Below are 54,692 nucleotides of genomic sequence, written 5' to 3'. Positions count from 1 at the left end.
GCGCCGGCCCGATGGGCGGTGCGGGGTTGGCGGCGCCGGCCTTGATCTGCAGCTTGATCAGACCAGTTACCTTCTTCTTCGGTGCCATTGTTCTTCCTTCTTTATGATGACGAGCAGCCGCGAGGGCCGCTCTCCCGGTGGCCCGGACGGGCCCCGGTGAACTGGAAACTTTTTAGAGCTTGGTGACCTGGTCGAAGCTGAGCTCGACCGGGGTCTCGCGCTCGAACAGGGACACCAGCACGATGAGCTTGCCGCTCTCCGCCTTGATCTCACTGATTGATCCGGGCAGGCCCGCGAAGGAGCCTTCCTTGATCGTGATGGTCTCGCCGATCTCATAGTCGATCTCGGCAGGGAGGGCGCGGGTCGGAACCTTGCCACCGTGGCCGCCGCCGGACTTCGCTGTGGGGACTTCCTGAATCTCGACGAGGCTCTTCAGCATGCCGAAAGCCTCTTCGAAGCGGAGCGGGGTCGGGTTGTGGGCGTTGCCGACGAAGCCGGTGACGCCGGGGGTGTGCCGAACCACGGACCAGCTGTCTTCGTTGAGGTCCATCCGCACCAGCACGTAGCCGGGGATGCGCACGCGAGTGACCATCTTGCGTTGGCCGTTCTTGATCTCGACGACGTCTTCCATCGGAACCTCGACCTGGTAGATGAAATCTTCCATGGCCATCGACTGCTTGCGGTTCTCGATGTTCGACTTCACGCGGCGTTCGAAGCCGGCGTAGGAGTGGATGACGAACCACTTGCCCGGCTGGAAGCGCAGTTCCTTGCGGAACTCCGCGTACGGGTCCTCGTCGACGGCTTCCTCGGCCTCGGCGGCCTCGGTTGCCTCTTCGTCCTGCACGGCCTCGGCGGACGCATCCGCTTCGTCGTCGGAGTCGATGTCGAGGGCGTCGTCGACGAGTGCGTCGGCCTCGGGGTCGACCGATTCGGCGAGCGCGTCGAGCGCGGCGTCGAGGTTGTCTTCGACGCCGACGTTCGGGTCGAACACGTGCACGGCTGCCTGCTCGGCGGCCTCGACGGAGTCTTCTTCGGCGGCGAGGGTGTTGCCCTCCTGCGCCTCGTCTTCGTCTGAGGACTGTTCGGCGGCGGTGGCCCAGTCGACATCGTCGTGATTCGTCTCAGTCACTAAATCTCAATCCTTATCTATTGCCTGGGCACGAAAGCGTGACCCGTTCAGCGTTGCCATGAATCCTTGCGGGAGCCGCCTGGGCGGCATCCGTTCAGCCGCTTGGCGTTCCGAACACATATGTCACGACGAGCGCGAACACCCAGTCGAGTGCGGAAACCAGGGCCATCATGATCACCACGAAGACCAGCACGACACCCGTGTAGCTCAGGAGTTCCTTGCGGGTCGGCGTGACGACCTTGCGGAGCTCAGCCATGACCTGCTTGATGAACAGGGTCATCCGAGCGAACGGGCTGCGCTTGGAATCGCGCGCCATTCTCGCGCTTGCGACGATTTCCTCACTGGGTTCGTCGACAACTTTTCGGGCCACCTGTTCACACCTTTCATGGGCCGACGGAATGCCACCGACTTGCAGGGCGGACAGGACTCGAACCTGCAACCTGCGGTTTTGGAGACCGCTGCTCTACCAATTGAGCCACCACCCTATGGAGAGAATCCTGAGCGCCAGTTCCTGTCACGGCTTTTGGACGAGTCCGAACGGACACATCGAAAAGGGCGCAAAAAAGGATGGCAGAATTCAACTACCTCGATCAAGTCTAGGTCACTCCGGGACGAGAGTAAAGCCGGGGCCCCCGGGGTGCCGGCCGGTGGCGAGAATCACGCCCCCGCACCTTCGCCGGGGTGGCCTGCCCCCGTATGCTCGAAGCGTGGCTCACGAACTCAAGCGAATCTCTACCCGAATCGGCTCCATCGCGGAGTCGGCGACCCTCAAGGTGGACGGCAAGGCCAAGGCGCTGCAGGCGGCCGGCCGGCCGGTGATCAGTTTCGCCGCGGGCGAGCCTGACTTCCCCACGCCTCCGCACATCGTCGAGGCGGCGCTCCTCGCGGTGCGGGACCCGAAGAACCACCGATACACCCCCGCGGCCGGGCTGCCTGACCTGCGCGAGGCCATCGCAGCCAAGACCCTCCGAGACAGCGGCCTGGCAATCTCGCCCAGTCAGGTGGTCGTCACCAACGGCGGCAAGCAGGCGGTCTACCAGGCCTTCGCCACGCTGCTCGACCCGGGCGACGAGGTCATCGTTCCCACGCCCTACTGGACCACCTACCCCGAGGCGATCCGCCTGGCCGGCGGCGTACAGGTCGACGTCTTCGCCGGCGCCGACCAGGACTATCTCGTCACGGTCGAGCAGCTTGAGGCCGCGCGCACCCCGCGCACCAAGGTGCTGCTCTTCGTGTCGCCGTCCAACCCCACCGGCGCGGTCTACTCCCCTGAGCAGACGAAGGCCATCGGCGAGTGGGCCGAGGAACACGGCCTGTGGATCATCAGTGATGAGATCTACCAGAACCTCACCTACCCCGCGACGGGCTCAGGACAAGCGACGGCCCAGCGGGCCGTGTCGATCGTGGAGGCCGTGCCTGCACTGGCAGACCGCACCATCCTGGTCAACGGCGTCGCCAAGACCTACGCGATGACCGGCTGGAGGCTCGGCTGGATGGTGGGCCCGCAGGATGCCATGACAGCCGCCGCCAACCTGCAGTCGCACCTCTCCTCGAACGTGTCGAACATCTCCCAGCGCGCCGGCATCGCCGCCCTCACCGGTCCGCAGGATGCCGCACTCGCCATGCGGGATGCCTTCGACCGTCGCCGCAAGGTCATCGTCGCCGAACTGAACAAAATCCCCGGCATGGTGACCCCAACGCCGCAGGGCGCGTTCTACGTCTACCCTGACGTCACCGGCCTGCTCGGCCGCACCTGGCGCGGCGTCACACCGACGACGTCGCTCGAGCTCGCCGACCTCATCCTCGACCAGGTCGAGGTGGCCGCGGTTCCCGGCGAGGCATTCGGCCCGAGCGGCTACCTACGTTTCTCGTGCGCGCTCGGTGACGCCCAACTCCTCGAGGGCGTCCAGCGCCTCCAGCACCTCTTCTCCTAGCCCCCGCTCCCCTCCCGCCACCCTCGGCTCCCGCCACCTCCCCCCACCGCCGCCTCCCCCCACCGCGCTCGCCTCAAGTCGCCCCGGCGAGGGGCGAGAGTGCACTTTTCGCCCCCTCCGGACCGTGAGGGGGCGAAAAGTGCACTCTCGCGGCTGAGGGGCGCGGGGCATCCGTCGACCGGTGGATGCGCGGTTGGGCAGGCGGTGCTTTCGCGGGCCGGTCAGGAGTGGGACCCTACTGGTATGGAATCCTCATCCCCGGTCGTGCGTGTGCGCGACCTGCACAAGTCCTACGGAAGTTTTGAGGCCCTCGGCGGCATCAGCTTCGACATCAGTGCCGGCGAGACATTCGCGCTGCTCGGCCCAAACGGGGCCGGCAAGAGCACCGCGATCGAGATCCTCGAGGGCTACCGCGACCGCAGTTCCGGCGAGGTGAGCGTGCTCGGCGTCGACCCCCAACGGGCCGGCCGGGCCTGGAAGGCCCGCCTCGGGATCGTGCTCCAGTCCACCGGCGAGAGCGGCAACGTCACCGTGACCGAGCAGCTCAACCACTTCGCGGGGCTCTACCCGAACCCGCGCCGGGTCTCCGAGGTGATCGACGCGGTCGGCCTCGCGTCGAAGGCGAAGACCCGCATCAGCAGGCTGTCCGGCGGGCAGCGACGCCGCGTGGATGTTGCCCTCGGCATCATCGGCCGGCCGGAGCTTCTATTCCTGGACGAACCGACCACGGGCTTCGACCCCGAGGCACGGCACCAGTTCTGGGACCTGGTGCGCCGGCTCAAGGCGGAGGGCACGACCATCCTGCTCACCACCCACTACCTCGACGAGGCGGCCCAACTGGGCGACCGCGCCGGGGTGATCAACGACGGCCGGCTCATCGACATCGGCACCATCGCCGAGATCGGCGGAGCGGAGGCCCGGGTGCCGCTGGTGCGCTGGCGGGATGCCGGCGGGGCACTGCACGAGGTGCGCACAGAGGAGCCGGCCCGCATCGTGGCCGGGCTGGCCGCAGCCGGCGGGGAACCGGCCGACCTCGAAGTGATCCGGCCGAGCCTGGAAGCCGTCTACCTGGGCCTCGTCCGCGACCACCGCACGAACGGAAACGCAGACAACAACGAAAACGGGAACAGCACCACCGCCGGCCCTGTGGGCGCCACCAGCGATGAGGAGGTGCTCGCATGAGCGCCGGTAGCGCCACCGCCGGCGACCGCACCACCACCACCGGCGACCAGTCTCTCGGCGGGCTGGGCGGCATCCTGCGACTCGGCGCGTCCCGGGTGATCTACGAGACCCGGGTCTACTTCCGCAGCCCCGACAGCGTCTTCTTCACCTTCCTGTTCCCGTTCATCATGCTCGGCATCTTCACTGCGGCGTTCGGCGCGGCAGGGAACATCGGCACGAACCCCGACGGCACCGGCGGCATCACCGTCGGCGCGTACTACCTGCCGGGGATGCTGGCCGCGGGAATGCTGCTGTCGGGAGTGCAGAACCTCGCCGTCGACATCGCCGGGGAGAAGAGCGACGGCACCCTGAAACGGCTCGGCGGAACCCCCCTCTCGCCGCTGAGCTACTTCATGGGCAAGATCGGCGAGGTGCTGGTGACCGCGACGATCCAGGCGGCGCTGCTGATCCTGGTTGCCCGGTTCGCGCTCGGCATCGACCTGCCGACCGAACCGGGCAAGTGGCTGACCTTCGCCTGGGTCTTCCTGTTCGGCGTGATCACCTGCGCCTTCCTCGGCATTGCGCTCTCGGCCCTTCCCCGCTCCGGCAAGAGCGCCACCGCCGTGGTGATCCCGATCGTGCTGATCCTCCAGTTCATCTCAGGCGTCTACCTGCAGTTCTACGTGTTGCCGGAGTGGATGCAGAACGTGGCCGGCCTGTTCCCGCTCAAGTGGATGGCACAGGGCATGCGCGGGGTGTTCCTGCCCGAGAGCTTCGCCGCACTGGAGCAGTCCGGCACGTGGGACTTCCCGTTGGTAGCGCTCAACCTGGGCATCTGGCTCGCGGTCGGGCTTGTGCTCAGCCGGGTGACGTTCCGGTGGATCCGGAAGGACACCTGAGCGCTCCGGACCGTACTGAGGGGCAGCCGCCCGACAGAGCAAAGTGACTCGCGGCGCACCTTCGGGAACCCGGCGCGGGGTAGAACGTGCGCCCGCTTCCCCACCCTGCGCCGCGAGCAGGATTTGGCGCGACGACGATCCGGGGGCTACAGAGCGGGCGGGCTAGAGGCTCAGGCCGACGAGCATCGGCTCCGGCTGCAGGATCACGCCGAATTCCGACTGCACCCGGCCCTGCACGAAGCGGGCGAGCTGGCCGATCTCGTCCGCGGTCGCCCCGCCGGTGTTGGTGAGCGCGAGGGTGTGCTTGCTGGAGATCGCCGCACGCGACCCCGGCAGTCGGAAGCCGCGCGAGATCCCGGAGTTCTCGATCAGCCAGGCGGCGCTGAGCTTGACGAGCCGCACAGGCGTGGCATCCTCGATCGGACCGACCCCGTAGTACTCGTCGAGAGGGATGACCCTGTCGGGCAGCTCTGGGTCGGAGAGCGGCCAGCGAGGCGCCGCATCCGGCATCGTGCGTGAGAAGGCCAGCGAGACGATCGGGTTGGTGAAAAACGACCCGGCACTGTTCGTGTCGGGGTCGCCGGCGTCGAGCACCATCCCCTTGGCGCCGCGCAGGGCAAGCACGGATGCCCGCAGCACGCCCAGCGGAACCCGGTCGCCGACCTGCACTCCCAGCGCCCCCGCCAGCTGCGGGTAGGCGACCGGCTGGCTGAGTGCACTGCCGAGCACGGATGCCTCGGCCTGCGTGTCGTGCAGCTCCAGTTCGACCACGAGAACGAGGCCGCGCCGCCCCTGCTTGAGCGCGGAGGTTCGGTAGCCGAGCTCGAGCTCGGCCGCCTCTATCCGGTGGCGAATGCCGGTCTCGTAGTCGAGGAAGTCGATCGCGACCAGGCTGTCGGAGAGCTCCTGGCCGTAGGCGCCGATGTTCTGCACCGGGGCGGCCCCCGTCGAACCGGGGATGCCGGAGAGCGCCTCAAGGCCCGACCAGCCGCGCGCGACCGTGTGGGCGACGAGGTCGTCCCACGACTCGCCGGCCTGAACGCGCAGCCGCACCCGGTCCGCCGCCACGGCGTTGCCCACGCCGGGCTCCAGCACCGTCACGCCACGGGTGAGCACCCGGATCACGGTGCCGTCGAAACCGTCGTCGGAGACGACCGTGTTCGAGCCGCCGCCGAGCAGCATCCACTCGTCCCCGGAGCCCCACGTTGTGAGGGCGGCATCGACGAGCTCCTGCTCGGTGGCCGGGGAGAGCAGTCGCGCCGGCAACCCCCCCACGCGCATGGTCGTCAGGTCGGCGAACCGCGGAAGCGGCCCGGCGAGACCTCCGGAATCAGGCACGGAATCAGGCACGGAATCAGGCCTCGCTGAGCGGCGCGGCGGCCAGGCGGACGCGCGCCTGCGCCTTGCCGAGCACGGTTGTCTCGTTGAACGTCGCGGTGAGATCGATGCGCACGATGCCGGCATCCGCGTCGATCGCGCCGACCTTGGCGACAAGCGTCACGACTGCGCCGTCGGCCGGGTCAATGAGCACCGGACGGGTGAAGCGCACCTGGTAGTCGACGATGCGGCCGGGGTCGCCCGCCCAATCAACGACCGGCTGCACGGCGAAGCCCATCGTGAGCATGCCGTGCGCGAGCACGCCGGGCAGCCCGACGGAGACGGCCGCATCGTCGCGGTAGTGGATGGGGTTGAAGTCCCCGGATGCCCCGGCGTAGCGCACGAGGGAATCGCGCGTCAGCGGGAAGCTCGCTTCGGCGACGACGGCGCCGACGACCAGGTCTTCGAGGCAGGGCGTGGCACTGATGATGCTCATTCGTCTCCCCTGACGACAAGGGTGGAGGTCGCGGTCACGACGTGGGCGCCGGTCGCGTCGACGACGCGGGACTCGGCCGTCACCATCGAGTGGCCGCCGAGGCTTTTCACGCTCGCCACGGTCAACGTGGCCGTGAGCTCGTCGCCGGCGACGATCGGGCGGCTGAAGCTGAACCGCTGGTCGCCGTGGACAACCCGGCTGAAGTCGATGCCGGCATCCGGTTCTGCCAGCAGTTGGGCCAGGGTTGCCTCCTGCACGACCACCGCGAACGTGGGCGGGGCGACGACGTCCGCGTAGCCGGCTGCGCGCGCGGCCTCCGGGTCGTGGTTGATCGGGTTGGTCGCGAAGACGGCGCGCGCGAACTCGCGCACCTTCTCCCGGCCGACGAGATAGGGGGCGACCGGCGGGAAGACCCGGCCCTGCAGTTCGGGGTTGACAGACACAGGAGGAGTTTACCGGTCGCGGGGGGAAGCGGTCCGATCGGGCAGACTGGGGGATGTGAAACTCGCACGCGTACGCCTGGCCGACCCCGAGGTCGCCCCTCTCCTCGCCGATCTCAGCCGCGAGTACGAGGAACGCTATGGTGACGGCGACTCGGTGCACGACGTGGAGGCTGACGCCTTCGATCCGCCGGACGGCGGGTTCATTGTGCTGCTCGACGGCGCGAACACCGTGGCCGGCGGCGGCATCCGTCGCCTCGGCGAGGCTACCTGTGAGGTCAAACGAATGTGGACCAATCCCGGCTACCGGCGGGCCGGCCACGCGTCCACGGTGCTCGCGGCCCTCGAGGAGCTGGCCCGCGAACTCGGCTACCGGCACGTGCGGCTGGAGACCGGCTACGCCCAGCCGGAGGCGCTCGCGCTCTACCGCCGCCTCGGCTACCGGGAGATCGGCAACTACGGCATCTACGACCGGGCAACCGGGTTCGAACGGTCCTTTCCGAGCGGAGACGCGGCCCCCTGAGCCGCAACCGCCCCAGCCCCCTGAACCCGGCATTGGCCTGCACCCCGCGCGCTTGGTAGTTTTGGCAGTGCCATGCATAACAAATTAGATCCCCACCCCGACCTTCCCATCGACCTGCCGACGGCGGAGCGTATCCACGCGGCCGTCGAGCACTATGGCGAACAAACGGTGATCGACAACTCCATCGCACTGCTCCGCGCCAAGAACGCGGGCAAGGACTACCTGCTCTACGCCGGCGGACGCCACGCCCTGGGCATCCTCGAGGGCGCCCCCGCCCTGTACTGGCCGGAGTTGTGGGGCGCCCGCGCCCTGCTCTACGTCTGGAGCGAGGCCGCCGCGCCCTATGTCGTGGTCGGCCTGAACAACCAGGCCTGGCGGGTGCGCGAGATGTGCGCGCGGGTGATCCTGCTGCGCGACCTCCAGGTTGCCCCCAAGCTCGTGCGCCTCACCACCGACGAGGTGCCGCGCGTGCGCGCCGCCGCCCTGCACGCTCTCGCCGCGCAGGGCACCGCCGACCACCTCGCCACGATCGTGCAGCGCCTGCGCGACCCTGACAAAGAGGTTCGTCGCGCCGCCCAGCAGGCCAGGGACGTGCTCTCCGGTCGCTGGAACCTACCGAAGGACCAGAGCCAGGGCGTCGAACAGACCCACGGCACCCGGCACACGCATGACGACGGCGAGTAGCATCGCCCCTGCCCGGATGCCGCATCCGGGCAGGGGCGGGCTGCCGGGCTTTCGTGGGCTGCCGGGCTTTCGTGGGCTGCCGGGCTTTCGTGGGCTGCCGGGCTTTCGTGGGCTGCCGGGCTTTCGTGGGGTGAGGGGATCCTAATGTTCCAGCGTTACGTCGCGATCGGCGACAGTTTCACCGAGGGTGTCGGCGACGAGTTGCAGGGCGGCCAGCTTCGCGGCTGGGCCGACCTGGTCGCGCTCGGCCTCGCCGCGGCATCCGATGCCCCGGTCTCCTACGCGAACCTCGCCGTGCGCGGGCGTCTGCTCGGCCCGATCGTGGCCGAGCAGCTGGAACCGGCCCTGGCCCAGACCCCCGACCTGCTGTCCCTCTGCGGCGGCGGCAACGATCTGATGCGGCCGCGGGTCGAGATTTCGTACGTCATCGACCTGATGGGCCAGGTCGTCGAGCGCGCCCTCGACAGCGGCGCGCATGTGCTCGTGCTCAGCGGCGGGAACCCGTCACGGCACCTGCCGATGGGAGCGGTCATGCAGCGGCGCGGCGACCGGCTTGCCGAGGCCGCCCACGACGCGTTCGTGCGCCCGGGGGTCACCCTGGTCGACAATTGGGCAGACGCGCTACTCGCCGAAGGTCGTTTCTGGTCGGTCGACAAGCTGCACCTGAATGCCCTCGGGCACACGCGGGTCGCCTCCAACGTGCTGGACGCGCTCGGCGTGCCTGTGCCCGCCAAATGGGACGAGGTCGAGGCCGCCGCCGCCGAGCGGGTGCAGAGCACCGCCGCGTACTACCGCGAATACGTGCTGCCGTGGATCGGGCGCCGCCTCACCGGACGCTCGTCCGGCGACGGACGGCCGCCGAAGCGACCCACTCTCGAGCTCGTCGACGCCTGAGTTGCCTGCGCGGCCCACGCACCTCCCTGAGGTTCGCACCCGGACCGCTCGTCGGCGGACCCGCTCGATGCGCTCCCTCCGGCCACGGTGACACCGCTCCCGACCCCGACGGCGCCTCCCGCTGAACGCGCCAAGCGGACACGCCGATCAGAACAGACCCCCGACGACGTCGTCCCCACCACCGAGACCAGGACCGAAGCCAGGTGTGACACCCTGACGGCCGCCGTGGAAGAGGACGCGGGGTGCCCGGGACGGGCCGGGCCGCGCGGGGTCCCCACCCCGACGACCGGCCTGCAGGTTCCCGCGTCGACCACGGAGCTGGAACGGCGCGGGCATGTGCAGGCGGTCGGTCAGCACTGGCCTGTGTCCCGGAAGATCTCCATCGGCAACAGCAACGTCCGGGTCCGAAAGGCCCTGGCGACGGCGATGGGTCCCGCGGTGTTCGCCCGTCACGGCGGCACCGGGGGCCTCGGCTGGGACAACACCGACACCCGCGGCACCCTGTGTTGGCACACCGAGACCGACCCCCCAAAACCAGTGCCGGCACCCCACCGCGCCACCTACGACACCCGCTCCGCCAAAGCAGTCTCGGCACTGGTCGACACCGGCACCAACGAGCACTCTGGACTCACTCAAGCCGCGCGCCGGATTCGCCCGGTGCCGCGACCGGAACGAACACCGCAAACCCCACACCGGACCGGCACCGATCAAAGAAAGGCGCAATCAGGCAGCGGTCGAATCCTCCGGCCCGCGCAGGAGCAGCCATGTGATTTCTGAGATGTCGAGACTGCAAGCTGCACTGGACTTCGTCGACGACTTCGAGGGTGACGATCTCGACCGTTCCCGATGGCTTCCGACGTACCTTCCCCAGTGGAGTAGCCGCGCGCCTTCCGCGGCGTGCTCCGAGCAACGGAATGGCAGGTTCCGATTGCTGATCGAGTCGGACCAGCCTCCATGGTCAACGGAACACAATGGCGGCCTGCGGGTGTCCAATCTCCGGACTGGGGTGTTCTCCGGACCCGTCGGCAGCGACATCGGCCAACATCATTTCGCGTCAGGGTTGCGGGTCAGCGAGGCCCAACATGAGCAGCGTCTCTACACGCCGCTGTCCGGCATCATCGAAGCGCGGTTCGCCGCGAACGCTGATCCGAATTGCTTGGTCGCGTTGTGGATGATCGGCTTCGAAGACCAGCCCGACCGATCGGCGGAGATCTGCGTCTTCGAGATCTTTGGGCGCGAGGTCGCCGCTGACACTGCCATCGTCGGAATGGGGCTGCATCCGTTCGGTGGCGAGCGCATCCGTGACGATTTTGCGAAGATCCCCTCCATGGATGCCACTGAGCTCCACGGCTCGAGGGCGAGGAGTAATCAGCCTCTACCGCACCGCATGCGCGTGCACGGAGAAGCCGCCCCGCAACCCGCCCTACTGGGTATGATGCCAGCAACCCGATCGCACCAACGCACCAAGGCAAACCCGCCGAACCGCCGAAATTATAGGGGCACTATGACTGAGACGCGCACGATCCCCGAGCTCGTCACCACGATCAACGAAGCCGTCGCCATCCTCGGCCCGGCACTCACGACCCTCGCCTCACGGTTAGGTGTCGAGCCCCCGACCGCGAGCGAGCGCCTCGCCGCAGCCAATGAACGATGGCGCGCAGAAGTCCAGGTCGAGAGCTTCCGCAGGTGGCTCGCCGACCAGACAGCACGGACCGAGGCCGCCGCGTCCGACGAGGCCCCCTTCGAAAGTGACACGCCACTCGCTGCCACCGAGCGCCAAGAACGCGACGCCCGGGGGCTTGCAGCAGCCAAACCTGGTCCGACTGGCAGCGTCTTGGTGTCCCCGTTCTCAGACGTCGTCCACGATAGTCTCATCGAGGCCGCGCAGGCCGTGCGGGCCGCCCAGCAGGCCGCGACCGAAGCCCTCCGCGCCCGGACTCCTGCCGCGAGCGAACCTGACGTCCTCACATTCCGGTCCACGCTCAGAGTGGCCTCCGGGGCACTTAATACGGCCGATATCTCTGGGGAGATAGGGGCAGCCGCCGTCAAAGCGCTGACCAGCATCCCCCGCGCCAACCTGACCACCCTGAACATCACCCTCGTCCCCATCAATACCGTCAACGGAGACAGCTTCGAGGTCGTCGCCACGATCAGCCCCACGCCCATATTCCCCATTGAAATCATCAACGGGGACTGAACAACACCAGACACAAGCGCCCCCTGACACCCCAACCGTCTGCGTGCCCGAGCAACTTCGTTTCCGGGCGCCGGAAAGGGGATCCCTCAGCGTGCGAAGTCCGGGTTGATGGGCTCGGGACCAATTGGCGCTCTCGTCGAACTACGTCGAACACCTCCCCACTGGCGAAGGCCGCGTCCTGTGGCGCCGTCTTCACCAGAGCTGCTGGGCACTCATCACGAATGCCCCCATCCCCTAATGGTGTGGCTCCCAGGCGAAGGTGCAGACACGGCGGATCAGAACACAGAGCCGCAGATCCGGAAACGTCAAACCGTCGGCTGCGAACGGATCTACCGCGACCCAGGAAACAGCGGGACCAAGATCAGTCGTCCCGAACTAGACAAAATGCTCGACCGCCTCAGCCGAGGCGACCAGGTCGCGGTGGGGAAACTGGACAGGTTGGGACGCAACACCCGTCACCTGCTGGCACTGCTGAACGGCTTCACAGACCGTGGCATCAAGTTCCGCTCCCTGCGCGACGGCATTGCCACCGACCCGGACAGCGAACTGGGCGGCGCCATGGCCCGGGCCATGGTCACCATCATGTCCGCGTTCGCCCAGCTCGAACGTGACCAACTCTCCGAACGAACTCGCGCCGGCATGGCCGTGGCGGCCTCCCACGGGCCCAAAGCAGGACGGCGCGAAATCACCATGGCAGCGTCAAACGCGCCCATGATCTGAAAGCCCAGTGCCGCGACGGAATGTAGCGGCGATGAGACGTCTTGCTTCCCTAGGGTCTCGCGACGAGAGCATCGGCCAGCTCGGGGTTCGCAGCGTCGTGTGTGGGCACAATGATGTGACAGATCTCGGCGTCCATGCAATGCGCGGGATCGAGCTGCTGACCACGGCTGATGAGGCCCTCCAGTTCTCTTTCCAGGGCGGCGAGCTCCTCTTGACGTGTCCGAACCTCGATGAGCTTGGTTGAAAGCAGCTCACGGACGTGGGTGCAGGGCTTGACACCTTCACTGCGTAGTTCGAGTATGGCGGCGATTTCTAGCAGGGTGAGCCCCGCACCTTGTCCGCTGCGGATGAACTGGAGTCGGCTGAGGATCGCGGCGTCATAGGTACGGTAGTCGTTCGGGTCCCGCCGAGGTCGAGGAAGCAGACCACTGCGCTCGTAGAAGCGAATGGTCTGGGTGGACAGACCCACCGCTGAAGCCACTTCTCCGATACGCATGCCCTCATGTTACGCGCTTGACCTTATAGCTCAGATCAAGGTTTACAGTGACTTCTATGGATGTAACACTTCTCTACTTCACTGCGTGCCCGAACTGGAAGGTCGCGGACGAGCGATTGAACCTGCTTACGAGCGAACGTCCTGAAATCAAGGTGAGGCACGAGTTGGTCGAAACACCCGAGCAGGCAGACCGCGTCGGCTTTCTCGGCTCCCCGAGCATCCACGTAGACGGCGTCGATGTGTTCGCCGAGCCCGGTTCGCAGGCGGGGTTGACCTGCCGTCGGTACCCGACACCGAACGGGTACGAGGGTGCACCGACGCTTGAGCAACTACGCACGGTCCTCGCCGGTGTATAACCGGGTCACCAGCGGTGCGCCGATTTCTTCCGCAGAACCGCTCGTGGGCGGGACTTACGATCTGATCGTCATCGGCGCTGGCATGGCTGGCAACGCCGCCGCAAACAAGTGTGCCGCCAATGGCTGGCGAGTCGCCATCGTGGACTCCCTTCCCTACGGCGGGACGTGCGCGTTGCGGGGCTGTGACCCCAAGAAGATTCTGCGTCGTGGCGCTGAGATCATCGACAGCGCCCGCCTCATGAGAGGCAAGGGCATCGATGATGCAGGGCTGGCGATGAACTGGTCGGACATCATGACGCACAAGCACGGCTTCACCGACCTCGTCCCCGAGCGCATGGAAGCTGGCCTCGACCGCGCCGGCATCGATACGCTCCACGGGCACGCACGATTCGTCGGAACACACCAGATCGATATCGACGGCACCCGGCATCAGGCCGAACGCTTCCTGATCGCGACCGGAGCGAGACCACGACCACTGGACTTCCCCGGTTGCGAGCACCTCATCGATAGCACCGAGTTCCTTCAACTTGATGTCCTGCCCGCGCGGATCCTGTTCGTTGGGGGCGGCTTTATCTCCTTCGAGTTCGCACACCTCGTCGCCCGCGCGGGAAGCACCGCGGTGATCATCGACCGCGGGGCACGCCCACTGAAGTGCTTCGACCCGGATCTCGTCGAACTACTGCTCGACCGCGGTCGTGAGGTCGGTATTGACCTGCGCCGCCGCACCCATATCGCGGCTGTCGAGCGGACCAACGAGACTTTCCAAGTCACCCTTGAACACGCCGGCGTCAACGAAATAGTAGAAGTCGACCTCGTGGTCCACGGCGCGGGACGGGTCTCCGACCTTGCCGCACTTGGCCTAGAAGCAGCCGGTGTGGAATGGAGCGATCGGGGGGTGCGTGTGAGAGGACACCTTCAGAGCACGTCGAACCCGGCAGTGTGGGCGGCCGGCGACTCCGCAGACACCGCCGGCATGCCTCTGACGCCAATCGCGGTCGCCGAAGCTACGGTTGCCGCGTCCAATATGATCAAGGGCACCACCATCACGCCTGACTACACCGGTATTCCAACCGCTGTCTTTACCATCCCCGAGCTCGTCCGCGTGGGCATGCTCGAATCCGAGGCCACCGAGCAGGGCATCGACCTAGAAATCCGCTACTCCGACACCAGCAGTTGGTACTCCAACTACCGGATCGGCGAGAGCACGGCCGCCGCCAAAATCCTCATCGACAGATCGAATGACCGCATCGTCGGGGCGCATCTGCTCGGGCCTGAATACGGCGAACTGGTCAACACCTTCGGCCTGGCCATCAAGCTCGGACTCACCACTCGCCAACTCAAGTCCGCCACAGCTGCATACCCGACCGTCGGATCTGACCTCAGCTCCATGCTCTAGAGCCTTTCACCAAGCTCATCAATTCTCTCGCGCACCGGCGACCATGCCTCTCTACAGCCCAACGATCTCGCCAAGAGACGATTCGAGGAGCAATTGCGTCTGAGCAAGGCCGTGAGTCCTGGGGCCATGGCGTCGAGCTGACGATCGAGATCCCGCTTGGCCCTCGAGATGGACACGTATCCGATGCCCGTGCCGCGACCGTACCGGAAATCGCATCCCTACCCGGCCTTCGAAAATTCCTCGTGAACCGAACCTGTGGAATACAAAAAGCGTCCGTTCAGAATTGTTGAGCCCGCTCCGGGGCGTTCCACTATGAAGAAAATGGAACCGCTTCGATCCGAGAACCAAATGTTCGGACCTACTCGGCTGGCCAGCCACGCCACCGGCTCCGGCTCCGGCTCCAGCTCCAGCTCCGGAAATCCGGCACTCCAGACGAGCGACCCGGCGTCAGACGACCGGCGGCACCCGCAGCAGGGCACCCTCCTCGCGGCAGGTGGCGGCCGCGATGCGCATGGCGTCGGCCAGCAGGCGCCGCCAGCCCGCGGCATCCGTGGGCACGCCCCTGGTCAGGAACGACTGAACGCTGGAGGCCAGGGTCGCGTCACCCGCGCCCATCGTGTCGACCACGGCACCGGGCAACGCTCTGATCGGTTCGTTCACGAGCAGGCCGTCATCGGTTTCTATCGTCGCCCCGTCGCGGCCGGCGGTCGCCAGCACGTGGTGGGTTCCGGCGGCTACGAGCCGTGCCCGCAGCTCGGCCAGGGTGCTGCCGTAGAGCAGCTCGGCGTCTTCGTCGCCGACCTTGGTCAGCAGGCTGCGGGCGGCGGCGCGCTCGAAGTTGCGCACGAACGCATCGCGGTCGGCGAGCATGCCGGCTCGCGGGTTCGGGTCGATCACCAGGCGCCCCTCCGGGCCCGTGACCGCGGCGAGGAGGGCATCCGTCTGGGCCGTGTCGTCGAACGGGAAGCAGCTGACGACAACCAGCCGTGCGGCGTCGAGGGCGGCGCGTTCCGCGGCGCCGAACTCGATCCGGCGCTTCCTCGCGGCCTCGTTGAACGCATACCGCGGCTCGCCGTCCGTGCGGTCCGAGGTGGCGCGGGAACTACCGTGCGGGCCAGGGGTGGCGACCAGGGTGACGTCGTGCGCGGCGAGGAAGTCACGGAGCACCGCACCGTCGGAGTCGTCGCCGACCATGGCGATCAGGGTCGTCGGAACGCCGAGCACGGCGAGGCCGACCGCCACGTTCAGGGCCGCGCCGCCGGGGAATTCGAGCAGGGAGTCTGCGTCGCGAAGTTCGTCGATGAGTGCGTCGCCGACGACGACAACACGGGTGGTTTCAGCCATTCGGTCTTATCTCCCCTGATCCGCGAGCAATCAGCTCGGTTGGCTCAGTGTAGGTTTCCCCGATGGTGCGTTCACAATCATCCCGTGCGAATCAGGTTGCCGGTCGGACCTGCCGGTTAGCGCTCCGCACAGCGACAGGGCCACCCGCGGCCGGGCGGACCTCTCGCGGGTGCGGACCTCGTTGGTGCCGACCCGGGGTCGTCGTCAGGTGCGGCGGCCCGAAATCGACCGGACCAGGAACATGATCACGGCGATGACGAGAAGCACGACGCCGACCCAGAGCAGGAATTGAAGGGATTGCACGAAACCGCCGGTGAGGAGAAGCACGACGGCCACGATTGCGACGATGACCAGTAACAGGTTCATGATTGCGACCTCACTTTGCATTACTGCCGAGGAACCTCCTCGGACACCGGCAGCTTAATCCCATCCGGGCAGTCCGGGCAGTGGCCGGCTCAGAAATCTCCGTGGCGCAACACGGCCATATCATCGATGGCGTCCGCGCCGGCGAGCATCCCGGCGACCAGCGAGGCGACCTTCAGGCCGGCGTTCGCGCCCTTGTCCGTGGGGACGCTCAACCATTTGTCAGCCAGCCGTTAGATCCCAATCCCGATCGGTGGATTCAGGATAAGGCAGTCCGGGCAGGCAGCGCACGTCGGGACGGCCGCTGACGTGCGCGATGCCCAGCTGATCGTCTGCGCGACGACCGCGCGCACTCCGCTCTTCGACGGCGCCCTGGTGCCGGTCGACTCCTGCACGCTCGCCGTCGGATCGCACGAACCCGACGCCCGAGAGCTGCCCTCGGTCCTCCTCGCCCGCGCGCAGATAGTCGTCGAGGACCCGTCGGTCGCCCTCAGGGAACGAGGAGACGTGCTCATCCCGATCGTGGAGGGTGTCATCGACGCAGGCTCGCTCGTGCCGCTCCGCTCCATCGTGACCGGGGAGACGGCGGTCGACCTGGGCCGGCCGCGCGCGTTCACGAGCTCCGGCATGTCCTGGGAGGACCTGGTCGTCGCCACGGCGGTGTTCCGCGCCCGCCCGTAGGTCGCCGACGAGCAGTGGCCGGAAACCCTATCCGGCATTCCCGCAGGGGAAAGGCTTCCGCAGCCCCGGCACGCTCGCATCCGCCTCCCATCCTGAGCGGGCATGCTGGTGTTCGGTCTCGTGCCTCCCGGCCGGGTACGCACGGCGACGGATGGGTGGACCGCGGGCACGCGGATCACGATGGACGACACGAGAGTTGACACGGTGGACGGCGCACGGGGAATCACTGTTCCGAAACTGACGCTGGCCGCGGAGCGGAGCCGCCCGGCTCCCCCGCGGCCCCTCCTGCAACGCGGCTGGCGCTTCGCCGAGCTCGTGCGAATCGCCCGGAAGAACGGGCTGCTGCCGATCCGCAGGCTCGATTTCTCGACGAACCCGAGTGGGGCATCCGTTCGCGCGGTGCAGGCCGAGGGTCTGCGGCGGGCGTTGGAGGAAGCCGGCGGAGCCTTCGTCAAGATGGGACAGCTGCTCTCAACCCGGTCGGACTTCCTCCCCGCCGAATTCGTCACAGCCCTGTCCCGGCTGCAGCACAGCGTGAAACCGGCCCCGTGGGACGCCGTCGAGAGGATGCTCGAGGTCGAGTTCGGCGGACCCCTCGCCGGCATCTTCTCCGCCTTCGACCCCGAGCCGATCGCCGCGGCATCCATCGGCCAGGTGCACCGGGCGACCCTGACGAACGGCACCGTCGTGGCTGTCAAGGTGCAGCGCCCCGGCATCGTCCCTGAGTTGCGGCGCGACGTCGCCATCGCCCTGCGGGTGACGAACGTGCTCAGCCTCACGTCCCCGCAGGCGCGGGTCCTCGGCGTCAGGGCCGTTGCCGAGGACTACGCGGCCGACCTCGTGCGTCAGCTCGATTTCCGGCTGGAGGCGCGTAACCTCCAGGCCATGCGCGCGCTGCAGTCCAGGGGGCCGCGTCCCGGCGAACTGCGCTTTCCCGCACTGTTCGAGGCCCTGTCCACTGACCGGGTGCTGGTCATGGGGTATCTCGAAGGCGAGACGTTCAGTGCGCTGAACACCATGCCGGGTGCGCCCCGGGTCGATCTCGGCGAGGCCATGCGCATCGTGCTGAGCGCCTTCGTGCGCCAGATCGTATTCGACGGCGTCTTCCACGCGGACCTGCACCCGGGCAATATCATGCTGCTGGCGGACGGTACCCCCGCCCTGGTCGATTTCGGTTCGGTGGGCCGGCTCGACCTGCAGCTGCGGGAGACGATCCAGGAACTGCTGATCGCCTACCTCCAGTCGGACACGCAGCTCATCGCCGATGGTCTGCTGGCCCTGGCGCCCCTGCGTGAGGGGGTGGACGAGAAGGCCTTCCGCCGGGAGCTGAGCGCGTTCATGACCTTCGAGCTGGGGCCGGGCGCGCGCGTCAGCGTGCTCACCGTGGATGTCCTGGTCGCCATCCTCACGCGCTACGGGGTGGGGATCCCCGCCGAGTTCGTGGCGGCGGCGCGGGCGTTCGCCGTGCTCGAGGGCACCCTGCGGAGCACGATGCCCGAGTTCGACCTGCTCGAGGAATCCCGGAAGCTGGCCGGCGCGCAGATCCGGGACCAGATGGCACCCGCCAACGTGCGCGAACTCCTGACCACCGAGCTGTTGGCCCTGCTCCCGAGCGTGCGGCGCCTTCCCCGGCGAGTCGACCAGATCGGGCTCGCTCTTGAGACCGGCAAGTTGAACGTCAACGTACGGCTGCTTGCGGACACGTCCGACCGGCGCCTTCTCACGGGCCTGGTCAGGCAGAGCCTCCTCGCAGTGGTCGGCGCCACGGCCGGGGTGATGTCGCTCGTCTACCTGACCACGCCGGCGCCGGCGGATCCGGGGGTCATCAGCACGGTGACGGCCGGGTTCAGCCTGGGCACCGGATCCGTTGTTCTGCTGGTCTCGGCGTTAGTCGACTCGATCGTGACCCGCAGTCGCAACTGACAACGAGAAAGGCCCGGCATCCTCTGGATGCCGGGCCTTCGTCGTACGTTCTGGTAGCGGGAGCGGGATTGGCGACAATCCGGAGCAGCTGACCGCTGAAACCCGATTCCCAGGGGGTGCTCATGGGGCAATTCCCAGGCCAGATTCATTCATGTCGGGCAACCGAAATGCCTCTGCGAGCTCGCAGACGACTCCGCTGGGTTTGCGCGGTTCCCGGAGCCTACGCTGCGGCGCCTCCTCCAGGGGGTCAACGCCTTCTGCCTGGACGAGCCGACGGTTGCGATGATGAATATGCCCCCGTTGGTACCAAGACAACTGATAATGTGCCCTGAACGAGCGCGGTAACGAGGAGGTCGAATGTCGGCATACGTCAGCGTCGCAGTCATCCTCGGCATGGCGCTGGCCGGAATCGGCCTGCTCTACCTCGTCGCGCGGGCAACGTCGGTGTCCCCGGAGCCGCTTACGACCACACCCTATCTGTCCGGGTGGATGCCGCAGGAGCACGCGCTCTCCCGGTTCCACGCCCGCTGGTATCCGCTCACCATCATCTTCCTCGCCTTCGACGTCGAGATGTTGTTCATGTACCCCTGGGCGGTCGTCGTGGCGAGCGAGGGTCCCAACGCGATCGTCGAGATGTTCGTCTTCCTCGGGCTGCTCATGGTGGGCGTCGTCTGGGCCTGGCGAGAAGGATCGCTGAGATGGGTGTGACCTCAATGCTCGCCCGGTGGGCCTCCAAGAGCGTGCATGTTCTCATCGTGGGAGTGCCGGGCTGGGACGAATCGCGGATGCTGCTCGAGGCCGAGCTGGACCGGCGTGGCTGGAGAGTCGCGCTCTCGCCGGCCGACGCCGACCTGCTCGCCGTGTGCGGGTTGCCGGGCGAAGTACTCGGAGCGGCATCCGATCTCCTGTGGAATCAGCTGCCCGGACCACGAACCCGTGTGAGCGTGACCACCCCGGTCGCGCTGTCGGCACTGCTCGATGCCGCTGTGGCGCATCTCGTCGATGATTCCTGGCAGCGCGAGGACGCACGGGCGAGGTCTCGGCCCGTTGCTGCCGAGGATCCGAGACCTAACACCGGCGAGCACGAAAGCATGTCGCACGAGGACATGGACCACGGGGACATGGACCACGGCGGCATGGACATGCCGACTCCCGGCGGCATCCCACTCGCCGGCGGAGGCGACGACCGCGACGGACTCGAGATGGACGTTCTGAACGTTTCGCTCGGCCCGGTCCTGCCCCACTGGCCGGCCGGCCTCGTGGTGGATTGCGTGCTGCAGGGCGACGTGATCGTGAGCGCTGGGGCCCGATTGCTCGAGGCGGCGTCGGCACCGAAGGAGGTGTCGGAGAAAGCGGTGACGGATGTCACGCGTGGACGTAGGCGCATCATCCGACTCTGCGATGACGCCTCGAACCTGCTCGCGCTCGCCGGATGGCAGACCGCCGCGCAGAACGCACGCCGGTTGCGCGATGACGCACGTCGGGGAGCGGACAGCACCGATCACGCCGCGGCACTCGATCGGCTGCGCCGACGCGCCGAGCGCTCCGTGCTGCTGCGGTGGTCGCTCAAGGGGATCTCGCTCGGAGAGATCGGCCTGGGCGCAGGCACGAACACGGGTACCGCGACTCCGGATGACCAAGCGGCCGTCGACATCCGTCATCGCCTGATCGGCTGGCTGCGGGAGGCTGCGGTCCTGGCCGGAACGTCCTCTGGGAGGCAATCGCCCGCAGCGGGCGACTCCGACCCGGTACGGGAGGCGCAGGACGCGCTCGAAGCCCTGCCGGAACTGCTCCGTGGAACGGATCTCGGAACGGCTCGCCTGCTCATTGCCGGCCTCGGTCTCGACACCGCCGCACTCGCCCAAACGCACGAACGCACTCATGACTGAGCCCATCGTGCAGGTCAGCCCGGCATGGGCAGTTCTGGCGCCGCTGGCCCTCCTGCTGTTCGCGCTCGCGGGCGCCGGGCTGAACGGGGCTCTCGTGGCCCGCTCGGTCGGGCGCCCGTTCCGCTCCGGAGCGAGTGCCCCGCTCGCCCAGGTGGCCCGGCTGCTGAGACAGCGACGACAGGTCACCGTCGCGGCCGATGTGCTGCTGTGGCGGATCGGTGCCGGCGGCCTCGTGGTCGTCGCTATTCTGAAGATCCTGGTCATTCCGCTCGGGCCGTGGACCCTCGCCGACCTCGACGTGGGCGTCGTCTGGTTCAACACGATGGACGTCATGATCTGGGCGCTGTTCTGGCTCATCGGCTGGGGGGCGAACAGCGCGCACGCGCTCGTGGGGGGCTACCGTTTCCTCTCGCTCGCCGTCTCGTATGAACTGCCGCTGATGTTCGCGCTGATCACGCCGGCGGTCGCCGCGCGTAGCCTCCGGGTCGGAGACGTGGTCGCGGCCCAGCAGAACCTGTGGTTCGTGATCTGGATGCCGGTCGCCTTCGTCATCTTCTGCGGCAGCGTCATCGCCTTCTCGAGTTGGGGACCATACGCCACCGCGGTCGGGCGGGACATTGCCGGCGGTTTCCTCACCGATGTCTCGGGCGTCGACCGACTGCTCATCCTCACCGGCCGCTACGCGGTGCTCACCGCGGGTGCCGCGTTCGCCGTGCCGCTCTTCCTCGGCGGCGGAGGCGGTCCGCTGCTGCCCGACTGGCTCTGGACGCTCGGCAAGACTGCGCTCGTGCTGGCTACGTTCGTCGCGATCCGTCACCGGGTGCCGACGATCCGCCCAGACCGGTTCGCCGAGGTGGCCTGGATCATCGTGTTGCCTGCGGCGCTCCTGCAGGTACTCGTCGTTGCGATCATCGTCGTGGGGAGCTGAGGATGCTGATCGACATCCTGTTCTGGGCGCTCGCGGTCGTGGCCGTTGCATCCGGTGCCACCGTCTTCGCGGTCGACTCCATGGCACGGGCAACCTACGCGCTCGCGATCTCGTTCATCGCCGTCGGAATCATGCTCGTGATAGTCGGCCTCGAGTACATCGGCATCATCACGATTCTCATGATGGTCATGGAGATGGCGATCATGGTCGTATACATGGTGATGTATATGGGAATGAATCCGGCCCTCATGCCGATGGACATGACCCACAACAAACGCGGGTCGGCGGTTCTGGCGGTGGGAACCTTCGTGCTGCTGGCCGCGGGAGCGCTGCTCATCCCGTGGCCCGCCCGCGTCGGTGCACCCGCGGCTGACCTCACCGCCTCGCTCGGGCACGCGATCATGGGGCCCAAGATGCTCGCGATGCTCACCATCAGCCCCGTGCTGTTCGCCACGATCATTGCCGGGCTTGTGATCGCCAACCCGCGCGGGCGTTATGACCGCTGGGGCGACGACCTGAAACGCCGACCGCCGACCGATCCGATGCGGGGAGGGCTCGGCCGATGACACTCCAAGCCGTTCTTCTGGTCGCGGCCGCACTCTTCAGCGTGGGCCTGTACGGCGCCCTCTCTCAACAGGTCATCGTGATGGTCATGATGGGGCTGGAACTCATGCTGAACGGGGTCATCCTCGCCGTCGGCGCCTTCTGGTGGTTCCTCGCGCCCGCCCCGGACGGCCAGGTGCTGCTGCTCATCGTCATTGCCGCGATGACGGTGGAGATGGCGATGGGCTTCGCCGTCGCCACCCTTCTGCACCGTTCCCGCGGATCAGACATGACCGACTCGGCGACGGACCTCTCCGGATGAGCGGGCTCTACCTCGCTCTCCTGGTGCTGCTGCCCGCGGCATCCGGAATCTCGCTCTGCCTCGTCGGGCCACGTGCACGCGCAGCCGCGATCCCGGTCTCGCTCACGGCCGCGACGGTCACAGCCGCGCTCGCCGTGGTCGTCACCGTCACCCGCCCCGTACTGGAGATGCCCTTCATCGCCGGCGCGCCGATTGGGCTGGCTGTCGACGGGCTCTCCGCCTTGGTGCTTCCCGCCGTCGCGATCGTGACCCTACTCGTGCTGGGCTTTGCGGCCACTGAGGAAACGGAGTCACCGGAACGCTTTCACGGCCTCATGCTGGTCTTCGCCGCCGCCGTCGCGGTGACCGTGACCGCGACGACGCTCCCGACACTGTTGTTCGCTTGGGAGATCATGGGGGCCATGTCCTGGGCGCTGATCGGCTTCCAATGGCGGGATGACCGGCGGGTGCAGGCGGGACTCGTCGCCTTCACTATGACAAGGGCGGGCGATCTCGGCCTCTACCTCGCCGCGGGCGCCGCCCTGATCGGCGGTGCAGGGCCGGAGCTCGCCGACCTGTCCGCCGCATCCTCGCCCTGGCGAGACGTCATCGCTGCCGGCATCATCACCGCCGCCCTCGGCAAGGCCGCGCAACTACCGTTCAGCTCCTGGCTGTCACGCGCGATGGAAGGTCCGAGCACGGTCAGTGCGCTGCTGCACTCGGCCGCGATGGTTGCGATGGGCGGATACTTGCTCCTCCGCGTGGCACCGCTGTTGGAGGCGACGAGCTGGGCGGCTATGACCGTGGCGTGGATCGGAGCAATCACCGCGCTCTTGCTCGGAGCGGTTGCGGTGGCTCAACGCGACCTCAAGCAGCTGCTCGCGGCGTCGACCGCGGCCCAAATGGGCTTCGTCGTGCTCGCCGCGGGGGTCGGATCGATCGCGGGCGGTGCGGGCTATCTCGTCGCGCACGCCTCCACCAAGGCGCTGCTCTTCCTCGTCGCGGGCGCGTGGCTCGCCGCCCTCGGCACCAAACAGCTTTCGGCGCTCCGCGGCGCCGCTCGGCGGTGGCCGCTCGTCGGCGTGCTGTTCACTGTCGGCACGCTGTCGCTCGCCGGTGTCGCGCCGCTGTCGCTCTGGGCGCTCAAAGACGAACTGCTTGCCGTCGCCCTGAAGACAAACCCCGTGTTGTACATCGTGGGCCTCACCGCGGCGGCGCTCTCCGCGATCTACTCCGGCAAGGTGCTCTTCCTCGTCTGGGGGAGAGCGGATGCCGCGACCGAAGCTGGTTACGACGCCGAGCAGCCCGGCACACGGCGCATCGGCCGGTGGGAACGCATCCCGCTCATCGCGCTCGCGGCCGGCGCGGCACTACTCGGAATCCTGGCGCTGCCCCCGGTGAGCCAGCCGCTGAAGGCGATGCTCGGGGAGACCGGCACCGCGACACCTGGCATGCTCGAGCTCGTCGGTTCGGCGGTGCTCGCGCTCGCGGTGCTCGCCCTCGTCGCGTTCGGGCTCCGAAGAGGTCTGCCGCAGCCGGCCTGGGCGGCGAACTGGCTGGGTTTGGAGAAGGCCGTCCACCTCGTCCTCGTTCGACCGACGCTCGCGCTCAGCGAGTCGCTCGCAAGATTCGACGATGGCATCCTCGACCGTGGCCTACATCGGCTGGCGCGCGGCGGCGTTACCGGCGCACGTCGGCTCGGGCGGTTCGACGACGTCCGGCTCGACGCCGCTGTCGAGGCGACGGCGCGAGCCGGCACTTTCGCGGGTTCGCGCGCGGCGCGCGCCGACGACCGGGGCGTCGATGGCGCCGTCGAGGGCCTCGCGCGGCAGCTGCGACGCCTCGGCACGCTGGCGAGGCGCCCCCAGACCGGCCAGATCCACCAGTACTACGCCCAGATCGCGATCGCCGTCGCGGCCGTCTTCGTCCTGATCCTTCTCGTGAGGTAACCCATGCTCAGCCTTGTCGTCTTCCTCCCCGTGCTCGCCGCGATCGTGCTCGCAGCGATGCCCCGCATCACGGATGCCGCGGCCCGCTGGATCTGGCTTGTCGTCACGCTCCTCGACCTCGTCCTGGTGGTCGGCATGTGGCTGGCCTACCGCGACCCGGGTGCGGGGAACCTGGCCTTCGAGGAGCAGCTGCCGTGGATCCCGAACGTCGGCAGCACCTATCACCTCGGCGTAGACGGCCTGTCGCTGCCGCTCGTCGCGCTCACCTCGCTCATCTTCGTCGTCTGCGCCGTCTTCGCGCTACGCCACACCGACCGGCCCCGCTCGCAGGCTGCCCTCTTCCTCTTCCTCCAGACGTCGAGCCTCGGTGTCTTCGCGGCGCAGGACCTCATCCTCTTCTTCGTGTTCTTCGACCTCTCGATCGTCGGCATGTACTTCGTGATCGCCGGTTGGGGGCACGGCAACGCGGCCCGGTCGGCACTGAAGTTCTTCCTCTACACCTTCCTCGGCTCGCTGGCGCTGCTCGTGGGGTTCATCGGCCTCTACCTGGGTTCGGCGGCGAAGACCTTCGACATGGCCCTGCTCGCGGCATCCCCTCCCTTCGGCGACGAGCCGGTCATCGGCGGCCTCGTGCTCGCCGCTGTCTTCATCGGGCTCGCGATCAAGACGCCGACCTTTCCGTTCCACACCTGGCTGCCGCCCGCCCACACGGATGCTCCGGCGATCGGTTCGGTCGTGCTGGCGAGCATCATGCTCAAGATGGGCACCTACGGTTTCGTTCGCATCGCCATGCCCCTGCTGCCGGACGCCTGGCGAGAATGGGCGTGGCTCATCGTCGTGATCGGCATCATCTCGGTGCTCTACGGAGCACTCGTCGCGCTCGCCCAGACCGACGTCAAACGGATGATCGCCTACACCTCGGTCAATCACATGGGCTACGTGATCCTCGCGGTCGGCGCGGCGGGCGTCGTCACCGACAGCGCGGCTCAGGCGAGGGAGGTCGCGATCACCGGCGCCGTCGTGCAGATGGTGAGCCACGGGCTTATCACGGGCGCCCTCTTTCTCCTCGCGGGGGTGCTCTTTGACCGCACAGGCAGCTACGACATCGGCTCCTACGGCGGACTCGCGGCCCCGGCGCCGCGCTACGCCGCCTTCTTCGCGGTCGCGGCGTTCGCCTCCCTCGGGCTCCCCGGTTTCAGCGGTTTCATCGCCGAGTTCCAGATCTTCGCGGGCAGCATCGGGCCCGTCCCCTGGACCGCGCTCGCTCTCCCGGGCATTCTGATCACTGCCGCGCTGTTCCTGCGCGCCCTGCAACGGATGCTCACGGGCGAGACACGGGGACTGTCCCGCGGATTCCGCGACCTCGACCGGTGGGAGATCCTTGCCATCGCAACCCTCCTGCTCCTCGCCGTGATCATCGGGATCGTGCCGCGATTCCTGCTGGATGTCGTCGAGCCCGCGTCATCCGTCGTCGTCGACCTCGTCAGCAGGTAGCGCCCTCGTGAACATGCAACGGGATACCCTCGCGCTACTGCCGGAGATCCTCGTTCTGACGGGTGCGGTGATCGTGCTGCTTTCGGGGTCGTTCCTTCCCCGCGATCAGCAGGTGGTGACGCGGTTTCTCGCAATCGCCGCCCTACTGCTAGCCGCCGGGGCGGCAGCGATCGGCATGACCGCCCCCGCGATGACCATCTTCGAGGGCGGCCTCGCGGTGGATGTCGCGACCGGGGCCGTTCGGATCATCATCCCGCTCGCCACGATCCTCGTTCTCGCGTTGGGCGCCGAGGAACTCGCTGGGAGCCCCAGGGAGAGCGAGACGTACTCTCTCCTGATGCTCTCCGCGCTCGGTGCGATCGCGATGGCGGGAGCCAACGATCTCCTGGTGCTTGCCGCAGGCTATCTGCTCGCGAGTGTCCCGCTCTATGCCCTGGTCGGAATGAGCAGGTCGCCCGGTGCGGCCGAGGCCGCCCTCAAGACCTACCTGATCGGCGCGCTCATGGGCATCGCGCTGCTGCTCGGCGTCACGATCCTGTTCGGGATCGGCGGGAGCACGTCCTACTCCGAACTCCGATCGACGCTCGGCACCGCGCCGCCCGCGGCGGTCCTCGCCGGAATCCTTGGGGTAATGGCCGGGCTCATGTTCAAGGCAGGCGGGGTACCAGGCCACTTCTGGGTGCCCGACGCGACGCAGGCATCCGGGACCGCGGTCGCGGCGTTCCTCACGTCGATTCCCAAGTTGGGTGCGCTCGTCGCCGCGTATCGCTTCTTCGAGCTGCTTCCCCGCGGGGCTGAACCAGGCGCTGTCGACTGGCCCCTGCTCGTCGCCATCCTCGCCACCGCGAGCATGACCCTCGGCAATCTCGCGGCCTTCTGGCAGACTGACGTTCGGCGGCTGCTGGGTTGGTCGACGGTGAGCCAGGTGGGCTATCTGCTGCTGCCCGTCGCTGTTGCGGGCAATGCCGATCTCGCCCTGCCGTCACTACTGCTCTACCTCGCGGGCTACACGGCATCGAACATCACCGCCTTCGCGGTCATCGCCGCACTGCCGACGCGCCGCTCGATCGAGGACTACCGCGGCGCCTCGGCAGCGCACCCGTGGCTCGCTGGAGCTCTCCTCGTGAGCCTGCTCGGACTCGTCGGCACCCCACCGACCGCTGTGTTCGTCGGCAAGCTCACCACCTTCACCGCGGCATGGGACGGCGGCCTAGCCTGGCTCGTCGTCGTCGCGGCGATCAACACCGTCGCGAGCCTGTTCTACTACCTCCGCTGGCTCGCACCGATGTTCGCACGGGGTAAGACGGATGTTCGCGCACCTGCGCCTCGACACCCAGCTGCTTCTCGGGCCGCTGTCGTCGGTGCGATTGCGGTGCTCATCATCGGGATCGCCGCCGGTCCCGTGCTCGCCGCGTTCGGTATGCCGCTCTCCGGGTGAAGTGAGTTGTGGCGCGTCCGGTCACGTCGGCGATCACAGCATCAGGAAGCGGGACCCATCCCTCGCTGGTCTCGTGCGAGATGGACCATTGAGGGCGCCGGATCCGTTGTTCTGCTGGTCTCGGCGTTCGTCGGCTCGATCGTGACACGCAGTAGAAAATGAGAGCGGCGAAGGCCCGGCATCCTCTGGATGCCGGGCCTTCGCCGTATGTTCTGGTAGCGGGAGCGGGAATTGAACCCGCGACACCACGATTATGAGCCGTGTGCTCTAACCAACTGAGCTACCCCGCCACGGCCTGTCGGCTGCAAGAGCTTCCAAGCCTGAGCCCCCTGTGGGAATCGGACCCACTACCTCTTCCTTACCAAGGAAGTGCTCTACCAATGAGCTAAGGGGGCAAAGCTTCCGTTGGGCAGAAGCTGAGCCTTTGTTTTTCGGCAACCGGTAAAGATTATCACCAACTCCGCACGCCCGTTGACCGCGCTCAGCCGACGGGCGCCCGAACCCCCGGAAGGGCCCACGCCGTGAACGACGGGCCGTTCGCAGTGAAGCGGATGCCGCCCGCCTCCACTCTCAGGTCGGCGTCCCCGAAGAGCCGCGTGGCGGCCTCTGCTCCCGCCACCGCCCAGCCGGGGATCCCGGCCTCCCCGGCCGCGCGGGCCGCCACCAGCAGCACCGATTCCCCCGCGGTTTCGCGCACATAGGCGAGCACATCGCCGCCCACGTGCAGCCAGCGCATCCCGCCCTCGCTCAACGCGGGGTGCGCCGTGCGCAGGTGGATCAGCGCCGAGTAGAGGTCGATCGTGCCCGCAACCCGCGGTTCGTCCACGCTCGACCACGGGATCGGGGTACGGGAGTGCTCCCCATCGACTCCGATCAGGTCGAATTCGTCGCCGGCGAAGACCATCGGGATGCCGGGAAGCGTCACCGACATTCCAAAGGCCACCGGCACCCCACCGTCGATCGCGTGGGTGCGGAACCGGGGCGTGTCGTGGGTGTCGAGGGCATTCATCGTGGCCAGCCGGGTGCGCCACGGGAAGCCGGCGACGAATCGTTGGTGAGTGGCGACGAACTGGCGCCCGTCGTACTGCGGGATCGTGGCGTACGGCAGGCCGAAGAACGACGAGGACGGGCTGCCCGGCCGCGACAGCCAGCTCCAGAGCGGCCGGGTGAAGTTCGTATAGGTCATGGCGCCGTGCCAGCCGTCGCCCTGGAAGTCGGCCGACGCATCGTTGGTCGACTCCCCCAGCAGGAGCGTGTCGGGGTTGGCCTCGACCATGGTGCGGCGGATGGTCTGCCGCACATCGGCGTTCAGGTCCTCTCCCGCGAGGCGGCCGGTCATGTTGGCCACGTCGATCCGCCAACCGTCCAGGTGGTACGGCGCCTGTAGCCACTTTGCGACCACGGAACCCTCCCCCTCGATGAAGCGGCTGCGAAGCTCGGCGGATGACCAGTTGAACTTGGGCAGGGTCGGCACGCCGAACCAGGAGGTGTAGGTGCCGTGCTCGGCGTCGAGCCAGTAGTAGAAGGAGCTCTCGGCGGCATCCGGGGCGAAATGCGCTGCCCTGAACCACTCGTGTCGGTCGCCGGAGTGGTTGGAGGTCAGGTCGCCGATCACCTTGAATCCCCGGTCGTGGGCGGCCTCGACCAGTCGCACCAGCGCGGCGTCGCCGCCGAGCGCCTCGTCGACCTCGCCGAAGCTGGAGGCGTCGTAGCGGTGGTTCGACCCGGCCGGGAAGACCGGAGTGAGATAGAGCAGTGTGACGCCGAGCCGCTGCAGGTGGTCGAGGTGCAGGATGATGCCGTCGAGGTCGCCGCCGTAGAACTGGTGTGAGCGACCTGGGCCGACCTGATCTACCGGGTCGTCCCAGTTCGCGGGGCTGGCCCACTCGGGAGTTTCCCTGGCGTCGGCGGCCGGGGAGCGCCCGAACCGGTCGGGGAAGATCTGGTAGATCACGCTGGAGGTGGCCCAGTCGGGCGCCGCCGGGTAGGCGAGCAGCTTGAAGTCCTCGGTGTCAAGGGTCTCGATGCAGGACAGGCCGGTGGCGTTCAGCCACCAGTGGGTCCCGTCGTCCAGGTCGATCAGGAACCGGTAGCCGTGCACCGGGTTTTCCACCAGGATCGCCGCTTCCCACCACTGCCAGCCGTCCGCGGTGCCGAGGAGCCGGGCCGCGTCGAATCTCGGCTCCTTATCGGGGTTGGACCTGGCGTAGACGGTCGCCACGGTTCCGAACGACTCCGGGACGCGCAACCGCACCCTGACGCTCTCGCCCAACCCAGGGTTCGGCGTGGAGACGTGGAGCGGAGAGCCGTCGTGGTGGGGCAGCAGACGCGGAGACTCGTCCTGCGCGCGCATGCCGTACTACTTCACGGATCCGGAGATCAGCCCGCCTACGATGTATTTCTGCAGGGCGAGGAACACCGCCATGACCGGCACGGCCGCCAGCACGGCGCCCGCAGCGAAGATACTCCAGTTGTTCGAGAACGCCTGCGACACGAACGAGTACAGCCCCACAGCCAGCGTCTGGGTGCTCGGGTCGGTCAGCACGATGCTCGCGATGACGTATTCCCCGGTCGTCGCGATGAACGACAGGAGACCAACCACCGCGAGGATCGGCGCGACCAGGCGCAGGATGATCGTGAAGAAGATCTGCACGTGGCTCGCGCCGTCGAGCTTGGCTGCTTCGTCGATCGAGACCGGGACCGTGCTGAAGAAGCCGTACATGAGGTACGTGTTGACACCCAGCGCCCCACCCAGGTAGACGAGGATCAGGCCCAGCTGGCTGCCGAGGCCGAGGATCGGGAACACGTTGGAGATGGCGGACAAGAGCAAGAAGATCGCGACGACTGCCAGGTATTGGGGGAACATCTGGATCAGCATGAGCGAGAGGAGCCCGGCGCGGCGCCCACGGAAACGCATCCGCGAGAAGGCATATGCGGCCAGGGCACCCAGGAAAACGGTGCTGACCGAGGTGACCACCCCGATGAGAATCGTATTCAGGAACCACATCGCAAACGGCTGGTCCGGATTCGTGAACAGGTTTACGTAGTTCTGCAGATCGATCTTCGTGAAGAGGGCATTCGAGCCCACGAGGGAGCCACCCGGGTTGAATGAGGCGCTGAGCACGTAGAGGAGGGGAAACACGGCGAAGATCGCCATGATCACGCCGATGAGGTGTCGCCAGCCCGTGTCGCGGAACCACCGGCGGAAGCTGAACGGTCGTTTGGTCATGGCGACGGGGACGGGCAGGTTCCCGCTGGTGTGGGCGTCGGTCGTGGTGGGAGCGGTAGTGACCATCTCAGTTGATCTCCTCAAGGGCCTTGGTCCGTCTGAACGCGATGATCGAGATGGCGGCGACCAGGATGAAGATCAGGATCGACAGCGCACTGGCCAGCCCGTAGTCGCGCGCACCGCCCTGTCCGAAGGCAACCTTGTACACCATTGTGATCAGCAGGTCCGTTGAGCCGATGTCGAAGGTCGTGTCGGTGAAACGCGGCCAGCCCTTGGTGAGCATGTAGATCACGTTGAAGTTGTTGAAGTTGAACGCGAAGGACGCGATCAGAAGTGGCGCGACCGAGACCAGCAGCAGTGGCAGCTTGATCGACCTGAAGACCCGCCACGGATTCGCACCATCGACGCGGGCCGCCTCTTCGAGTTCCTCCGGCAAAGACTGCAGGGCCCCCGTGCAGACCAGGAACATGTACGGGTAACCCAGCCAGAGGTTGACCAGGAGCACACTGAATCGCGCCAGCATGGGGTCGGTGAGCCACGGAATATGCGCGCCGCCGAAAATTACCTGGTTGACGAAACCGAATTGCGGATTCAACAAGCCGGCCCAGACCAGGCCGGACAGGAACGCGGGGAATGCGTAGGGCAGAATCACCAGGACGCGGTAGAACTTCTTGCCCCTCAGCCGTGGGTGGTTGAGCACGATTGCCAGGAACAGACCGAGTGCAAAGGTGGTCAGCACCGACAGGATTGCGAAGGTGAATGTCCAAAGAATGACGCGCCACAGCGGACCGCTCAGCTGTTGATTGGTGAACGCTTTGACGAAGTTGTCGATACCGACGTCGACCTTCCAGCCGGGGCTGAGGGTTTTCGCGCCATCCGCCGTGGCGAACGAGCCACGGCCGGAGTTGACGTAGACGACGTTATTGCTGTCGGCGAAGGTGTCTGCCTTGGCGTCGTATTGCAGGTCAGACCGATAGACGTAGGCCGCGCTGGCGTCATCGGTGTGCAGTGCCCCCGCGCTCGGGTCGTCGGAGAGCGGGACCCGAACGGCAGTGATGGCACTCTGGTTGGCGAGGATCTGGGACAGGTTGAGGGTCGTATAACCGTTGAGCCCGATGGCCTTCCCCGTCGAGTCGAGGGTGGCGTTCGGGACGACCTTCAGTGGCTGGTCGGCCGAGCCGATCTTGACCGCGCCGTCCGGGTCGGTGACCAAGAAGGAATAGGCGCCGCCGTTGTCAAGGATGGTGAGTTGATAGGCGGGTGAATCGGCGACGCGTTTCTCCGCGACCTGGATGATGCTGCTGACGGCATCTTCCTTCGTGCTGTTGTGCCCGTCGCTGTAGTTCGTGAAGGCGATGTAGCCGCTGAACAGCACCACGAAGACCTGGAAGATGAGCAGGAAAATGACCCCGGGAGTCAGGTACTTCGCCGGAAGCCGCTTTCCCCTGCCGAGATAGATCCAGTTGACCAGGCCGGTGATAAGCACCGTTGCGGCCAACGGCACCCACTGGTGCAGTCCGAGCATGATGAACAGAGCGTAGACCGCGAGCGCATCGAGGATGCCCAGCAGGACGATCTTGACCAGCAGTGCGGTCATCTCGCTCCTGAGGCGTTCCGGCCTCTGCCCCCGCTCGCGAGGGAGGGACTTCGTGGGCCTCTTTCGCACGAGCGTCTCTGCTCGGCTCTTGCCGTCGGCTGCCATGGTCTGGTTGTGCTCCTCAGTACTGAAAGTGCTGCGCCGGGTTAGGGCTCCGAACGGAGAACCGCTTCGACTGGGGTTTGCGATGGACGCGGCGTAGCGCCGGGCCCATCGACCCCGTTGCGGCCAGATCGGAACCGGCGCACGCGCCGGTTCCGATCTGGCCCGCGGGAAGGGTGTTAGCCCTTGATCTTTGCTGCAACGTTGGTCGTGGCCGTTGTCCAGACGCTGGTGGGTTCACCGTCGCCCTTGATCAGCTGCAGCTCGGCGGAGCCCCAGTCTGCCCAGACCGAGGCCATCTCGGGGATTGCAGGCATGGGAACGCCGGTCAGGCCGATGTCACCGAACGACTTGACGTCGGCATCCGTCTTGGCAATGGTGTCGTAGGCGCTTGTCAGTGCCGGCGGGCGTCCGCCGACCTTGTACAGCTCTTCCTGCACGGCATCGGTGCCAAGGTAGTCAACCAGGAACTTCGTTGCCGCGATCTTGTTCGTGCTCTTCGCGCTGATGAAGAAGGCATTGACACCGAGGAACGGCTTCGCCTCCTGGCCACCGGCGGAGGGCAGTGCGTCGATGGCGTACTTGATGCCTGCGTCCTTGATGGCCGGCACGTTCCAGGGGCCCGTCAGGTAGTACGCCGACTCGCCCTTCTTGAACGCGTCAATGGCGATGTCACCCGTGATGTTCGGGTTCAGGATGCCGTCCACACCCCACTGCTTGACGGCCGCGGCGAACTTCAGGCCCGCGTCATCGCCCAGGGTGAGCTTGCTCGGGTCGTAGGTGCCGTCGCTGTTCTGGGCGAAGACGGATGATCCGAACGAGGTCTGGAAGGGGTACATGTGGTATGGGTCGCCCTGCTTGGGGTCCAGCCCGAGGAGGAACGGGTACTTCACCGTTGCGCTGTTGGCGGCCACTGCCGCCTTGCCGTTGGCGATGACCCCGTCGAAGGTGGTCGCAACCTTCGGCGCGAGGGCCGTGTTGCGCAGGAGCGCCACGTTCTCGATCGAGTACGGGAGCCCGTAGACCGTTCCATCGTAGGTGACGGCCTGGACGGCGACCTTGGCGAAGGCGGCCGCCTTGTCACCGAGCTCAAGCGGAGCTACGACGCCGTTCTTGACGTATGCGCCGAGCTTGTCGTGGGGGCTGACGATCATGTCGGGGCCCTTGCCGGTCGGAACCTGGCTGATGAAGTCCTGGTCGACCGTGGCGAAGTCCTTGACGACCAGCTTCACCGTTACGCCGGTGTCTTTCTTGAACTGCGCGGCGACGGTCTTGAGCGCGGGAGCGCGCTGGGTGTCGACCCACAGGGTGAGCGTGCTGTTGCCGCTCTTGGTCAGGTCGCTGCCGCTGCTGGCCGGGGAGGAGCAGCCGGTCAGCGTAGCGGCCGAGAGAGCCGCGACCGTTACCGCGGCGATGCCCAGCCAGGACCGTTTGGTCACCTTCATTGGTGTGCCTTTCATCTGTGTGAGTGGGATCAAGATCCCATCGCGCAGTGGCGAGAGGACAATCTCCCTGAAGCTTTTGTGCAAGCGCTTCCAGTTATAGCAAGCCATTCAGAATTCCGCAAGACGACGGTACATTTTGTGATCTCTCGGGCCAGTTGATGAGATTTAGAACCGAGTAGTCGGCCGTACCGGACCACGAAATATGCCCCGGACTGGAAACGCTTTCATTAATTGCTGGTTCTGTGGAAAGCTTGACGAGTGGCGTGCGCCACCGCAGCACGTTCCTGAGGCGCACCAGCACACCCCGTCGTAAGGAATCAGCAGCCGTGAACACACCATCAGCCAGGGAGCACACCGCCGTGCGCGAAGTCGAACCATCCATGACCGGCGAGGCGCCGACAGAACACGATCGGACACCGGCGGAGTGGTGGCGTACCGCCGTGATCTACCAGATCTATCCCCGTTCCTTCGCGGACGCCAATGGTGACGGCATGGGTGATCTCGCCGGTATCACCGGGCGCCTCCCTGCCCTCCACGACCTCGGGATCGACGCCATCTGGCTGTCCCCGTTCTACACCTCTCCCCAGCACGACGCCGGCTACGACGTGGCCGACTACTGCGACGTCGACCCCATCTTCGGCACCCTCGCCGACTTCGACACCCTGCAGCACACCGCCCATGAGCTGGGCATCCGGGTGATCGTCGACCTCGTGCCGAACCACTCGTCGAGCGCGCACCCCTGGTTCCAGGCAGCGCTCGCGGCCCCGGAGGGCAGCGCCGAGCGGGCGCACTACATCTTCCGCGAGGGCAAGGGTCAGCACGGCGAGTTCCCGCCGAACAACTGGGAATCCGTCTTCGGCGGCAACGCCTGGACCCGCCTCACGAATCCCGACGGCACGCCCGGCCAGTGGTACCTGCACCTCTTCGACACCACCCAGCCGGACTTCGACTGGGACAACCCGTGGGTACGGGCTCAGTTCCGGGGCGTGCTGCGGTTCTGGCTGGACCGCGGCGCCGACGGTTTCCGGGTGGATGTCGCGCACGGCATGATCAAGGCGGCCGGCCTACCCGACTACACCCCTCCTGTCGAGGGCGGCAGCATGGGCGGCGCCACGGTGACAGAACCGGGCATCATCGCCGAGTGGGCCGAGACGGCGCCGTACTGGGCGCAGGGCGGAGTGCACGAGATCTACCGGGACTGGCGCCTGGTGCTTGACGAGTACCCCGGGGAACGCATCCTCGCCGCCGAGGCGTGGGTCGACCCGCTCAGCCATGTCGCCGAATGGGTGCGCCCAGACGAGATGCACCAGGCCTTCAACTTCGCCTACCTGGAGACGCCGTGGGGCGGCCCGACGTTGCGCCGCGTGATCGACGACTCCCTCACCGCGTTCAGCGCCGTCGGCGCACCGAGCACCTGGGTACTCTCAAACCATGATGTCGTGCGCCACGCCTCGCGCCTGGCCCTGACCGCGGAGAATCTGCAGGGCCACGGAATCGGCCCCAAAACGGCGGGCCTGCCCGACACGGTGGTGGGCCTCCAGCGTGCCCGCGCCGCCACCGCCCTGATGCTCGCCCTGCCGGGCTCCAGCTACCTGTACCAGGGCGAGGAACTCGGGCTCCCCGAGGTCATCGACCTTCCGGACGCCTCCAGGGAAGACCCAACCTGGTTCCGCACCAACGGCGAACGCTACGGCCGTGACGGCTGCCGTGTGCCCCTGCCGTGGGAAAGCGCCGCGCCCTCCTACGGGTTCGGCCCGACCTCGGCCAGCTGGTTGCCGCAGCCCGCGGAATGGGGCACGCTCGCCCGCGACGCGCAGGAGGGCGTCCCCGGGTCAACCCTCGAGTTGTACAAGCTCGCGCTGCGTCTGCGCCGCGAACACGCCCTGGGACTCGGTGCGGTGGACTGGCTGGCCGGCTTCGGCGACCCGATTGTTCATTTCCGGAACGGAGGAGTCGTCGTCGTCGCCAACACGGGCACCGAGCCGATCGAGCTGCCGGCCGGGGAGCTGCTCCTGACCAGCGAACCGCTTGCCGGGCGCACCCTGCCCGGCGACACCACGGCCTGGCTGCGCGCCTAGACCACTCACGCCCGGGGTGCTCGGGTCGCACCCGGGCGGCCCGGGTTCCTCCGCACCACCATCCGCGCATGCAGGATGCCGCGCAGGCACTGGCCCCACCTGGCCTCGCGCTACCGCCGCATCCTGCATTCACCTTCCGGAGGCCGGCCCAACCCGGGTGGCGCGCCAGCGATGCTCATCTCCGCGAACGAGCGCGAGGATGCCCACCTCCACCCACGGGCGGTTCTCCATGATCATCCGATAGGTGATCCGCAGCACGAGGTAGCCCTGCTGCACAAGTTCGAAGTCTCGTCGGCGGTCCTCCTCGAATGCGAGTCCGGTGTGAAACTCCTCGCCGTCGAGTTCGAGTACGAGCCGATCACCGACGAGCAGGTCGACCCGACCGACCCGGGGCAGCCGAACCTGGCTCCGCACCCGGATCCGCTGCCGCACGAGGAACAATCGCACGAGCGTCTCCAGCCCCGATTGGCTCCCACCGTCGCAGAGCGCAAGCAACGCACGGCGGTGCGGAACAATTGCCCTGGCCAGATCGTCCAGCTGGTGCGGTCGCAGTTCGCCCAGGTTGAGCGCGGAGTCGAGGGCGATCAGGGCGGAATCGCCCTGGCCGCAGGCGAACATCTCGGCGAGGGCGCGCACCAGGGGATCACGGGCCTCCCCGGTTCCGGCAGCCGTGCTGTAGTGCACGCAGACGCCGTGCCGAGCGGGGTCGAGCCTGATTGCCCGATCTTCCGGCGACGCCAGCCGACTCGCCGTGCGCGCCACCCGCACGTGCAGGATCGGGTCGGCCAGCAGCCACAGCCCGTGCAGCCGGGCAACGGATGCCCCGGTGAGGCTCCCGCCGACCCGCGCCGCGCGCGCGACATCAGTGGGCGTCCCCGGCACCGCGAACCAGCCGTTGCGCACGCGCCAGATGGCTCCTGAACGGAGCGCGGACGTGGCCTGGGCGCGAGTGACGCCCGAGGAGACCAACTGGCGATAGTTTGCGACACCGCCACGCAGGGTGATCGCTACCGCAGCATCCGTCATCGTCACAGGAAGGCGCGTTAGGTGGCGCCCGCAACGACCATCGCTAAATCTGTGCACACTTCCCCCCGGGCAACAGCCCCAGCGCAGGGTTGCCTGGCGGGGTGCATCGTGCAGGATGCCACGCTGGCGCTGGCCCCACCCGGCCCCGCCCTGGCTACACATCCTGCATTCGCGGCCGGACCTCGAAGCGTGGCTAAGCGGGCGACTGGTTCCCTTGCCAGCCGACCCGCAACCCCGAGTGGGACAATCGGCATGCAGCGCCGGTCGTTGGGCGCGCAGGAGGAGTAAACGTGGCCATCAGCGGCATCGACAAGGGGTTCGACACCGCCGGGAGCGTCGCCGAGCGCCGGGAGCTGAAGACCGAGCTCACCCGATTCATGATGTCGTACAAGTTCGCGACCGACGAGATGATGACCAAGATCAACATCCTCAAGGAAGAGTTCAGCTCGATCCACGACTACAGCCCGATCGAACACGTGAACTTCCGGCTCAAGTCGCCGGAGGGCATCCTGAAGAAGGCCGTCCGCAAGGGCTGCCCGCTCGTGCTCGATGACATCCGCGCCCAGGTCCAGGACATCGCCGGCATCCGGATCACCTGCAGTTTCATTTCCGACACGTACCGTATCCTCGACATGCTCACGAGCCAGCAGGACATCACCGTACTCGAGGTCAAGGACTACATCGCGGCGCCGAAGCCCAACGGCTACAAGAGCCTGCACCTCATCGCCGCGATCCCCGTCTTTATGTCGGACCGGGTCGAACCGGTCACGGTCGAGATCCAGATCCGCACCGTCGCGATGGACTTCTGGGCCAGCCTCGAACACAAGATCTTCTACAAGTACCAGGGCAAGGTACCGGTCGACCTCGTGCACGACCTGAAACAAGCGGCGGATGTCGCCAATCGCCTCGATGTGAAGATGGAACGCCTGCACGACCAGGTCGTCGCCCTCGAGCCCGAGGACCGGGCGGAGACCGACACCTTCAGCATCGCCGGGCTCTCGCAGTACGCGCTGCCCGAGGGGTTTCTCACCGCGATCAGCCGCGCCCGTCTGGACGAGGAACTGCCCGAACGCGACCGCGCCTGAGCCGAGGCGGCCCGGGCCCTCAGAAGCGCCGCTGCACCGTCTGATCTGCCCGGCGCCAACCCGGAAACCGCACGGGCGCGATGCTAATTCGTGTTGGCGCGGAGCCAGACGAGCGGGTCGACCTTGGTGCCGTCCTTGCCGCCGAGGCGGATTTCGAAGTGCAGGTGCGGCCCGGTCGACATCCCGGTGTTCCCGACCTGGCCGATGACCTGCCCGACCTTGACCACGTCGCCGGTCTTGAACAGCATCGAGCCGTGGATCATGTGCGCGTAGACGCTCGACACGAGCTTGCCGTCGATCATGTGGTCGATGATCATGTGCACGCCGAGACTGCCTTCACCGTCTTCGGCGACGCTCACGACGCCGTCCGAGATCGCCTGGATCGGGGCGCCGATGCCCGGATTAAAGTCCTGGCCGCCGTGGTTGGACGAGCAGCCGGCGCAGTCGCGGAAGCCGAACCGGTCGCCGATGTGCACTCCGACAGCGAACGGCCACTGGATCGTGCCGTTCGGGTTGTTGGTGAACGTGGCTTCCATCCGGATGCCGCTGGCCGCCGCGACCTCGGCGATGGTCTTGGATTCGTAGCCGTCGCGCTGCACCGTGATGACGTCGGTGCCGCCGTCCATGGTGAGCGTCTGTGCGGGCTCGGTACTGGTCTTCCGCAGGGACGCGTGGGCAGCGGCCTGAACATCGGCGGAGGAGAGGAGCGCCTCGGCCGGCAGGGAGGTGGAGACGGCCATCAGGGCGACGAAGGCCATCGCCACGAACGTCACACCGGTCGTCGCGAGCCGCCGGGCGATTCGGCTCGTCGGCTTGGTGGTCTGGGGTGACCTCGGTGCCGCGGCCGGCGCCATGGCGATCGCCCGGAGCCGAGGGGCTTCAGCGAACGATGCCGCGGGCAGGGCCGTCTCAGGGAGTGTCGCTGCGGGGCGTGCCGCGTCGGCGGGCGTCGTTTCACGGAGTGTTGCTGTGGGACGTGCTGCGTCAGCGGGTGTCGCTGCCGGGCGCGCTGGGTCGGGGAGTGACGCGGCCGGCTGCAGGGTGGAGTGCTCGGAGCGCGCTGCGGCCTGCCTGGCACGGGCTTGAGCGCGGGTGGGAAACTGGATCGGTGTCGAGGTCGTGACCGGCGAGACGTCCGTCTGGAGGTGCTCGAGGTCGGACATCGGGGCCTCGGATGCCGCGGGGGCCGCGATGAGCCGATCCGTGTCCGGAATCGTGACCGTGTCCAGCTCGGGCAGGTGCGCGTCCGCGTCGGCCAGGTCCTCGGCGAGCGGCCTGGACACCCGCGCAGGTTCGAGCGGCTCTGGCTCGAACGCGGTCGCCGGGGCCGGTTCCGGGGCCCGCTCTGGCTCGACCGGCGCAGCGGGCAGGGACGCCGCGACAACACGAGAGTCATAACGGCTCGTGTGACGCGCGTCGGCAACCTCCACTGGCGCCCGCTCCGCACGCTCACGCTCGCGCAGTTCACGACGGGTCAACGACGCTCCTGCGAAGGGCTGTCCTGCCGGGTCACTCGCATCGGGCGCAGAGGCAGCCGATGAGGGGAAGCGAGGGGGCAAAGGAGAGGTTCTTTCGGTGCGTTGGACAGGGGGCCAGGAATGTCATCTTGGCCAGCGCCAAAGTAACGAATCACTACAGGGTAACCCGTGAACCGCCGATTTCCCATTCGGCGAGGCCGAATGACACCCGAACACGGGGGTGCAGGGGCCTGTCGACGGAGGCTCCCGGCAGTGCGCTGCCGGTGGCGACTCGCCCGGGATCCTGCGGATGCGTGCGGCGTGTCGCCGTCACAGACCGCCTTCGTCCATGTGCCGGTCGAAGAGTGCGGAAAGAATCGGTTCAAACACCTCGTAGAGGTCGGGTGCGCCGGCAATCAGCAGCTCGATTCCCTCCCGGTCGTCGCCGAACCCGCCGACCCTGGCTCCGGCCTCGCGCGCGACCAACGCCCCTGCCGCATGATCCCAGGGGTTCAGGCCGCGCTCGTAGTAGAGGTTCAGCCGACCGGCGGCCACCCCGCACAAATCGAGGGCGGCGGAGCCGATCCGGCGGATGTCCCGCACCTGGCCGACCAGGCCCCGCACGACGTCGGCCTGGCGCTCCCGGCGGACGGCCTGGTAGGAGAAACCGGTGCCGAGCAGCGCGAGCGACAGGGGGACGCCGGAGGGAACCTGCAGCCTGTGCTTGCCGAGGAATGCACCGTGCCCGGGCGCCGCACTGAAGAGCTCGTCGGCGGCGGGGTTGCGCACTGCGCCGGCCAGGGTCGTCCAGGTCGCCGGGTCGGGGTTGCCCTCAACGACGGCGATGCTGACCGCCCAGGCCGGGATGCCGTAGAGGTAGTTGACGGTGCCGTCGATGGGGTCGATGACCCAGGTGAGACCTGAGCTGCCGGGTGTCGCGGCGGATTCCTCACCGAAGAATCCGTCGTGAGGCCTGGCGGCGGCCAGGCGGCGACGGATAAGTGCCTCGGTCTCGCGGTCGGCATCCGTGACCACGTCTTCTGGCGATGACTTGGAGGCCGCGACATGCACCCCCGCAGCCCGTCGGGTCAGGGCGAGCTCACCGGCTTCGAGGGCGACGTCCTGGGCCAGGCGGAGCAGTTCGGTCGAAGCGGGAGCGGTCATGCTCCAACGCTACGGGACACGCAAAGAGTGGGTGGCAAGTGAGGGATTCGAACCCGCTAAACAGCCCCGGAATGACGCGGGAAACTCTGCACAACCCCGGAATATCAACGTTTTTGAGGGTGCTTCGATTCTTGGACCACGTTTGAATTGTGGGGAGTTGTGGGGTTTCGGTGGGGGGACACCTCGCCAGGGGCGCGCAGACGACTAGACGAAGATGGCGACAACGGCCGCGGCGAGCGATGCGACAGCGAGGCTAAACGAGCACCAGGCGATGATCCTCGAATGGCGTTCCGATCGAGCAGCATCGGCTCGTGTCTGCTCGGCGATCTCCAGACCTGCGCGCAGCGCATCCTCCAGGTGCTGCAAGAGCTCGAGCTGATCCCCCGCTGCCCGATCTGCGGCGCCGTGATAGGCCGGGAGCGAGTACTGAATTTGCGCACCGTTGGGAGGCAGGTAGCCGCTCACCAATTTAGGGGCTCCCCTGAAATGGTACTGGGGACGAAGATTCTGCTCATGGTCGTCAGGCTACGCCAGCGGCAAGCATGGCGCGGATGAGCGACGTGCGCGCCGACACGAATTGGCACCGCTGATGTCGGTCGCCCGGGATAGCGTGGAGGCATGCCGACGACAACCCCGCTCTCCCCCGAGGTTAGGGTGAGCATCGGCGACCACATCGCGATGAAGTGGGGACGCAACGAGATCGCCCGACACTTCAACGTGTCCCCTGGAGTGGTCTCCAAGATCGCCCGTGAGCGAGGGCTCGGCTTCGAGAACACCCTGATGACCGCAGACGCGACCCGCTGCCACCAGATCGACATGTGGGCCCAGCGCGTAGACCGAGAGCAGGAGCTCTTTGAGCGGTACGCCGCACTCCCCGGGACCTCGAAAGCCGACGGGACGCCCACGAAACGAGAGAAGCGACTCAGCTACGCCCTCTACAACGTCACCCGACACCACAACGGCGTGTACCGCTGAGCCGCGCAGCTTGTCCCACCATGCGCAAGCTCGCACGTCCCCCAGAAGCCCACAGGACAGGCACAGAGCACCCGTTGCGGGACTGAGCACGGCGCCCGGTCACGCCTACGCGCACGCGGGTGAGGCGTACGCGGGTGCGTCAGTCCTACCAGCTCGGCCTGTCAGGCTCTGCCACCGCCGTCCTTGCCCGGGTCGAACGGCTGTCGAACGTTCGCGAGTCGATGACCTCCGTAGTGCGTAGGTCATCGTCATCGAGCCGCCGGCGCCGCGTGAGCGCGAAGGGTACTCACTCAGCGAGTAACCCCCGACGTGTTCTCTCCTCGGCGGACCATGTGGTCGCTGATGAAGTCCTCCAGGTCGGTCGCGCGGATCCGTTGATGCGGCCGTGTGTCGCCGAACTCCACGACGGGAAGCTTGCCCTCCCTGATCTGTTTGTAGACCCAGACCTTGGACATCTCGAGGAGGTCGGCGACAGCCGCAACCGAGTAGAGCTGTCGCGGGTCGCGAGTGACGATTCCTTGTCCGATATTTATCGACTCTCTATCCAGAATCCGTATCCACTCTCTATCCAGCGCGCTCCGAACTTCCTCACGCACCATCTCGCGGATAAGGAATTCGATAGTTGCTGGATAGGGATTGGATAGTCGACTCATTGTCCAGACGCTACGAGGTCGAGCACCTCAGGGCAGCTTTCTAGGCTGTGCCGCGATCCATTCGTCTACGTCGGATTCGAAGTAGCGGACGAGCCGGCCGAGCTTGAAGGAACGAGGGCCCTTGCGGAGGTGGCGCCAGTTGTAGAGGGTCTGAACGGCGACGCCCGTTTTCGCGCTGACGTCTTCCGGCGTGAGGGCCTGAGGACCTGATCCGAATCGAGGTGCCCGGACTGGCGTCGTCGCGCCGCGAATTCTCTCCGCGTCGGCCAGCGCCGCGCGCACCTCCTCCCGGACGATCTGTCGGATGGCGTCTTCGAGTAGGGCCCCGGGGCTTGCCGCGTGTCTCATGGCGGTCAGCATAGGTGACGCCGACAGCCTTGCATTCAGGCCCCACACGACTCAGAGTTGGTCGCGGAGACTACCGAACGGCCCTGCGAAGCAAAAGGAATGCCATGGACGAGATCACTGCCAGTCCCGACGACGACGCTGCGGCGGAGACCAGGCGGCGACTCGCGAAGGCGTGGGGTCCCGATTGGGATCAGGCCGCCATGGCAATGCCGTGCGAGTTCGAGGGATGTAGCGGCGTCGGGCACGACAACAGCCCGAACCCCGCGGAGTGGCGTCATGAGGTCGTGTCGGAGACGTTCGACGACGGCATAGTCCAGGCGGACATCTCAGCGTTCACGAACGGCGATCCGGTCCTGGGGGCAATCCACTTCGCTGGCGACGGCGAGATGACCGCGGCCGAGTTCCGCGCGGCAGCCGACAAGTACGAGGCCTTCCCGGCGTGGCTGCGGTCCCTCGCTGACCGCATGGACGCCCTGAGCGCCTGAACGCGGCCACAGCGACCCAGCGTCACCCAAGCTTCATCACGCCCTCTCTGGGGGTCTCCTGCGCCTTCTCACCCGTCACTGGTCCGCGCTAGCCTGCGACTAACAGTCCAGGGGGAACCATGCCAGTGCCATCTCTTGCTCGCCCGCCCGTCATCATCCTCGCCGGTCTCATCGCCCTCGCATTCACCGGGTGCACCTCGACTCCCTCGGCGCCCGCAGCGGCCACAGCGACGCCGACTCCATACTCGACCGAGGCGTCCGTCAGCCAATGGGACTCAGTCGTGGCTGGCCAGAAAGACACGCTCGACCGGTGGCAGACGAAGTGGGACAAGGACCAGTGCTCGGGTTCGGATGGTTCGACGTCGCCGTGCCGGGGTGAACTCCTCGAAGGCTCGATGATCGCGAGCACAATCAGCATGACTCTAGGTACCGGGGCGGGCAAGGACACACCTCCCGCGGAGATCAGCGGTCTCTACGCCTCCACGGCCGGGCTGGCACACGACGCAGCCGCCGCCGGCCAAGCTTGGCAGGACTCATGCAACGCCACGGCAGCGCCAGAGTGCGCCGGCCTGAGCGGCAGCATGGAGATCTCCATGCGAGTGCTCAGCATGACGTTTGCGAAGTGGGCGCCGTACCTTTAGTCGCTCAGTTTGCCTGCAAGTCCGGCCGTCACTTTGTGCTGACGAGCACTCCGCTTCGCGCCGGGGCGGCAACCCCGTCGGTCCCGTGATGAAGGGAGAAAGCCGCTCCGACGTTCGGACGAAGGAGACGCAACAGCTCGACGTCCTTGCTGTGGACGTGGAATTCGTCGATGAGTCGCTGGAAAGGAATTTCGCCATCGATGCGAAGAACTTCGATGCCAACGACGACGTTCATCGCGTCCAAGTCGACCAGAACCACGTCAGTGACATGCTTCGTCGAAGCGACCGGCTCATCGGACATCGCAATGTATGCGGCGTTAGCCTCGATGTCGATCGAGACCTTGAAGCGTGACGTTGTCATTGCTCCTCATCCTTCCATGCCGTGCTCTTGATCGTGAGTGTATCCGATTGTGGCCATTTGGAACCCACTACCCAAATGACTAACAGCCGGCCTCCAGCAGTTCTTCCCGTAATGCACGTGGAGTCCTCAGGAGTCGGCCATGTAGACACGATATTGGCGAGTGCTTCGTCAACCTGGTCGGTTGTAATGTTCCGTTGCTTCATTCGCATCAGGTAGTGCGCTGTGACCCGGTATCTCACTGCGACGCAAGTTCGACGTTGAATGCCAGACGCCGCACCTGCTCGCCGCCTATGAAGATCAGAACCTCGTACAGGCCAGGCGACGTCAGCGGCACTTGCGCGGTGACGGTGAAAAGCAGACCGATCTTCCCATCATACGGGCGAACGTCGGGGCCCGGCTCTATCGGTCCAGATACGCCGATCTCGTATGACTTGTCCGGAGGGAGGATCTTGATTCCCAGATCCACCGGCCCCTCGGACTCATCGGCGCGGATTCGACCAGCGACCGTGGTAATCCATGCAGTCGGGAAGCTCGGGACAATTGCATGGGTGTAGCTGGCGCCGAGCGCTGATATCTTTCCGCCCTCGATCTGCGCGTAGTCAGCCAGAAATGCATAATCAAGTTCAGCCATGTGGGGAGCATATCGCTGTGCTCGAACCGATCGACGGCGAGACGGTGGCCTTTGGCGCGTTTACCTCAGCAAGAACCTCATCGTGTCACGACGCACGAGCCGAATGCTCCGCTCCTTGATCCCGTATTTGTAGCGCAGGTTTGTTTGCGCGAGCTTCCGCCCCCGGATCCTCGCCTTCAGCGCGGCCATGCGACGCTCGGTGAAGGTGACGTAGTCGAGGTGCTCAGCGACGAGAGCGTGTATGGTGGTCAGCCAGGCGTCGTTCTCAGCACGGTCGGCGCCGAGGGTCTCCAACTGCATCGCCTCATTCGCCAGGGCCGCCCATGCCTCATTGTCAGACGATGCCGGCCACTCACGCACGACTCCCCCGCGGCTCACGGTCGAAGCATCTCCGACTGGTGCTCACGTGCGATCTCCGCTGCCACCTCGCGGGTCAGCACCGCTTGTACTGAGTTCTGAGACTTAGCTTGGCGGGCGCCCTTCGCCATACGATGCCCAAAGGCGAGGAGCAGGGCTCGGGTGGCCACTCGCAGCTCATCGGGCGTGAGCTCCTGCGCCTCGAGCTTCGCCATTTCCTCCTTGTGCCAGGCGAGCGCCTCACGGTTTGACGCACCCACAGCGCTCCCCCGGGCACGGCTCGCGCGACCCTGAAGGCCTTCCGGACTCTTCGACCTACCGGCCATGACTCGACCCCTTCAACTTGATGTCACGCTCGAGCAGCTTGGCCGGCGTGTTGTCCCTCTTCGCGCGGCCCTCCGAGCGCTTGTGCCGCCGGACCAGATCCCCCATGAGGTTCGCCTTGGCCTTCTGCCGCTCGGCTTCCGTGAGGCCGAGGGAGTCTATCTTGCGTTCTTCCTCGACGTACCAGTCGGCGTCCATGGCAGCTGCGGACTCTGCCGCCCTGGCGCGCTGTCTCTTCGCCCGCTTGAGCAGGTCATCAGTCATTTGTGGTGCCTATCTGCAGGGTGATCCTGCTATTTGGGTCGGATAGCAGGGGTTACACGAGGGCGGCGGCGATGTTGCGTGCCAGTGAGGCTCCCAGCCACGCCGACCCTGCATCGTTGGGATGTGTGCCGTCCGAGGTGATGTAGAGGTCGCTGTTGCCAATGCCCGTCGTTGCACCGACCCGACCCTGACCAGTGAAGATCGGCACGGGGACAGTGTCCACGAATGTCGCCCCCGAGGCCACGCAGCCAGCAGCTATGGCGGTACTCATGGCGGCGTAGACGCCCGGTGTGGCCCCGGCGAACAGGGGACCGGTGACGACGAGCGATCGGAGATTCGGCAGCGCCGCGCGGATAGATGCGAGGACGGCTTGCACCTGCGCGGTGATGGCAGCGTTTGTGAATCCGGTGTCGTTATGGCCCAGCGCGATGATCACGTCAGTTGGGTTGTGGGCGATCACGTCCGTTTGTAAGCGGGCCGCAATGTTGGTGTACGAGCCAGCAGCGAGCCAGCCGGTCGAGCCGACCCCCGCGTTCACGAAGTCCTGAAAGCCGAGGGCCTGCGCCATGTACGAGACACACGTCCCGAGTGGCGGTGTACCGCCGCCGCCGAAGTACGAGTCCCCGACCGCCACGAGCCGCCGCTTCGGGGCGGCAAGAGCGCGAACCGTGTCGTTGACCTGAAAGTTGATCCCGAGGAAGAGGTCGTTTGTCCCGCAAAGTTCGACAGTGATTCGGCGTACCGCGCGCGTGGCGAAAGTCGCTTTCACCTCTGAGTAGCTGTTACTCACACCGCCCAGTGTCACGGGGTACTGCGTGACATACTCCCCGTCAACCATGATGCGGAACTGATTGCTAGCGAACTGGCGAAGAGTCAGGGAGAAGATAGTTCCATCGAACAGGAAGCTGGGACGAACGATCTGCGGGCTGCCCGCGCTGGACGGGGACCAGACAGCAGTGTACGGACCGAGAGTTGAACTTCCGGGTGTTGGTGGCGTCGAGCCCACCCCCAGCGGAAGGTACGCGGTGAGGTCGTTAGCCAGGATTGACGTGTAGCTCTGCCCTGGCAGGGTCTTGGGCGTGGGGACCGTAGTCCCGCCGCTCGTATCATTGGTCACGAGCACGGTCGGGGGAGATGCCATGAGCCTAGGCGTGATGCTCGGGAGCAGCGCCGTGCGTGCTGCATACGTGGCTGATTGCAGGATTGCGGCCGGAGATGCCGGGTTGGTGATGTCGACGTCCGCGACACCCTGTTCGAGATGGTTGAGATCTGCCGCGGTGATCGGAGTGTTCCCCGTCACGAAGTCCGCCCAGATTTTGCGGATGTAGCTGGTCAATTTGATCTCCTCGGGTGAGTCTGTCGATCAAAGGTCTGGGCATCGTCCGGATCGCCGCTGCCGACCGGATAGGCCGCAGCACCTGGGTGGGTGGCCTCGCCTGGGTAGAAGCCCGCGGGCTCAGCCGCGCTGCCTCTTTCTCCCCCGGCTGGATTGAGATTGTCTTCGGTCATTTGTGTCTCCATTCGCTGGTTCATGTTAGAAAGCTGCTCGCTGCATGCCCGTGGACAGGCCCACCTTGCGGTCTCCCGCCGCACGGTTGATCAGGAACGTCGCCTCACCGTTCGCTACTTCGCGAATCCAACCGAACAGGGACCCTTCGGCGTAGATCGGGCGATTGGATGGCGCAGAGTTCGCAGGCGCGGGAGACGCCGCCACAGCGCCAGCCATGAGCGTGTGCGGGACGCGCCCGGCGCTGATCGCCTTGAGCAGCGGCCGGTTCCTGTCGGCCTGACCGTTCTTGTTCGAAATGACTTCTTCGCCGACGGAGAGCATGTGCGGAACCGAGTCGGACGATGCCGTGCCCGGACCGAAGACCGTGCCGCCGTCTGCCTTCTTCAGCACGCCCACGCCCGTGCCCATCACCTGGTCGACGGTCATCACCGTGCGCATGAGCGACGGGATCTGGCCGAGCTTGAACTGATATGCGGCGAGGTCAGCGGATGCCTGTGCAGCGTCTAGTTCGAGCTTGGTCGGCGGAATTGTGTCCGGGATTTTGAACAGGGTGTCGACGTATTTCTGCACCTGGTCCGCGTCCTCGCCGTGGGCGATCGCGTTCTTGATGATCTCGTCTTTCATCGAGATCAGCTTCGCCTTGGTGTCGTCGGCGCTGCCGCCGTTGTCGCGGAACGCTTGCGCGTTGGCTTCGGCCGCCGTGGTGAGCCCGATCAGCTCGCCGCGGTTCTTCACCGCGGATGCCGTCATGCCCTCGAGGAGCGTGTCGGCGCGGTTGATCTCCTTGCCTGCGGCGTTGATGTGCGTGGACATGTTGGCGATCTGAGAGTCGAACTGGTTCTGCGCGCCGGCCGCCGAGAGGGTCTTCCCGTTGAGAAGGTCCAGGGACTGCTTGAGCAGCTCCGCTGCGGTACCTTGCAGCTTCATCGCATCCGAGGTTGCCTTGAGCTGAGCTGCAGTCTTTCCCTGGGTAACCGTGGCCGCGAGGTACTCGTCAACTGTCATGCCGTACCGCTTAGCGAGCTCGCTCACCGACGCGCCTTGGGCGTCAGTCGATGCCGTGGTGACACCGTTGGCCTCAGCGGTTAGCTTCAGGTCCGCAATGGATTGGTGCAGCGCAGAACCGTTCACCCCGAGAGCATCGGTGACGTTGGCGATCGAAGCCTTCGTCGCCTTCTGCGAATCAGTCAGACCAGTCCCCGACACCTTGTAGAGGCCGGCCTTCACTGCCGCGTCGCCCATGGCAGAGTTCAGAGCGATCTGCGCGGGCACATTGCCGAGGGTGGCGTCGGTGACGAGTTTCGCGGAGATGCCAAGCTGCTTCCCGGCGGCCAGCGTACCGGAGGCCATGAGCTGCTGGATGGCCTGCTGGCGCACGTTCTCGCCGATGGCACCCGAGTCGGCCTTGAGCGCGGCCGTGTAGGAGTCTGTGACAGCGGTGGCCTGCTGGGTCGCTGCGGCAGACACCGCGAACACAGCCACGAGGGCAGACACGCCAGCGACGATCCAGCCAATGGGGCCGGTGGCGATCTCCATGGAGACTCCGAGCAGCCCGATGGAGTTCGTCGTGAGTGCGACAGCCTCGGTGACGGCCGCGAGCATGGGGGCGATGAAACCCCACAGTTTGAACGCGCCCACACCGGCCAGCACGGCACCGGTGAGGGTGGCCAGCACGTCCACGGGGATGCCGTTGATCGCCTCGGAGATCCCGGTGAGGACAGAGAGTCCGATCGTTCCGAGGGGTGCCAGGGCTTCGAGGATGTGCATGATCGCTTGGGCGACCGCGGCGAGCGTGGTCTCCACCTGCGGGAGGGTCGCCATCGCGTAGTTCGCGAAGGTCTGCAGCCCGCCGTTGCCCGTCCACGACTTGAATCCGGCCGAGAGCCGTTCGACCCAGCCAGCGATCGACATCATCAGCGGCTCGAGCACGCGTGCGCCCTGCAGGGAACCGGCGAAGACGTTCGTGGCGCTGCGGCCGAGGAACCCGGTGAACTCGCCCACCTGACGGTTGAGCATGGGCATGCTGTTGTTCAGGTCACTGGTGGCGGTGTGGAACGACGACAGCATGGACACGGCGCCCGTGTGGGCGAGCGTGTCGAGGTCACCCTTGAGTTCACGGATGCCCGCGGTGTACTCCTGGCCAGCGGTGGTGCCTGCGGCCATCTCGTCATGGATACCCTTCACGGCGACGACGCCAGAGATGCCCATCATCGTGAGCGCGCCGGCGGCACCGATGGTGAACGCGGCGAGGGGGACCATCATCGGGACGAGTGCGGCCACGGCGGCGGCGATCATGCCCGTGCGGGACACGTTCGTCGAGTTGGCCTGGTTGGCCTTGACGGTCGCGGCCGTCTGGGTCTCCTGCGCGGCAGCTTCGGCGAGAGCGGACTCGGCGGCCTTGCGCTGGGCGGCGGCGAGAGCATCCTCGGCGAGAGCCGCCCGGGTCGCGGCAGCGTCGGAACGCTTGACAGCCTCGGAGAGGGCGAGTTCAGCGGCGGCAACCTGCGCGGCGGTTCGCTTGCGCTTGTCCCGCTGCTCCTCGAACTTCATCTCCGCGACGATTGCCCGGGCGGTGGCCGATTCCGACGCGGCCTCGGCGAGGGCCAGGCGGCGCTCTGCGGCGGCGACAGCGTCGACCTTGGCGGCGGCACCGGTGGAAGCGGAACCGCTGGCAGGGGTCGACGTGGCCGTGACCGACGACGTGGTGTGCACGCCGGCGGCCTCGGCTGCACGCCGGACCTGTTCGAGCTTCGCCAGGGCCGCCGCGACATCCGCGTCGATCTTGATCTTCGGCTCGAGCGCACCGAGTTCGCGGACGTCGGTCTTCGTCTTCTGCATGTCCGCGAGCCAGTGGTCGCGGTCCATGGACAAACGGCCCACGATCGAGCCCACAGTCGTGGGTCCCTGGTCCATGGTCAGCTCCCCGTGTGGCGCGCGCTGGTCCGCACGTTGCCCGCTTCGTCCCGCTCGACACCCATGAGGTCATCGAGCTCACCGGCACGGTGGGCGGCGTCGACTTGCTCGGGCGTCGCGACCCTCAGCCACGACTCGGTGCGCTGCTCGGCCATCAGCCGAACACCTGCGCGAGAGTCAGCTTCTGCATGCCGTGACGCTTGATTTCCTCAGCGGTGTACGGCTTGTCGACGTGAATGATCGAGCCGCCCGCGCCGCGGTAGAAGTGCCCCTCTCGCGAGATGGCCTCGCTCGTGTCGATGGCAGCCAGATCCTCATAGAGTGCCCCCGCAGAGAGCGCCGTTGTCTGCGTGAAGATCTGCTCACGCTTGAATCCCGGCTTCTCGAGCACCTTCATGAGGACGCGCTGAATGTACCCGCCACTGGCCACAAGACTCATCTCGCGCTCGCCCGCCTGGATGTCCCCGACGCTGGTCTGCGGGTTGTACGACAGACGCCCGTGCTCGGCGGGAGGCACGATGTTCGCGGAGGTTTTCGCCGGAACTCCGAGATCGATCATCCGCTTGCGCCAGTCCGCGATGTCGTCGTTCCGAGTCTGGACCGCCTCGACGAAAGTGGTGACCGCGTTCTCGACATCGAGGAGGAGCGCGCCGAATCGCTCGCCGCTGTCGCCAGCGCATTCCTCCATCTCGGTGCGGATCTTGGTCAGCTGCTCCTGGCGCCGAGCCTCTGTGGCCTGCGCGGCCTTCTTCCGAGTGAACTCAGCGCGCAGCTTGGCGAACCGGCCCAGTGACTCCTGTGCGGTGATCTGCTCGTGAGTGACTGACTCGTCACCCGACATCACCGCCTCCTCGAGGGAGGCGACAAGCGCCTGAGCTTCTGCAGCCTCGACGTCGGCCGCGCGCACGTCGGCGTCGGTGTACTCGACGGCCATCAGATGCCCCTCGACGTGGAGAGTGCCACCGCTGTGCAGGCATGGCCTGTGGCGAAGTCGTGATGAATGTGAATGGTCATGATGTGTTGCTCCTAAGAACGTTGGTCAGGCTGTCGATGTCGATCTGCCACGATCTGGTACCGAAGCGACGGGCCAGAATCTGCCCATTCGCCGCGAGCCGGCGGACTTGTCGCTCACTTCGATCGACTCGCCTTGCCGCCTCCTTCGGGGTAACCCAAGTGGCTACCTCCACACTTACAAGAGGGCGTCCGACACCGGACACGAACGTGTCGGGGACGGGCTCCCCCGACGCCGCAGCGAGCGCCTCCATGACATCGGCGGCGAAGAGGGGCGGCACCTTCCCGTTCGTGCGCAGCTGCGTCCGCACGTCGCGGATCAGGGACCGCATCACCCAGTTCGCCACCTGGCCGCGCAGAAGCTCATCCAGCTCGGCGGTCACCCCGGTTCACCGTGCCGACTGTTCGTCGATGGCCCGTTCGATCATGGATTCCAGATGATGCTTTGCGATGCCCTGCACCATCTCGGCCGTCTGCGCCGGACCCTCTGCCGCAGCAAATTCGAGCAGGGTGCAGAAATGCACGGTCAACGCGCTCGCGATGTCCATCAATGCTGTGATCTGGGACTCTGCGTCTTCGGTGAGTTGCCAGATGATGCGCGCCGGATTCCGATCGCCCTCGAGGATGTAGCTCTCGGCGATACGCGAGACGGCCGCATGTGCAATGACGGCACGCCGGCGCGTTTCGCTGGTAGTCACTGGATCCGCCATCCGTCAGCGCGGTCACGTCTGCAGCGATCACAGGGCAACGGATAGTTCGGGTGGGAACTGCACTCGCTGCCCGGGATGTACCCGGATCGCGAGAACAGGGCCGAGAGGCGCACATCCTCCGCATGGTCGATCGAGTCGCCGGCGTTGGCGACGTCGAGGTCGCATGTGGCACACCGGGGCGGGAACACCTCCCCCACGTGTGCCTCGCAGCGCCCACCGCCGTCCAACTCGGCGAGCCGGGCGCTCACCAGGTCCTCCCGTCGGTGACGCTCATGAACTCGCCCGCCCATTCCATGCGGAGCACCCCAGTCGCGCCGTGCCGGTTCTTGGCCACGAGCATGTCGAAGTCGGTGGACGCGGTGTCCGTGGCCTCCATGTCGCGGTGGAGCAGGATTACGAGGTCGGCATCCTGCTCGATGGCACCCGACTCGCGAAGGTCCGACATCGCCGGCCGCTTGTCACCCCGAGACTCCGCGTTGCGGTTCAACTGGGACAAGGCGATCACAGGCACGTCGAGGTCTCGGGCGAGCAGCTTGAGCTGCCGCGATGCCTCCGTGACGACCTCCAAGCGTTTCGCCCCGGACTCCCCGCTGATCAGCTGCAGGTAGTCCACGACGACCCCGGCGAGATTGCCCTCGCGTGCCACCGACCGCGCGTGCGTGCGAATGTCATTCACCGTGACCGAGCCGCGGTCATCGAATGCGATCGACTGCGGCGTCGAACCGCGCCACGCATCGATCTTCGACTTCACGAACTCAGGCAGCGGTGCCGGCTTCTCGAGGATCGCGTGGGCAACACCCGCGCCGGCCGAGATACAGCGCAGGTGAAGCTCGTGCTCGGGCATCTCGAGCGAGGAGTACGCGACTGCCCCGTGCTCAGCGAGCTCGAGCGCGATCTGAATCGACACAGCCGTCTTGCCCACACCAGGCCGAGCGCCGAACACGTACAGCGCGCCGGGTCGAAACCCGCCGATGGAGTCCGTGAGCGAGCGCCAGGGCGTTGGTACCGAGCGGGACGGCTTGCCGATCCCCTCGATGGTGTCGCCGATGGTGTCGGCCATGAACGTCACTCGGCGGCGCTGCAACCCGACAGCCTCATCGACCTCGCGCCGAGCCCGGTCCGTGAGATCTGACATGCCGAGCGTCTTGGACCATTCGGAGATCCGAACCCCGGCGGCGTTGACCCGGCGCCGGACCGCAGCCTCGCGCACCATGTCAGCGTGAAACCCAGTGTTGATCGTGTGCGGTACTTGGTCGCTCAGCGTCCACAGGAACGCCGCGTGCGTCGGAATCTCCCCGCCGAGCGTCGTGGGGTCCACCGGGCGATTTTCGGAGCGCATGCGGCGCATCGTGTCGAAGATGTCGCCGAAACGACCATCGTTGAAGTCAGCGCCGGTCAGGATCAGATCGTCGAGCTTGGCCCCGTTCGAGTCCAGCACGCCGGCCAGCACGGACAGTTCCGCGAAACCCAGCTCGTCGCTCATGCGGCACCGCCCAGGGCGCGCAGGTTGCCCCAGCCGCCACCGTCAGCGGGCGCAGTCTCGTCTTCCCACTTGCGATCGCGGATCCAGCCCGCCGGGAGCTTCACGAACTTCGGGTCGTCGCCCTTGACCTTGCGAGCGTAGGCATCGGCCGCGGCACTGAGATCCTGGAGAGCCGGCATCGTGCGGGCCTTCCGGGTGGCCTCCCACGCCTTCCAGGCATCACCCTTGGACTCCTTGCGGGGGTAGTGCTTCCACCACTCCTCGAACGATGCAGAGTATGGCGACTTTGGCAGGCTGTCTCGTTCACCAACGGTGGACAAGTCTTTTGTCTTTATCGGTACGGGTCGGGTCGGGTCGGGGCCATCGTCTTGCCTTCCGCTTGCCATAGCTTTGCCATCGTTTGCCATAGCTTTGCCATCCGTTTGCCATCGAGCGGCTGCACCCTTGGCACCCGCGGCCGATCGCTTGGCCGAGACGTCGGCGCGCTTCGCGAGGGTGTCCGCACGGCTCGGCTGATATTCGTGCCAATCGTGAGCGACGTACTCTGCCGGTCCGGCTTCACCGCACTCCGAGTGCTCGCAAGTCGTACCAGGCGCATGCCACAGTTGGACGCGCACCAGCTCGTCAGCCTGCCTGAGCGACCCCCCGAGCTCCTCAGGGACGAAGTCAGGTATCCGGCCATCCGTGAGTTCCCGAGCGCTCCATGCCCCGCATAACGTCCAGAGCCCTACGGTCTCCATACGGACATCGCGAGGAATCGCGAGGACCTTCTTCGACGTATTCAAACCGTCGTCTACTTTGAACCACGGCATCAGCTACATGCCTCCCGATGGCGTGTCGTCGCGCGTGATCTCGATGAACTTGCCAGTCATCGTCGCCATCTCGAAGAGCTTGGTGCCGAGTGCGATGGCCTCGGCCGGCGTGAGGTGCTCGGCGTGCTCCTCCTCGGCCCCGTCAGGGCACACGACGATAACGACGGAGGGGACGAGGCCGCTCGACCCCGTCGTGACGTAGGCGGCCACTAGCGCGCAGTCTTGGTGATGATGAAGCGGTCGCGAGGGATCTCAGGCTGGTTGTCGCCATTGCACAGGAACGCCATCGTCAGAGTTCCCGGTTCCACTTCCCATCCGCTGCGGTTGGTTACCTTGTAGTCGGCCAAATCGCCGACTGCCAGGTCGGCGGTCGGCGTTGCGGCGAGGTCTTCGTCGGCTTCAGCGCGCACCTTCGCGGCCAGAATCTGCAGCTCGTCGGCGAGCATGAGCAGTTCGGCGCTCGAGTAGCTCGCCACGAGGCTGATCTCGACGACGGTCCGAGGCCCGCCATCGTCGACACACTGCTCGTGCCAGGT

General features: G+C 66.6%; 62 protein-coding genes and 3 tRNA genes (2 of these 65 running past the window's edge). 25 read left to right on the top strand and 40 right to left on the bottom strand.

Annotation, left to right across the window (positions count from 1 at the left end; genetic code table 11):
• The 4 genes from rplK to E3O19_RS01660 all read right to left on the bottom strand — a co-directional run.
• A protein-coding gene (gene rplK, locus E3O19_RS01675) for a 50S ribosomal protein L11 (protein ID WP_134424703.1) crosses the window boundary here: on the bottom strand, window positions 1–88 show its beginning. 344 nt of this gene lie to the left of the window's left edge; only the first 88 of its 432 coding nucleotides appear in the window; it begins with the start codon at window positions 86–88; the stop codon falls past the left edge of the window.
• Window positions 89–172: 84 nt separating this feature from the next.
• Complete coding sequence (gene nusG / locus E3O19_RS01670) at window positions 173–1,129, bottom strand: transcription termination/antitermination protein NusG (RefSeq protein ID WP_134564879.1); 957 nt, start codon at window positions 1,127–1,129, stop codon at window positions 173–175.
• A gap of 94 nt (window positions 1,130–1,223) precedes the next feature.
• Complete coding sequence (gene secE / locus E3O19_RS01665) at window positions 1,224–1,499, bottom strand: preprotein translocase subunit SecE (RefSeq protein WP_134564878.1); 276 nt, start codon at window positions 1,497–1,499, stop codon at window positions 1,224–1,226.
• A gap of 42 nt (window positions 1,500–1,541) precedes the next feature.
• Window positions 1,542–1,614: transfer RNA gene (locus tag E3O19_RS01660), tRNA-Trp, on the bottom strand.
• A 222-nt stretch (window positions 1,615–1,836) separates the two neighbouring features.
• Between E3O19_RS01660 and E3O19_RS01655 the strand changes: the two genes are divergently transcribed.
• From E3O19_RS01655 to E3O19_RS01645, 3 genes are all read left to right on the top strand, one after another.
• A complete protein-coding gene (locus E3O19_RS01655) occupies window positions 1,837–3,063 on the top strand; it encodes a pyridoxal phosphate-dependent aminotransferase (RefSeq protein WP_166804418.1) in 1,227 nt (408 codons plus the stop codon).
• 243 nt (window positions 3,064–3,306) lie between these two features.
• The gene (locus E3O19_RS01650; protein WP_134564876.1) at window positions 3,307–4,245 is read left to right on the top strand and encodes an ABC transporter ATP-binding protein; all 939 of its coding nucleotides are present in this window, start codon (window positions 3,307–3,309) and stop codon (window positions 4,243–4,245) included.
• Complete coding sequence (locus E3O19_RS01645; RefSeq protein ID WP_134564875.1) at window positions 4,242–5,123, top strand: ABC transporter permease; 882 nt, start codon at window positions 4,242–4,244, stop codon at window positions 5,121–5,123. Before E3O19_RS01650 ends, E3O19_RS01645 begins: the two co-directional genes overlap by 4 nt.
• Before the next feature lie 162 nt (window positions 5,124–5,285).
• Here E3O19_RS01645 and E3O19_RS01640 read toward each other — a convergent pair whose 3' ends face one another.
• From E3O19_RS01640 to E3O19_RS01630, 3 genes are read right to left on the bottom strand one after another with little or no spacing between them, the layout of a single operon-like run.
• A complete protein-coding gene (locus E3O19_RS01640) occupies window positions 5,286–6,461 on the bottom strand; it encodes a UDP-N-acetylmuramate dehydrogenase (protein WP_277613000.1) in 1,176 nt (391 codons plus the stop codon).
• 16 nt (window positions 6,462–6,477) lie between these two features.
• The gene (locus E3O19_RS01635) at window positions 6,478–6,936 is read right to left on the bottom strand and encodes a MaoC family dehydratase (protein WP_134564873.1); all 459 of its coding nucleotides are present in this window, start codon (window positions 6,934–6,936) and stop codon (window positions 6,478–6,480) included.
• Window positions 6,933–7,379, bottom strand: coding sequence for a MaoC family dehydratase N-terminal domain-containing protein (locus tag E3O19_RS01630; RefSeq protein WP_134564872.1), 447 nt, complete (start codon window positions 7,377–7,379; stop codon window positions 6,933–6,935). Before E3O19_RS01630 ends, E3O19_RS01635 begins: the two co-directional genes overlap by 4 nt.
• Before the next feature lie 55 nt (window positions 7,380–7,434).
• On the opposite strand from E3O19_RS01630, the gene E3O19_RS01625 reads away from it, so the two are divergent.
• The 3 genes from E3O19_RS01625 (at window position 7,435) to E3O19_RS01615 (ending at window position 9,477) form a co-directional block, all read left to right on the top strand.
• Window positions 7,435–7,899, top strand: a complete 465-nt coding sequence (locus tag E3O19_RS01625) for a GNAT family N-acetyltransferase (protein ID WP_166804417.1) — start codon at window positions 7,435–7,437, stop codon at window positions 7,897–7,899.
• Between the two features lie 72 nt (window positions 7,900–7,971).
• Window positions 7,972–8,583 (top strand): HEAT repeat domain-containing protein, encoded by a 612-nt coding sequence (locus E3O19_RS01620; protein WP_134564870.1) that lies wholly within the window; start codon window positions 7,972–7,974, stop codon window positions 8,581–8,583.
• Between the two features lie 144 nt (window positions 8,584–8,727).
• Window positions 8,728–9,477: an SGNH/GDSL hydrolase family protein gene (locus E3O19_RS01615; RefSeq protein WP_134564869.1), complete on the top strand. Its 750-nt coding sequence runs from the start codon at window positions 8,728–8,730 to the stop codon at window positions 9,475–9,477.
• Between the two features lie 1,054 nt (window positions 9,478–10,531).
• Here the strand turns inward: E3O19_RS01615 and E3O19_RS17610 are convergent.
• Window positions 10,532–10,825 (bottom strand): hypothetical protein, encoded by a 294-nt coding sequence (locus tag E3O19_RS17610; RefSeq protein ID WP_166804416.1) that lies wholly within the window; start codon window positions 10,823–10,825, stop codon window positions 10,532–10,534.
• Window positions 10,826–10,981: 156 nt separating this feature from the next.
• On the opposite strand from E3O19_RS17610, the gene E3O19_RS17605 reads away from it, so the two are divergent.
• Both E3O19_RS17605 and E3O19_RS01605 read left to right on the top strand, forming a co-directional pair.
• Window positions 10,982–11,674, top strand: coding sequence for a hypothetical protein (locus E3O19_RS17605; protein WP_166804415.1), 693 nt, complete (start codon window positions 10,982–10,984; stop codon window positions 11,672–11,674).
• A 180-nt stretch (window positions 11,675–11,854) separates the two neighbouring features.
• Window positions 11,855–12,394 (top strand): recombinase family protein, encoded by a 540-nt coding sequence (locus E3O19_RS01605; protein ID WP_241981129.1) that lies wholly within the window; start codon window positions 11,855–11,857, stop codon window positions 12,392–12,394.
• Between the two features lie 49 nt (window positions 12,395–12,443).
• Here the strand turns inward: E3O19_RS01605 and E3O19_RS01600 are convergent, their stop codons facing one another.
• A complete protein-coding gene (locus E3O19_RS01600; RefSeq protein WP_134564867.1) occupies window positions 12,444–12,890 on the bottom strand; it encodes a heavy metal-responsive transcriptional regulator in 447 nt (148 codons plus the stop codon).
• A 56-nt stretch (window positions 12,891–12,946) separates the two neighbouring features.
• Here E3O19_RS01600 and E3O19_RS01595 point away from each other — a divergent pair, with 56 nt between their 5' ends.
• Window positions 12,947–13,246 carry a thioredoxin family protein gene (locus E3O19_RS01595; RefSeq protein ID WP_134564866.1) on the top strand — a complete coding sequence of 100 codons (300 nt, stop codon included), beginning with the start codon at window positions 12,947–12,949 and terminating at the stop codon, window positions 13,244–13,246.
• Window positions 13,212–14,642 (top strand): dihydrolipoyl dehydrogenase family protein, encoded by a 1,431-nt coding sequence (locus E3O19_RS01590; RefSeq protein ID WP_241981128.1) that lies wholly within the window; start codon window positions 13,212–13,214, stop codon window positions 14,640–14,642. The genes E3O19_RS01595 and E3O19_RS01590 overlap by 35 nt, the downstream gene beginning before the upstream one ends.
• 447 nt (window positions 14,643–15,089) lie before the next feature.
• Here E3O19_RS01590 and E3O19_RS01585 read toward each other — a convergent pair whose 3' ends face one another.
• The 3 genes from E3O19_RS01585 to E3O19_RS01580 all read right to left on the bottom strand — a co-directional run bounded on the left by E3O19_RS01585 (window position 15,090) and on the right by E3O19_RS01580 (window position 16,564).
• Window positions 15,090–15,986: a PfkB family carbohydrate kinase gene (locus E3O19_RS01585; RefSeq protein ID WP_134564865.1), complete on the bottom strand. Its 897-nt coding sequence runs from the start codon at window positions 15,984–15,986 to the stop codon at window positions 15,090–15,092.
• A 204-nt stretch (window positions 15,987–16,190) separates the two neighbouring features.
• Entirely contained in the window at window positions 16,191–16,352 is a 162-nt protein-coding gene (locus E3O19_RS17600) for a hypothetical protein (protein WP_166804414.1), read from the bottom strand.
• A gap of 89 nt (window positions 16,353–16,441) precedes the next feature.
• Entirely contained in the window at window positions 16,442–16,564 is a 123-nt protein-coding gene (locus E3O19_RS01580; RefSeq protein WP_420898571.1) for a hypothetical protein, read from the bottom strand.
• A gap of 22 nt (window positions 16,565–16,586) precedes the next feature.
• Between E3O19_RS01580 and E3O19_RS01575 the strand changes: the two genes are divergently transcribed.
• From E3O19_RS01575 to E3O19_RS01530, 10 genes are all read left to right on the top strand, one after another.
• Window positions 16,587–17,030 carry a hypothetical protein gene (locus E3O19_RS01575; RefSeq protein ID WP_134564864.1) on the top strand — a complete coding sequence of 148 codons (444 nt, stop codon included), beginning with the start codon at window positions 16,587–16,589 and terminating at the stop codon, window positions 17,028–17,030.
• Window positions 17,031–17,132: 102 nt separating this feature from the next.
• Window positions 17,133–18,953 (top strand): ABC1 kinase family protein, encoded by a 1,821-nt coding sequence (locus tag E3O19_RS01570; RefSeq protein ID WP_134564863.1) that lies wholly within the window; start codon window positions 17,133–17,135, stop codon window positions 18,951–18,953.
• 357 nt (window positions 18,954–19,310) lie between these two features.
• Window positions 19,311–19,661, top strand: coding sequence for an NADH-quinone oxidoreductase subunit A (locus tag E3O19_RS01565; protein WP_198413836.1), 351 nt, complete (start codon window positions 19,311–19,313; stop codon window positions 19,659–19,661).
• Window positions 19,652–20,842: a hypothetical protein gene (locus E3O19_RS01560; protein ID WP_134564862.1), complete on the top strand. Its 1,191-nt coding sequence runs from the start codon at window positions 19,652–19,654 to the stop codon at window positions 20,840–20,842. The genes E3O19_RS01565 and E3O19_RS01560 overlap by 10 nt, the downstream gene beginning before the upstream one ends.
• A complete protein-coding gene (locus tag E3O19_RS01555; RefSeq protein WP_134564861.1) occupies window positions 20,835–21,770 on the top strand; it encodes a complex I subunit 1 family protein in 936 nt (311 codons plus the stop codon). Before E3O19_RS01560 ends, E3O19_RS01555 begins: the two co-directional genes overlap by 8 nt.
• A gap of 2 nt (window positions 21,771–21,772) precedes the next feature.
• Window positions 21,773–22,336 carry an NADH-quinone oxidoreductase subunit J gene (locus E3O19_RS01550; protein WP_134564860.1) on the top strand — a complete coding sequence of 188 codons (564 nt, stop codon included), beginning with the start codon at window positions 21,773–21,775 and terminating at the stop codon, window positions 22,334–22,336.
• A complete protein-coding gene (nuoK, locus tag E3O19_RS01545; protein WP_134564859.1) occupies window positions 22,333–22,635 on the top strand; it encodes an NADH-quinone oxidoreductase subunit NuoK in 303 nt (100 codons plus the stop codon). Before E3O19_RS01550 ends, nuoK begins: the two co-directional genes overlap by 4 nt.
• The gene (locus E3O19_RS01540) at window positions 22,632–24,563 is read left to right on the top strand and encodes an NADH-quinone oxidoreductase subunit 5 family protein (RefSeq protein ID WP_134564858.1); all 1,932 of its coding nucleotides are present in this window, start codon (window positions 22,632–22,634) and stop codon (window positions 24,561–24,563) included. The genes nuoK and E3O19_RS01540 overlap by 4 nt, the downstream gene beginning before the upstream one ends.
• A 3-nt stretch (window positions 24,564–24,566) precedes the next feature.
• Window positions 24,567–26,057 carry a complex I subunit 4 family protein gene (locus E3O19_RS01535; RefSeq protein ID WP_134564857.1) on the top strand — a complete coding sequence of 497 codons (1,491 nt, stop codon included), beginning with the start codon at window positions 24,567–24,569 and terminating at the stop codon, window positions 26,055–26,057.
• A 13-nt stretch (window positions 26,058–26,070) separates the two neighbouring features.
• Entirely contained in the window at window positions 26,071–27,495 is a 1,425-nt protein-coding gene (locus tag E3O19_RS01530; RefSeq protein WP_134564905.1) for an NADH-quinone oxidoreductase subunit N, read from the top strand.
• Window positions 27,496–27,708: 213 nt separating this feature from the next.
• Here E3O19_RS01530 and E3O19_RS01525 read toward each other — a convergent pair.
• The 6 genes from E3O19_RS01525 to E3O19_RS01500 form a co-directional block, all read right to left on the bottom strand.
• Window positions 27,709–27,785 (bottom strand) — tRNA-Met (locus E3O19_RS01525).
• A gap of 33 nt (window positions 27,786–27,818) precedes the next feature.
• Window positions 27,819–27,890: transfer RNA gene (locus E3O19_RS01520), tRNA-Thr, on the bottom strand.
• Between the two features lie 86 nt (window positions 27,891–27,976).
• Window positions 27,977–29,848, bottom strand: a complete 1,872-nt coding sequence (locus tag E3O19_RS01515) for a glycoside hydrolase family 13 protein (RefSeq protein WP_134564856.1) — start codon at window positions 29,846–29,848, stop codon at window positions 27,977–27,979.
• A gap of 6 nt (window positions 29,849–29,854) precedes the next feature.
• Window positions 29,855–30,790: a sugar ABC transporter permease gene (locus E3O19_RS01510; RefSeq protein WP_134564855.1), complete on the bottom strand. Its 936-nt coding sequence runs from the start codon at window positions 30,788–30,790 to the stop codon at window positions 29,855–29,857.
• A 1-nt stretch (window position 30,791) separates the two neighbouring features.
• A complete protein-coding gene (locus E3O19_RS01505) occupies window positions 30,792–32,321 on the bottom strand; it encodes an ABC transporter permease subunit (protein ID WP_241981126.1) in 1,530 nt (509 codons plus the stop codon).
• Between the two features lie 281 nt (window positions 32,322–32,602).
• Entirely contained in the window at window positions 32,603–33,883 is a 1,281-nt protein-coding gene (locus E3O19_RS01500; RefSeq protein ID WP_241981125.1) for a sugar ABC transporter substrate-binding protein, read from the bottom strand.
• Window positions 33,884–34,248: 365 nt separating this feature from the next.
• Here E3O19_RS01500 and E3O19_RS01495 point away from each other — a divergent pair, with 365 nt between their 5' ends.
• Window positions 34,249–35,946: a glycoside hydrolase family 13 protein gene (locus tag E3O19_RS01495; RefSeq protein WP_134564903.1), complete on the top strand. Its 1,698-nt coding sequence runs from the start codon at window positions 34,249–34,251 to the stop codon at window positions 35,944–35,946.
• A 129-nt stretch (window positions 35,947–36,075) separates the two neighbouring features.
• On the opposite strand, the gene E3O19_RS01490 is transcribed toward E3O19_RS01495, so the two are convergent.
• Window positions 36,076–36,972, bottom strand: coding sequence for an endonuclease domain-containing protein (locus tag E3O19_RS01490; RefSeq protein WP_166804413.1), 897 nt, complete (start codon window positions 36,970–36,972; stop codon window positions 36,076–36,078).
• 290 nt (window positions 36,973–37,262) lie between these two features.
• Here E3O19_RS01490 and E3O19_RS01485 point away from each other — a divergent pair, with 290 nt between their 5' ends.
• Window positions 37,263–38,057: a GTP pyrophosphokinase gene (locus E3O19_RS01485; protein WP_241981124.1), complete on the top strand. Its 795-nt coding sequence runs from the start codon at window positions 37,263–37,265 to the stop codon at window positions 38,055–38,057.
• Window positions 38,058–38,140: 83 nt separating this feature from the next.
• Here E3O19_RS01485 and E3O19_RS18530 read toward each other — a convergent pair whose 3' ends face one another.
• From E3O19_RS18530 to E3O19_RS01470, 3 genes are all read right to left on the bottom strand, one after another.
• Window positions 38,141–39,535 carry a M23 family metallopeptidase gene (locus tag E3O19_RS18530; protein WP_134564852.1) on the bottom strand — a complete coding sequence of 465 codons (1,395 nt, stop codon included), beginning with the start codon at window positions 39,533–39,535 and terminating at the stop codon, window positions 38,141–38,143.
• A 309-nt stretch (window positions 39,536–39,844) separates the two neighbouring features.
• Window positions 39,845–40,678 (bottom strand): inositol monophosphatase family protein, encoded by an 834-nt coding sequence (locus E3O19_RS01475; protein ID WP_134564851.1) that lies wholly within the window; start codon window positions 40,676–40,678, stop codon window positions 39,845–39,847.
• Between the two features lie 204 nt (window positions 40,679–40,882).
• Window positions 40,883–41,143 (bottom strand): hypothetical protein, encoded by a 261-nt coding sequence (locus E3O19_RS01470; RefSeq protein WP_134564850.1) that lies wholly within the window; start codon window positions 41,141–41,143, stop codon window positions 40,883–40,885.
• Window positions 41,144–41,296: 153 nt separating this feature from the next.
• Here E3O19_RS01470 and E3O19_RS01465 point away from each other — a divergent pair, with 153 nt between their 5' ends.
• Window positions 41,297–41,653, top strand: a complete 357-nt coding sequence (locus E3O19_RS01465) for a hypothetical protein (RefSeq protein WP_134564849.1) — start codon at window positions 41,297–41,299, stop codon at window positions 41,651–41,653.
• A 290-nt stretch (window positions 41,654–41,943) separates the two neighbouring features.
• Here E3O19_RS01465 and E3O19_RS01460 read toward each other — a convergent pair whose 3' ends face one another.
• Together E3O19_RS01460 and E3O19_RS01455 are read right to left on the bottom strand one after the other, a co-directional pair.
• A complete protein-coding gene (locus E3O19_RS01460) occupies window positions 41,944–42,306 on the bottom strand; it encodes a helix-turn-helix domain-containing protein (protein ID WP_134564848.1) in 363 nt (120 codons plus the stop codon).
• A 27-nt stretch (window positions 42,307–42,333) separates the two neighbouring features.
• Complete coding sequence (locus E3O19_RS01455) at window positions 42,334–42,654, bottom strand: helix-turn-helix transcriptional regulator (RefSeq protein WP_134564847.1); 321 nt, start codon at window positions 42,652–42,654, stop codon at window positions 42,334–42,336.
• A 104-nt stretch (window positions 42,655–42,758) separates the two neighbouring features.
• Between E3O19_RS01455 and E3O19_RS01450 the strand changes: the two genes are divergently transcribed.
• Both E3O19_RS01450 and E3O19_RS01445 read left to right on the top strand, forming a co-directional pair.
• Window positions 42,759–43,139 carry a hypothetical protein gene (locus tag E3O19_RS01450; protein ID WP_134564846.1) on the top strand — a complete coding sequence of 127 codons (381 nt, stop codon included), beginning with the start codon at window positions 42,759–42,761 and terminating at the stop codon, window positions 43,137–43,139.
• 119 nt (window positions 43,140–43,258) lie between these two features.
• Window positions 43,259–43,780, top strand: coding sequence for a hypothetical protein (locus E3O19_RS01445; RefSeq protein ID WP_134564845.1), 522 nt, complete (start codon window positions 43,259–43,261; stop codon window positions 43,778–43,780).
• A gap of 28 nt (window positions 43,781–43,808) precedes the next feature.
• Here E3O19_RS01445 and E3O19_RS01440 read toward each other — a convergent pair whose 3' ends face one another.
• From E3O19_RS01440 to E3O19_RS01375, 16 genes are all read right to left on the bottom strand, one after another.
• Window positions 43,809–44,141 (bottom strand): DUF2283 domain-containing protein, encoded by a 333-nt coding sequence (locus E3O19_RS01440; protein ID WP_134564844.1) that lies wholly within the window; start codon window positions 44,139–44,141, stop codon window positions 43,809–43,811.
• A 235-nt stretch (window positions 44,142–44,376) separates the two neighbouring features.
• On the bottom strand, window positions 44,377–44,772 hold the full coding sequence (locus E3O19_RS01435) for a DUF6941 family protein (protein WP_134564843.1): 396 nt from the start codon (window positions 44,770–44,772) through the stop codon (window positions 44,377–44,379).
• A 60-nt stretch (window positions 44,773–44,832) separates the two neighbouring features.
• Entirely contained in the window at window positions 44,833–45,132 is a 300-nt protein-coding gene (locus E3O19_RS01430; RefSeq protein ID WP_134564842.1) for a hypothetical protein, read from the bottom strand.
• 14 nt (window positions 45,133–45,146) lie between these two features.
• Window positions 45,147–45,389, bottom strand: coding sequence for a hypothetical protein (locus tag E3O19_RS01425; protein WP_134564841.1), 243 nt, complete (start codon window positions 45,387–45,389; stop codon window positions 45,147–45,149).
• Between the two features lie 55 nt (window positions 45,390–45,444).
• The gene (locus E3O19_RS01420; RefSeq protein ID WP_134564840.1) at window positions 45,445–45,717 is read right to left on the bottom strand and encodes a hypothetical protein; all 273 of its coding nucleotides are present in this window, start codon (window positions 45,715–45,717) and stop codon (window positions 45,445–45,447) included.
• 52 nt (window positions 45,718–45,769) lie between these two features.
• On the bottom strand, window positions 45,770–47,053 hold the full coding sequence (locus E3O19_RS01415) for an SGNH/GDSL hydrolase family protein (protein ID WP_134564839.1): 1,284 nt from the start codon (window positions 47,051–47,053) through the stop codon (window positions 45,770–45,772).
• On the bottom strand, window positions 47,050–47,226 hold the full coding sequence (locus E3O19_RS17595) for a hypothetical protein (RefSeq protein ID WP_166804412.1): 177 nt from the start codon (window positions 47,224–47,226) through the stop codon (window positions 47,050–47,052). Before E3O19_RS17595 ends, E3O19_RS01415 begins: the two co-directional genes overlap by 4 nt.
• Before the next feature lie 25 nt (window positions 47,227–47,251).
• On the bottom strand, window positions 47,252–50,140 hold the full coding sequence (locus E3O19_RS01410; protein WP_134564838.1) for a hypothetical protein: 2,889 nt from the start codon (window positions 50,138–50,140) through the stop codon (window positions 47,252–47,254).
• A gap of 2 nt (window positions 50,141–50,142) precedes the next feature.
• Window positions 50,143–50,295 (bottom strand): hypothetical protein, encoded by a 153-nt coding sequence (locus E3O19_RS17590; RefSeq protein ID WP_166804411.1) that lies wholly within the window; start codon window positions 50,293–50,295, stop codon window positions 50,143–50,145.
• Window positions 50,295–51,074 carry a hypothetical protein gene (locus E3O19_RS01405; RefSeq protein ID WP_134564837.1) on the bottom strand — a complete coding sequence of 260 codons (780 nt, stop codon included), beginning with the start codon at window positions 51,072–51,074 and terminating at the stop codon, window positions 50,295–50,297. Before E3O19_RS01405 ends, E3O19_RS17590 begins: the two co-directional genes overlap by 1 nt.
• Window positions 51,075–51,150: 76 nt before the next feature.
• Window positions 51,151–51,534, bottom strand: coding sequence for a MerR family transcriptional regulator (locus tag E3O19_RS01400; RefSeq protein ID WP_134564836.1), 384 nt, complete (start codon window positions 51,532–51,534; stop codon window positions 51,151–51,153).
• A 6-nt stretch (window positions 51,535–51,540) separates the two neighbouring features.
• Window positions 51,541–51,861 carry a hypothetical protein gene (locus E3O19_RS01395; RefSeq protein ID WP_134564835.1) on the bottom strand — a complete coding sequence of 107 codons (321 nt, stop codon included), beginning with the start codon at window positions 51,859–51,861 and terminating at the stop codon, window positions 51,541–51,543.
• Window positions 51,862–52,105: 244 nt separating this feature from the next.
• A complete protein-coding gene (locus tag E3O19_RS01390; protein WP_134564834.1) occupies window positions 52,106–53,344 on the bottom strand; it encodes a replicative DNA helicase in 1,239 nt (412 codons plus the stop codon).
• Window positions 53,341–53,664: a hypothetical protein gene (locus E3O19_RS01385; protein WP_134564833.1), complete on the bottom strand. Its 324-nt coding sequence runs from the start codon at window positions 53,662–53,664 to the stop codon at window positions 53,341–53,343. The genes E3O19_RS01390 and E3O19_RS01385 overlap by 4 nt, the downstream gene beginning before the upstream one ends.
• Window positions 53,665–54,159: 495 nt before the next feature.
• A complete protein-coding gene (locus E3O19_RS01380) occupies window positions 54,160–54,366 on the bottom strand; it encodes a hypothetical protein (protein ID WP_134564832.1) in 207 nt (68 codons plus the stop codon).
• Window positions 54,366–54,692: the 3' portion of a DUF6907 domain-containing protein gene (locus E3O19_RS01375; protein ID WP_134564831.1), read on the bottom strand. It continues 186 nt past the right edge of the window; only the last 327 of its 513 coding nucleotides appear in the window; its start codon lies off the right edge, out of view; the stop codon is at window positions 54,366–54,368. The genes E3O19_RS01380 and E3O19_RS01375 overlap by 1 nt, the downstream gene beginning before the upstream one ends.

Origin of the sequence: Cryobacterium algoritolerans (assembly GCF_004402785.1) — a bacterium.
In the GTDB taxonomy this organism is placed as follows: Bacteria; Actinomycetota; Actinomycetes; order Actinomycetales; family Microbacteriaceae; genus Cryobacterium; species Cryobacterium algoritolerans.
Note: the sequence above shows the minus strand (reverse complement) of the source record. Positions and strands in the feature narration are given on the sequence as shown.

Excerpts from the sequence above, each read along its gene's own strand:
- E3O19_RS01650 (WP_134564876.1), top strand. The coding sequence starts at position 3,307 with ATGGAATCCTCATCCCCGGTCGTGCGTGTGCGCGACCTGCACAAGTCC.
- E3O19_RS01645 (WP_134564875.1), top strand. The coding sequence starts at position 4,242 with ATGAGCGCCGGTAGCGCCACCGCCGGCGACCGCACCACCACCACCGGC.
- E3O19_RS01635 (WP_134564873.1), bottom strand. The coding sequence starts at position 6,936 with ATGAGCATCATCAGTGCCACGCCCTGCCTCGAAGACCTGGTCGTCGGC.
- E3O19_RS01620 (WP_134564870.1), top strand. The coding sequence starts at position 7,972 with ATGCATAACAAATTAGATCCCCACCCCGACCTTCCCATCGACCTGCCG.
- E3O19_RS01615 (WP_134564869.1), top strand. The coding sequence starts at position 8,728 with ATGTTCCAGCGTTACGTCGCGATCGGCGACAGTTTCACCGAGGGTGTC.
- E3O19_RS17605 (WP_166804415.1), top strand. The coding sequence starts at position 10,982 with ATGACTGAGACGCGCACGATCCCCGAGCTCGTCACCACGATCAACGAA.
- E3O19_RS01600 (WP_134564867.1), bottom strand. The coding sequence starts at position 12,890 with ATGCGTATCGGAGAAGTGGCTTCAGCGGTGGGTCTGTCCACCCAGACC.
- E3O19_RS01595 (WP_134564866.1), top strand. The coding sequence starts at position 12,947 with ATGGATGTAACACTTCTCTACTTCACTGCGTGCCCGAACTGGAAGGTC.
- E3O19_RS01585 (WP_134564865.1), bottom strand. The coding sequence starts at position 15,986 with ATGGCTGAAACCACCCGTGTTGTCGTCGTCGGCGACGCACTCATCGAC.
- E3O19_RS17600 (WP_166804414.1), bottom strand. The coding sequence starts at position 16,352 with ATGAACCTGTTACTGGTCATCGTCGCAATCGTGGCCGTCGTGCTTCTC.
- E3O19_RS01570 (WP_134564863.1), top strand. The coding sequence starts at position 17,133 with ATGCTGGTGTTCGGTCTCGTGCCTCCCGGCCGGGTACGCACGGCGACG.
- E3O19_RS01565 (WP_198413836.1), top strand. The coding sequence starts at position 19,311 with ATGTCGGCATACGTCAGCGTCGCAGTCATCCTCGGCATGGCGCTGGCC.
- E3O19_RS01560 (WP_134564862.1), top strand. The coding sequence starts at position 19,652 with ATGGGTGTGACCTCAATGCTCGCCCGGTGGGCCTCCAAGAGCGTGCAT.
- E3O19_RS01555 (WP_134564861.1), top strand. The coding sequence starts at position 20,835 with ATGACTGAGCCCATCGTGCAGGTCAGCCCGGCATGGGCAGTTCTGGCG.
- E3O19_RS01550 (WP_134564860.1), top strand. The coding sequence starts at position 21,773 with ATGCTGATCGACATCCTGTTCTGGGCGCTCGCGGTCGTGGCCGTTGCA.
- nuoK (WP_134564859.1), top strand. The coding sequence starts at position 22,333 with ATGACACTCCAAGCCGTTCTTCTGGTCGCGGCCGCACTCTTCAGCGTG.
- E3O19_RS01540 (WP_134564858.1), top strand. The coding sequence starts at position 22,632 with ATGAGCGGGCTCTACCTCGCTCTCCTGGTGCTGCTGCCCGCGGCATCC.
- E3O19_RS01535 (WP_134564857.1), top strand. The coding sequence starts at position 24,567 with ATGCTCAGCCTTGTCGTCTTCCTCCCCGTGCTCGCCGCGATCGTGCTC.
- E3O19_RS01530 (WP_134564905.1), top strand. The coding sequence starts at position 26,071 with ATGCAACGGGATACCCTCGCGCTACTGCCGGAGATCCTCGTTCTGACG.
- E3O19_RS01515 (WP_134564856.1), bottom strand. The coding sequence starts at position 29,848 with ATGCGCGCGCAGGACGAGTCTCCGCGTCTGCTGCCCCACCACGACGGC.
- E3O19_RS01510 (WP_134564855.1), bottom strand. The coding sequence starts at position 30,790 with ATGGTCACTACCGCTCCCACCACGACCGACGCCCACACCAGCGGGAAC.
- E3O19_RS01505 (WP_241981126.1), bottom strand. The coding sequence starts at position 32,321 with ATGACCGCACTGCTGGTCAAGATCGTCCTGCTGGGCATCCTCGATGCG.
- E3O19_RS01500 (WP_241981125.1), bottom strand. The coding sequence starts at position 33,883 with ATGAAAGGCACACCAATGAAGGTGACCAAACGGTCCTGGCTGGGCATC.
- E3O19_RS01495 (WP_134564903.1), top strand. The coding sequence starts at position 34,249 with ATGACCGGCGAGGCGCCGACAGAACACGATCGGACACCGGCGGAGTGG.
- E3O19_RS01490 (WP_166804413.1), bottom strand. The coding sequence starts at position 36,972 with ATGACGGATGCTGCGGTAGCGATCACCCTGCGTGGCGGTGTCGCAAAC.
- E3O19_RS01475 (WP_134564851.1), bottom strand. The coding sequence starts at position 40,678 with ATGACCGCTCCCGCTTCGACCGAACTGCTCCGCCTGGCCCAGGACGTC.
- E3O19_RS01465 (WP_134564849.1), top strand. The coding sequence starts at position 41,297 with ATGCCGACGACAACCCCGCTCTCCCCCGAGGTTAGGGTGAGCATCGGC.
- E3O19_RS01460 (WP_134564848.1), bottom strand. The coding sequence starts at position 42,306 with ATGAGTCGACTATCCAATCCCTATCCAGCAACTATCGAATTCCTTATC.
- E3O19_RS01455 (WP_134564847.1), bottom strand. The coding sequence starts at position 42,654 with ATGAGACACGCGGCAAGCCCCGGGGCCCTACTCGAAGACGCCATCCGA.
- E3O19_RS01450 (WP_134564846.1), top strand. The coding sequence starts at position 42,759 with ATGGACGAGATCACTGCCAGTCCCGACGACGACGCTGCGGCGGAGACC.
- E3O19_RS01445 (WP_134564845.1), top strand. The coding sequence starts at position 43,259 with ATGCCAGTGCCATCTCTTGCTCGCCCGCCCGTCATCATCCTCGCCGGT.
- E3O19_RS01440 (WP_134564844.1), bottom strand. The coding sequence starts at position 44,141 with ATGACAACGTCACGCTTCAAGGTCTCGATCGACATCGAGGCTAACGCC.
- E3O19_RS01435 (WP_134564843.1), bottom strand. The coding sequence starts at position 44,772 with ATGGCTGAACTTGATTATGCATTTCTGGCTGACTACGCGCAGATCGAG.
- E3O19_RS01420 (WP_134564840.1), bottom strand. The coding sequence starts at position 45,717 with ATGACTGATGACCTGCTCAAGCGGGCGAAGAGACAGCGCGCCAGGGCG.
- E3O19_RS17595 (WP_166804412.1), bottom strand. The coding sequence starts at position 47,226 with ATGACCGAAGACAATCTCAATCCAGCCGGGGGAGAAAGAGGCAGCGCG.
- E3O19_RS01410 (WP_134564838.1), bottom strand. The coding sequence starts at position 50,140 with ATGGACCAGGGACCCACGACTGTGGGCTCGATCGTGGGCCGTTTGTCC.
- E3O19_RS17590 (WP_166804411.1), bottom strand. The coding sequence starts at position 50,295 with ATGGCCGAGCAGCGCACCGAGTCGTGGCTGAGGGTCGCGACGCCCGAG.
- E3O19_RS01405 (WP_134564837.1), bottom strand. The coding sequence starts at position 51,074 with ATGGCCGTCGAGTACACCGACGCCGACGTGCGCGCGGCCGACGTCGAG.
- E3O19_RS01395 (WP_134564835.1), bottom strand. The coding sequence starts at position 51,861 with ATGGCGGATCCAGTGACTACCAGCGAAACGCGCCGGCGTGCCGTCATT.
- E3O19_RS01390 (WP_134564834.1), bottom strand. The coding sequence starts at position 53,344 with ATGAGCGACGAGCTGGGTTTCGCGGAACTGTCCGTGCTGGCCGGCGTG.